The organism is Cupriavidus sp. UYPR2.512 (assembly GCF_000379565.1).
GTDB lineage: Bacteria > Pseudomonadota > Gammaproteobacteria > Burkholderiales > Burkholderiaceae > Cupriavidus.
In genome coordinates, this window is record NZ_KB903042.1 from 1 (window position 1) to 55,090 (window position 55,090).

Sequence of the window (55,090 nt, forward strand, 5' to 3'; positions counted from 1 at the left end):
CCTCAGCCCGGTAACCAGCCTGCATCGTTTGTCCTCCAGAGGCATCACATCTTACCCGCGTCGCTTTGCGCACGCCAGGTCCACTTCGGGAAGTTATTTCTCACTCGTTCCTTAGCGAGCGTTGAGCCGATCTTTCGCGACCCACCTGCTTGAGCAGAGTCGCTATGTCCACTTGATTCAGGTGTTGCTCGGACACAAGAAGCTCCAGACGACACGCTCTACGCCCATGTAGCCTCCGATCTGCTGCGCGAGGTGATCAGCCCGCCCTTGCTCACGCCATCCACGAGACCTGCCTCCGACCATCGAAACCGCTTTTCACATTGCGGAATCCGCCTCGAACTTCCTTGGTGGCGTGTTTTCGCGACCCGAAACCATGTTTCACATCGCAAAAATCGCAACCTATCCCATTGAAAAATAAGGGTAAATTAAGTCTTATGTCTTATATAAGACTGTCGCTGCAACGCATCAAACGGCGTACTATTTAGTCCATGCAGTTCGCTTCGACACACGTAGCGGCACGCTCAACCATTCATTCAAACGCGCTTGGCCCTTAGGAGATACACATGGCCCAATATCAAGACGACATCAAGGCAGTTGCTGGTTTGAAAGAGAAGCAAGGCAGCGCGTGGGACGCCATCAATCCCGAGTACGCCGCGCGCATGCGTGCCCAGAACAAGTTCAAGACGGGCCTGGACATCGCCAAGTACACCGCGAAGATCATGCGCGCCGACATGGCTGCCTATGATGCCGACCCGTCCAAGTACACCCAGTCGCTGGGCTGCTGGCACGGCTTCATCGGTCAGCAGAAGATGATCTCCATCAAGAAGCACTTCAACAGCACCGACCGCCGCTACCTGTACCTGTCGGGCTGGATGGTTGCGGCGCTGCGCTCTGAGTTCGGCCCGCTGCCCGACCAGTCGATGCACGAAAAGACCTCGGTCAGCGCGCTGATCCGCGAGCTGTACACCTTCCTGCGCCAGGCCGACGCCCGTGAACTGGGCGGCCTGTTCCGCGAGCTGGACGCCGCCAAGGACGCTGCCGCCAAGGCCGCCATCCAGGCAAAGATCGACAACCACGTCACCCACGTCGTGCCTATCATCGCCGACATCGACGCGGGCTTCGGCAACGCTGAAGCAACCTACTTGCTGGCCAAGCAGTTCATCGAAGCGGGCGCCTGCTGCATCCAGATCGAAAACCAGGTGTCCGACGAGAAGCAGTGCGGCCACCAGGATGGCAAGGTCACCGTGCCGCACGAGGACTTCCTGGCCAAGGTCCGCGCCATCCGCTACGCCTTCCTGGAACTGGGCGTGGACGACGGCGTCATCGTGTGCCGTACCGACTCGCTGGGCGCCGGCCTGACCAAGCAGATCGCCGTGACCCACACGCCGGGCGACCTGGGCGACCAATACAACTCCTTCCTCGATTGCGACGAGATTTCGGCTGACGCACTGGGCAATGGTGATGTTGTCATCAAGCGCGAAGGCAAGCTGCTGCGTCCCAAGCGCCTGCCTAGCAACCTGTTCCAGTTCCGCGCCGGCACGGGCGAAGCGCGCTGCGTGCTGGATTGCATCACCTCGCTGCAAAACGGCGCTGACCTGCTGTGGATCGAAACCGAAAAGCCGCATATCGCCCAGATCGCCGGCATGGTCAACGAGATTCGCAAGGTCATCCCGAACGCCAAGCTGGTGTACAACAACAGCCCGTCGTTCAACTGGACCCTGAACTTCCGCCAGCAGGTGTATGACGCGATGAAGGCCGCGGGCAAGGATGTGTCGGCATACGATCGCGCCCAACTGATGAGCGTGGAATACGATCAGACCGAACTGGCGGCCGCCGCCGACGAAAAGATCCGCACCTTCCAGGCTGATGCGGCGCGCGAAGCAGGTATCTTCCACCACCTGATTACGCTTCCGACCTACCACACCGCCGCACTGTCGACTGACAACCTGGCCAAGGAATACTTCGGCGACCAGGGCATGCTGGGCTATGTGGCTGGCGTGCAGCGTAAGGAAATCCGTCAGGGCATCGCCTGCGTCAAGCACCAGAACATGTCCGGCTCGGACATCGGCGACGACCACAAGGAGTATTTCAGCGGCGAAGCGGCCCTGAAGGCGGCGGGTAAAGACAACACCATGAACCAGTTCTGATAACAGTCATACCCCAAGCAGAACGCCAACCCTTACAGGTTGGCGTTTTTTTTGTCCTGGAAATAGCGGAAAGCGGCGGGCTGCAGCGTTGCGCCGATTGCATGCGCTACGGCAGGTCATCATCAACCGCTGATCAACGCGGCGCGGGCCATCCCATCGGGTTCAGGCAGGCCCGCGCAGCGCTTCTGAGCTGAGCACTGCGTCACGCCAGAGCGCCGTCAAGATAGGGATCGACAGTGCGCGCGGGATCGTTCGAGGGCCACGTCTGGTCCCGCCCGGCCAGGGAGCGGGCGCCGTCGTAGTACGGATCAACGCTGCGAGCCGGGTCCGCCGAGACACCCGTGCGGTCCAGGCCGGCCAGCGAGCGGGCGCCGTCCAGGAACGGATCAACGTTGCGTGCCCCGTCGACAAATGGGCTGCGCGGTTCCTGCACCGAGCGCGCACCCTCGGTGTACGGGTCACGTGCATCGCTGACGGAGCGGGCACCATCGGTGAACGGGTCGCGTGCGCCAGCGTACGAAAGGCTGGCGGCTTGTGCGCCGGCTGCAGCGGCAACCAGGGCGATGGCGAGGGCAAAGCGCTTGGCGATGTGGGTGGTCATGATCGATTTCCTTTAACGTTTGACAGGGTATGGGTCCGGTGGAGACTGCTTCGTTGCAGCTCGCTGCGGGCCCGTGGAAAGCATTAAAGGAGACCGATGTATCGCGCCTGTAGACGGTGCCGGCCGGATTTGTTGGCGCGCGTATCGTTGGTGCGGCGTGATACAGAACTGTACAAAGACCCCTTCCCGGCACGCGTTCGGGAGATGGGCCACCCTGCGCACCGCAGTCTGGTTCGCCAGTTATGCCGGCTATCCCGTCAGGGTAAAGGCTTGGCGTGATTGAAGTGCGGACCGAGCCTCATCGGACTGACCGGCTGCTGCTGGTGGCGCGCGGCCATGCGTTGGCTCGGCGCAAGCAGAAGAATCGCCAGAATGCTCAGGGGGCATACCCTTGCGGTACCGGCGGCGGGAAGTCGGGCTTGTAGTCGGCAGGAGGTGTCGCGGGCGGCGCCGCAAGCATCTGGCCGTAGACTGGGACCCGGTGTCCGCTGGCGTACATGCACTGAATGTAGGAAGCGTCGTATCGGTACTGTGCACCGTATCCCGGGTCGCTTGAATGGCTGGCACCGACCTCCGAACTGCTCACTGCCTCCGTGCTTGAGGCTTGAGGCGAATTCACCCCGCCGGCCTGGCCCAGCGCGAACTGGCGGCAGTTGCGGTCGTCACCGAGAAACTGGTCAAACGTTTTGTTGCTGCCGGGCAGCACCATCACGCTGGGGCCCGACGGCATCGCCGTACACGCACCCACAACGAGCGCGGCCGCCATCAGGAGGGGAACGGAACGCGGCTTCATCAGTACTCCGGCATTACGGCGACGGCTGGGCGGGCACCATTAGCCAGCCGCCCGGGCAGTTCTTGACGTACGGGTAGTAGCCACTGGGGTCGTCGCAGCGGTACCACCACGCGTTCGCCGACGCAATGTCCGACCCATCGCCTTGCTCGACGTATTGCGCCACGGGCGCGTAGTAAACGGGGTAGGAATTAGGGTATGGCCGGCCACCGTATGGATATCCCCACCAGCCCGGCCAGCCGGCGCCTACGACGAATGCCGCGTGCCCGTAGCCGTGATGATGAAAACCGTCATGGTGGAAGCCCCCCTGACCGTGAAAGCTGCCGCCGTGCATGCCACCGCCGCCACCACGACCGCCACCACGACCGGCAGCCAGCGTTGGACCGCCGGCGGCCAGCGCCGCCCCTGCCACTAATGCCAGGGCGATCTTGCAAAGCCTGCGCCCGTTCATGATGTGTCCCCCAGCCTTGCTGCATTACGTCCGGGTCACTCGGGACCCGTGCCGGACCGTCCCCCCTGTATCGTTGAGCTTGTTTTGATACACCGTGCGGGATCTCCGCTTGGCACTCCGCGCTGCTGTCATCTTTGTAAACAGCTGACAGGTCTGATTTATTCCATCAATCTGACCCGCCTGCCTATCAAGCTTTCCCTACATTTCAGGATAGTGCGCACGTGGCGGAACGAGGCCCGAGAGCAAGGAAAGCAGAACTGCGTAGTGGCCAGGTTATTTCGGGCAGGCAGTGACGATCGGCGCGTGACCATTTTCTCGACGTGGCTTAAGGCAGAGTGCGCGCACTTCGATACTGCGCGAATGGAGTTTGCTTTCGCTGCGCGGGGTACCGCGAGGAGCCTGATAGAGCGGGAAAACAGGCAGTCAGGGTGCCGCATAGGACACGCACGCCATTGAGCCTCAATTTGCGTTTCACCCTGCCGTTAAGACGCCTGCCATAAGCCAAGCATCGAGGCACGATCCCGATTGCGGGCTCCTTGCGCGAAGCTCCGGACGCCGGAGCGGTCGGAGGGCTTTGGATCGTGCGGGCGTCTAGTCGCGCCGAAGTCGAAGGTCTGCTTCAATCCGATCCGTTCTGGATCCGGGGTCTCCGGATCGTGTGGAGATCCATAGTTGGCACCGGGCTTTTGATGAACCGGTGACGCTTTGAGCCTTCGCGATTCGATTATTCGGGCAACCCTGTGACCGCAGGTCCGCACCCATGAGCCGGTGCGAGATGTCACGCGCAACTAAAGCATTTGGAACGATCGATTTGCCTCCCCTTCGCTCTCCTACTTGCTCGCCGCCTGCACGGCCTGTTCCACCAGGGTCGCAAACAGCGCGTGAAGATGCGTGGTCGGATGGACCTCATCAGCAAACATGTAGGTCTGATCAGCGTCCGGCACTGTGTAGGTCTTCGGCGAGCAAAACAGGGAACTCACCTCGATCTCCTTGGACAGAAGCTGCAGGTTGCAGCCGGTCCCGGTATTGCTGACCTGGAATCCCTTCTCCTTGAAATGGGCAAGGACGTCGTTGATGAAGCCGAACTGATCAATGTTGATGACCTGGTTCTGGATGCCTGCAGCCTGGAGCGCGTTCGTCAATGCTGAATTGAAGGTTAACGTCATCCCGGTGAGAAGCGCCCCGAGGTGGTTGTCGCCGACCCCCAACGGTGAGACGCCGATATTGCCAATGTTTGAGACAACGATATGCTTGGCACCGGATTGGAGGATCTTTCCGATGATCGCCGCCAATTGCTGCGCGGCAAGCGTCACGGCCTGATTCGCGTCAGCCTCAGTCTCACTTCCCGCCACCACTGCGCCGGCGTGGATCAGGATATCGCTCCCGCCTCCCTGGACAAGGACCATCTGCCCTTCATTGAAGTTACCGTGCGCCGCAAGGTGGTTTTGTAGCTGCGTTGCAATCGGCACCGTCAACGCGCCGAGTCCATTTGCCTTGAAATTGATGCCGTTAGGATCCGTTACACGGGCGCCTCCTTGGGCGTAACCCAAGCCGTCAGGGTGATTCTGCACCGGCGCCCCATAGCCACCGGTTTGCGCCGCGGTCAGCGTCCCGCCGAAGAAGTTCGCAACATCCTGGGTCCACACCTGTCCAGGGTTGGTGGTGAAGCGCCCGCCGCCGACCAGTTGCGCAACTGGCGCATAGGTTCCTACATCAGAAATGCTGTCGCCAAACGACACCACCTGGAATTGGAGAGGCGGATTGGTTGCGGGTTTGCCGTGGTCACCCCCGCCGCAGGCGGCCAACAGTGCCACAGTGACACATAGAAGCCCAGAGCGGACGAGATCGAAAAGGGATTGATGGCGTGCTTTCATAGGAACCGTCCAATGGTAAGTGCCCCAGTCGTTTGCGCCCATCAAGAAGCCAATGGAGTGAAACGCGCTTGTATGACGTAACAGACAAAGAAACCGCCGCTTCGCTGTCAGTCAGCAAAGTCGTTATGCGCGCTTGCTCGACTTCCCGGGGCCGGCACCGCAGCCCTGACAGTTGCCTTGTCACCAGTGGGCAATCGATCTCTGTTTAGTACAAAGCTATTGGGTTTCATGAGAAAGGCAAGTGGAATAGAAGCGGGCGGCAGCCTGGGCATTGCGAGCTACAGGTGCTTGCCCGGCGACTGCTAAACGCTGTGTTCAGGCGGAGCGCCGCGCGACAGCGGTGCCAGGCGGGGCCTTGGGCCATGGTTGTTTCCAGCGCTGCAGGTTTATGGCATCCCCGAGAATGATTGGATTGCCCTGGCCGATGAATTCACCGACCGACTTGCCGATGACGTCATCCTCCGGGCCGCAGTCGGGTGAGTCTCGTTCTCCCAGTCTGCCGTGGCGCCATCGTCATCGGTCCCGGCTGGGGCCAGCGTGCCGCGCGTGTCGGCCACATGAAAATTCGGGATGCCGGATTCGCCGTCGACGCGTCATCTTGTCTGCCAGTCACGCCGGACATCCTGAGGGTTGCGCGGGAAATCCGCAGTTGCTGACGCCGCTTGATCAGTGGAGAATCGGATGGCGCACGGTACCGCATTCCAAGGCGCTCGTAACGGTTTCCTCTCCCCTCAATCCGTAGCTCGCCCCCTGAGACGACGCCTGCATAAGCGCCGACCATCGTGACGTCCGCACCCCCCTTGCGCTCCACCCGCCTGCACTTTGATCTCACCACCGTCCAGCTTTTCATCGCCGTGGCCGACGCCGGCAGCATTACCCGCGGGGCGGAGCGTCTCCATCTGGCCCCCGCTGCCGCGTCAAGACGCGTGCTCGAACTGGAAGCCCAACTAGGCGTCTCCCTGTTCGAACGCCTCCCCCACGGCATGGCCCTGACCGAGGCCGGCCGCGCACTGTTGGCCCACGCCCGCGGCATCACCCACACCGTCCAGCGCATGCAGGACGACGCCGCCTCCTTTGTCGGCGGCGACCTGGGCGTCGTGCGTGTGGCGGCGCCCAAGTCCGCAGTCATCCAGTTCCTCCCCTTCGACATCCAACGCAGCGCCACCGCCTGCCCCGGCGTGCGCATCGACCTGCAGGAAATGAACAGCGCGGAAGTCCAGCAGTCGCTGCGCCGCGGCACCGTAGACATCGGCATTTACGACGGCAGCCTGGGTGTGATCGACCTGCCGACCGAGCCCTATCGAAATGATGAACTGGTGCTGGTGGTGGCGCGCGGCCATGCGTTGGCGCGGCGCCGCAAGGTTACGCCGGAAGACGTGCTGGACTGCGACCTGATCGTGCTCAGCGAGAGCTCGGCGATCTCGATCGTGCTGGAGCGGCTGGCGGAGGAGGCCGGCCGCGTGCTGCGCATGCGCATGCGCGTGGGCGGTTTCGACAGCATGGCTGCGCTGGTGGCGCAGAACCTGGGCGGCGGGGTGATGCCGGAGGCGATTGCGCGTGAGGTGGCGGGCGGTAGCCGGTTCGTGCGGCTGCCCATCGCCGCGGCCTGGGCGCAGCGGCAGTTTGTGCTGTGCCATCGGCCCCATGGGGCGCTTTCCTCGGCAGCGCTCAGCGTGCTGGCGGTGCTTGCGCAAAACGCGAAACCAGAATCCCCCAAATAGCGATAGCCCGCGGCGGATGCATTGCGGATGATGGCTCCATAACTACCCAGGATGGAGACACGCAATGCAGCGCAGACAATTCATTCTGGTGGCAGCGGCCGGGCTGGCGATACCCAGCCTCGCGCGCGCCGCCGACATCGCCGGCCCGGTGCGCATTGTGGTGGGCTTCGCCCCGGGTGGAGGCACGGACGTGCTGGCGCGCGTGATCGGGCAGAAGCTGGGGGGCATGTGGAACACCAGCGTGCTGGTGGAGAACAAGCCCGGTGCCACCGGCGCCATCGCTGCAGCTTATGTGGCCAAGCAGCCGCCTGATGGCACCACGCTGCTGATGGCCCATGTCAACAGCCATGCGATCGCCCCGGCGCTGCTCGATGTCAAGTACGACCCGCGCACCGACTTCACGCCGATTTCGATGGTGGGCGTCACGCCCAATATGCTGACCTGCCGTCCGGAACAGAAGGTGCGTACCGTTTCGGACATCGTGGCGCTGTGCCGGCAGAAGCCGGGAAGGATTTCCTTCGGTTCGTCGGGAATCGGCTCGGCGCAGCATCTGGCGCTGGAGCTGTTCCGGATGCAGGCGAAGATCGACGTGGTGCACGTGCCTTACAAGGGCTCGGGCCCGCTGGTGGCGGACCTGATGGGCGGGCAGATCGACTACGCGTTCGACACCATGACCGCGGCCACCCCGTTTATCCAGCAGGGCAAGGTGATCGCGATCGCGCAGACCCGCCTGAAGCGCGCGGCCAGCCATCCCAATGTGCCGACGCTGGCGGAGTCCGGCTTCCCCGGGCTGGACGCAGCATCGTGGTACGGCCTGGTGGGTCCGAAGGGCATGCCGCCGGCGCTGGTGCAGCGCATGAACGAGGACGTCAACCGCGTGCTGGCCATGCCCGACGTCGCCGAACGGCTCAGGAGCTTCGGCGCCGAGGACTCCGGTGGCTCGAGCCAGCAGTTCGGCGCCTTCATCGCCTCTGAGTCCAGCAAGTGGGCCAAGGTCGTGAAAGATGCCGGCGTGAAGGCGGAAGCCTGATGGCCGAGCGCCGCCGCACTCAAGTACGCCGCCTTATCGAATTTCCCAGGAAGCAGCCGATGACAGATTTCAGCGATTCCCACGAACAAGCGTCCGCATCCAGCCTGCCGCTGGCCGGCGTGCGCGTGCTCGACGTCAGCCAGGTCATGGCCGGCCCTTACGCCTGCATGTTGCTGGCCGACCTCGGCGCCGACGTGATCAAGATCGAACCGCCCGAAGGCGGCGACCAGACGCGCGGCGCCATGGGGTTCAAGATGAAGGGCCCGGACAGCATGGGCTTTCTTAACATGAACCGCAACAAGCGCAGCGTCACGCTGGATCTCAAGACCGAGTCTGGCCGGGCGGTGCTTTATCGCCTGGCGGAAACGGCCGATATCCTGGTGGAGAACTACCGCCCCGGCGTGATGAAGCGGCTGGGGATCGACTACGAGACCCTCGCCAAAATCAATCCGAAGCTGGTCTACTGCAGCATCTCGGGCTTTGGCCAGAGTGGCCCGTGGGCGGGGCGGCCGGGCTTTGACCTGATGGCGCAGGCGATGTCGGGCGTGATGAGCGTCACCGGCTACCCGGGCGGCGCGCCGGTGAAGGCGGGCGTGCCGGTGGCCGATATCGGCTGCGCGCTGTTCGCGACCTACGGCATGCTGTCTGCCTACATCGGCGCCAGGGAGACGGGCAAGGGGCAGTATGTCGATGCGTCGCTGTTCGATTCCGCGCTGGCGTTCTCGGTGTGGGATACCTGCGAATACTGGGGCACGGGCCGTGAGCCCGAGCCGCTGGGCACGGCCAACCGCATGAGTGCGCCTTACCAGGCGATAAAGTCCGCCGATGGCCACTTCGTCATGGGGGCCACCAACCAGAAGCTGTGGCAACTGCTGTGCAGCACGCTCGACCGGCCCGACCTGCTGGCGGATGAGCGCTTTGCCACCGTGGCGCTGCGCCTGGCCAACCGGCAGCAACTGATCGCGATGCTGGAGCAGAGCTTCGTCAAAGAGAGCAGCGACTACTGGATTGAACGCCTGCTCGAGGTTGGCATCCCGGCCGGGCCGATCCTGACCTACCCGCAGGCCTTCGACAGCGAGCACGGCCGGCACCGTCAGATGCGCATCGAGATCGATCATCCGATCGAGGGCAAGGTGCCCAATATCGGCTTCGCGGTGAAGATGGGCGGCACGCCCCAGCAGGTACGGTGCCCGCCGCCGCTGCTCGGCCAGCACACGGAAGAGGTCCTGGCCGAGCTGGGTATCTCGAAGGACGAACAACAGTCGCTGGCTGTAGCCGGCGCATTCGGAGCATGAAGGCCGCGCTGCCGCCGCAGGGCGGTCCCGGCACCGACGGACAGGTCACGCTCACGATGCAGGGCCAGATCGCGACGCTGACTTTCGACCGTCCAGCCGCGCGCAATGCGATGACGTGGGCCATGTATGATCAACTCGCCACGCATTGCCGCGCGCTTGCAGCGCAAGGCAATGCGGGTGCGCGTGTGGTGGTGCTGCGCGGCGCGGGCGGTGAGGCCTTTGTTGCCGGTACCGACATCGCGCAGTTCCAGCAGTTCTCCAGCGGCGACGACGGGGTTGCCTACGAAGCGCGTATCGACGAAGGCATCCGCCTTGTCGAGCAACTGCCGGTGCCAACGGTAGCGGTTATCGAAGGCTGGGCAGTGGGTGGCGGCCTGGCTATCGCTACTGCCTGCGACTTCCGTGTCGCGACCCGCAAGGCCCGCTTCGGCGTGCCGATTGCGCGCACGCTGGGCAACACGCTGTCGGCGTTGAATCTTGCCAGGCTGCGTGCTGCCTGGGGGCTGCAGCCGGTGCGCCGCATGTTGCTGCTGGCGCAGATCCTCGACGCCGAGGCTGCGCTGGCGTGCGGGTTTCTTGAGGGGGTTTATGCCGCCGAGGCGCTTGAGGCCGAGGTTGCTTCGCTATGCGATCGGCTTGGTGCGCTGGCGCCTGTCACGCAGTCGGTGGTCAAGGAGGCGTTGCGGCGTCAGACGGTGCAGTCGGTGGCAGAGACAGATGACCTGGTGCGCTTGTGCTATGGCAGCAGTGACTTTCGCGAAGGGGTGGATGCATTTGTGAACCGGCGATCGCCGGCATGGAAGGGCAGTTGAATATCAGGGCCTCGTACGCGGCCCGCCGGTGTTTCACAATTGAAACGATCTGGCCGATTTACCTTGCTACAAGCACACCGGGCCAACGTCGCGCGCCCGCCCGTCAGCCTCCCACCACGGTTGGCCCGAGATATGCATTGCATTGTTGCTTTGGGCGATGAGGACGCCCGAGCCTGCATGCCTGAATCTGTGCCATGCAGTGAATGTCTCCAGCGCGGCTGTCGGCGGAATCGGGTGCCAGATGGCATCAATGCGGTCTGTACCGTCGCCGCTGCGGCTGTCTGGTTGCCGTCGCAGAAAGGAGCGCGCAATGAAAAACAAGCTTCCCCCGATTGCCACACTGGCCTTCGGCGTCTGCCTGACGATGTCTGCGGCATTGGCTGCCCCCGCGGGCAGCATGATCATGGTCACCGCCGACGAGGTCAAATGGGCGGACCTGCCACTGATACCGGGTGCCAAACTCGCCGTTCTCGAGGGGCAGATGGACAAGAAGGGGCCGATCACGGCCCGGATCAAGCTGCCCGCGGATGCCAAGGTGGCGGCGCACTGGCACCCAGGCGTGGAGCGGGTGACCGTGCTTTCCGGGACGTTCAACTATGGCATGGGCGACAAGCTCGACCCGGAAAAGACCTCGCCGCTCGGTACCGGCAGCCTGATTGTCATGCCACCCAAGATGCACCACTTTGGCTGGACTAAGGAGGAAACCGTTATCCAGATCAATGTGGCGGGGCCCTGGGCTTTCAACTTCGTCAACCCGGCTGATGATCCCAGGAAGAAGAAGTAATGCCTCTGTGCAGGGGCTATGGACGTCTTAAATCGGTGCAAGCTGGCCGGACGCCAAGCAAGCTCGACGGGCTGCAACGGCCCTAGTCCACTGAATCACTGAAATTGGCCGGTGCCTGCCATGGCATGTGTGCACATCGCGTCGTTGCAAATGCGCGCAATAGCCGTGTCATTGCTGCGCTTTGCCCTTGCAGGGCGTACCTGCGCTTGCCAGCGCAATGCCACCTTCACCGAGCACAGCGCCCCGGAAGTCGCGGCAGGCCAGCAGCAGCGACAGCGAGACGAACACCAAGGAAGTGGAATTGTCCCGGCGCGGCCCGCGGCGCTTTAGTCCAGCAGCGCCACCTGCACGTCGCGCGTGCCCTGGTACGGGTTGCGGCCGTGCCAGACCTGCAGGTTGTCCAGCACCATCACGTCGCCATCGCGCCAGGGCCAGCTGTAGGTGGTCTGGTCGCACAGCTGGTCCGCAGAGGCCGGCATCTGAGCCGATGCCGGCGGCGCCATGCCTCAGTCCAGCCGGATATTGTTCTCCTTGATGACGTTGCCCCAGTACGCCTGATCCGCTTTGGTCGCCGCCGCGAACGCCGCCGGCTGGGTCGTCTTGACGATCAGGCCCAGCTCGGCCAGGCGCTGGCGGATATCCGGCGCCGCCATCACCGTTTCCACATCGGCCGAGATCTTGTCGACGATGGCCTGCGGCGTGCCGGCCGTGGTGAACAGGCCCAGCCAGGCCGGGCCGTCCAGCCCCTTGTAGCCGAGTTCCTGGAAGGTCGGCACGTCCGGCAGCATCGGCGCGCGGGTATTGCCGGTGACCGCCAGCGGCTGGAGCTTGCCGGTGCGCGCATGCTGGCGCACGGTCATCGGCGACAGCGTGCCCAATGAGATCTGGCCGCCGATCAGGTCGGTGGCAATGGGGGCTTCGCCCTTGTACGGGACATGGACCAGCTGGGCGCCCGCGCCCTTGAGGAAGACCTGCATGTAGAGATGGGCGCCGGTGCCGATGCCGTAGGTGCCATAGGCGTACTTGTCGGGCTGGGACTTGGCCAGGCTGACCATCTGCGGCAGCGTGCGCGGCATGGCGCTGTTGGCAACCAGTACCAGGCTGCTGGTGCATAGCTGAGCGATGGCAGTCAGGTCGCGCAGGGGATCGAACGGCGGCTTGGCCACCATATAGGGCGTCTGCACCAGGCTGGGCAGGCCCAGCAGCAGCGTATAGCCATCCGCCGGCGCCTTGGCGACTACGTCGGCGCCGATCATGCCGCCCACGCCGGGGCGGTTCTCCACGATCACCGGGCGCTGCCACAGCTTGCTGAGCGGGTCGCCCAGCGCGCGCGCCAGCACGTCGGTGGCACCGCCGGGCGGGTAGGGCACGACCAGCCGCACGGGCCGCGACGGGTAAGCCTGCTGGGCCCAGGCCCGGCCAGGCCCGAGGGTAGCGGCGGTGGCGGCGAGGGAACCTGCTCCCAGCCAGTGCAGGGCTTTGCGGCGGTCGGCTTGCATCGTGTTTCCTCCAGGTGTTGATGTCGTGTCGGTGCGCGGCACCGGGCGTCAATGCACCAGGGGTCCGCGGCATGCAGGGTACGAGGCTGCGCCAGGCCGTGGCATCGGCGGGATGGACGAAAACGCTGGGAGGTACTTACCCGGATGAGGGGCGCGGCATTCTATGCCGCAGTGCCGCAATCCGAACGGGCGCGTCCCTTATGATGGGGCGCCTTGCCGCCGGCCTTGCGTTTTGCCTGTCTGATCCCGTGCGGCGCCCGATCCATTTCTTGCTAGTTCCATCATGGCCCGCCTCAAACTCGACCTGCCTGCCGCCCAGTTCTGCTACGCCACGCACCTGACCGTGCGCGTGACCGACATCAACTCGGCCAACCACCTTGCCAACGATTCGATGATCTCGATGATCTCCGAGGCGCGGGCGCGGTTCCTGTATGAATTCGGCAGCGAGGATGTGCGGCAGGAAGGGGTGGGCATCATCGTGACCGACCTGGCCACGATGTACCGCAACGAGGCGCATGCGCGCGACCAGCTGCAGTTTGAGGTGGGGGTGATGGACTTCAACAAGTACGGCGGCGACATCATCTTCCGCATCACGAGGCCGGCCGATGGCGCGCTGATTGCGATGGCCAAGTCGGGCTTTGTCTTCTTCGACTACGTGGGGAAGAAAGTGGTGGCGATGCCGGAGGGATTCGCCGGGCGGTTTCCGAAGGTGAACTGGGTGGAGTAACCGCTTGCGTGGCGCTGTCTTTCGACAGCGCCACGTTCCTGCAGGAGATTCGGCTTATGCCTTGCGCTCGCCGCCGAGCGCCTCGGTGAGGTCGCTGAGCATGCCGGAGAGTTCGCCCGCCATCATGGTGAAATCGGCGTCGAAGCGCTCGTCTTCATCGTGCGCCGTGCCGTCGGCCTGTTCCTTGAGCACGTCCAGCGGCGCCACCTTCTTGACCACCAGCCCGTCGGTCAGCACGAACGACACCCGGTCGTTCCACGTCATCGCCAGGCGTGTGCAGCGCTTGCCGGCGGCGATATGGCGGCGCAGGTCTTCCGGGTCCAGCGGGTGGCGCACATAGCGCACGGTGGCCTTGCTTTCGGCGCCGGACTGCAGCTCGATTTCCTGGTCGACGGTGAAACCGCCCGGTGCGGCATCGCCGGCCAGCCATTCGGTCATGGCCGCCACCGGCGACTGGTTGACGTGCAGGTTGATCAGCGGCAGCGGATCCAGCGCCTTGAACAGCATGCCGCGCACTTCATCGGCCTTGGCCGCGGCGGCAGCGTCGATGGCAAGCCAGCCGTTGTCCGGGTCGATCCACACACGCGTGTCGCGGCGGATGCTGAAGGCGCGCGGCAGCAGTTCTTCGGTGACCTGCTCCTTCAGTTCCTTCATTTGCTTGCGGCCCGGCTTGTAGCCTTGCTGCTCTTCGATCTCGGCGGCGCGTGCGCGCGTGACCTGGTTGACCACGGTGGTGGGCAGCAACTTCTTTTCGGTGCGCAGCGTCAGCAGCATCTGGCGGCCGACGGTATGGACCAGCTGGCCGTTGTCACGCGGCGAGGCCCAGCCCTGCGTCTGCATTTCGAGGCTGGTACCGGGGAAGAAGGCGTGCTTCGCCAGGCTGGCTTCGACCTCGTCGGCGCTCAGCGACCACGGGGCGGAGAAACGATGGACCTGCAGATTCTTGAACCACATGGGAATTCGGCCAAAGGGACGAATTCTATCCTCTCGCGGCGCGCGGCCGCGAAAAAGGAGGGCGCCGCGCGGCACGCCGGCCGCACGGCGGCAACGGAAAGCCCGCCCTTACAGGTCGAGCTTGGTGATCTTGCTGCCCTCGAAGCTCAGGCCCGCCATCAGCCCGGCATTGGTCATGACGAAGCCGACGATGGGCTGCTGGCCGGTGTTGGTGTCCAGCACGCCGTTTGCGCCAACGGTGGCCAGCGCAACGGTGGCATCGACACCCGCGGTCCAGCCACTGCTGCGCACGAACTTCTCGTAGGCATCTGGCGTCAGGAACATCAGGATCACGGCCTTGGACTGCGCACCGATCTGCCAGCCGACCGAGCCGGCGACCAGGCGGTAATAGCCGCGCGTGGCGCCGCCCGAGCGCAGGGCACCGTCGCCGTACTCGCCGCCGACGATAAAGCCCGCCGACAGGGTCTTCGGAAACACCAGGATGCCGCGTGCGCGGTTGCCTAGTTCGCGCGAGCCGTTGACCGAGCTATACAGGCGCGACAGCGTGGCGTCCACGCCCGAATCCAGTTCGCGCCGGCGCGCGGCCTTGTCGGTAGAGGCATCGGGTTTGGTGGTGGTGCAGGCACCCATGGCCAGGCTGCCCAAGGCCAGACCCGCGCTGGCCGAAAGGAAGGTTCGACGTTTCATCTCGTCTCCTTAGTGTTGTTGTCGTCTTTAAAGCATAGGCGCCGGAAGCACCCGGACAAATACCGGAGCGCGCAGAGACGTTTCCATTTGTGACGAAGGTGGTGTCGGGGGGCAGTTCGCGGCAAGAATAGTCAGCCTTGCGCCCGGAACGTCCCATGGCAACCCATGGGGTGGCCAATGCGCCGTGACAGAATCATCCAGCCATGAAAAAACTCCTGACCGCCCTGCCGCTGGCCTTCCTGGCTGCGTGCGCTTCACATCCTTCGGGTTCTTCCAATGACGCCGGCGCCGCGGCTGCCGGATCGGTGTCGGCCGTCGATAGCAGCGGCTGGCAGGCGTTGCGCGCCAAATACATGGATTGCGCGCAGAAGAAGGCCAACGACAACCTGTCGGCCAAGGGCCAGCCCAAGGACGTGGCCAACCTGGCGCTGGCCGCGTGCGAGCCTGAACTGGACGCCATGCATGATTCCTTCCGCACCTACCTGGATGGGCAGATGTCGTCAGCGCACGGCAAGAGCAGCGCCCGCCAGGCGGCGGCGCGCGTGACCACCGACACCCGCGAGAAGGCGCGCAGCTACCTGGTGCGCTACGTCGAGCGCGAGCGCTACGTGGCCCGCGTGCCCTGAGGGAGGGCGCCCGGCAGCCTGGTCAGAGCATTTCCAGCGGGCCCGGGCCGTCGGGCGGCGGGAAGATGCGGTCGAGTTCGGCCAGCTGGGCGGCCGACAGCGCATGCGACAGCGCGCCCAGGTTCTCCTGCAGGCGCTCGCGCCGGCCGGTCTTGGGGATGGCGATCACGCCGTCCTGCGCCAGCAGCCAGGCCAGCGCCGCCTGTGCCGTCGTCATGCCGTGGTCGCGCGCAAAGCGCTTCAGCCCGGGGTTGCCCAACAAGCGTGACTGCTCGATCGGCGAATAGGCCATCACCGGCACGCCGCGCTGGCGCAGCCACGGCAGCAGGTCCCATTCGATGCCGCGCCGGCCCAGGTTGTACAGCAGCTGGTTGGTGGCCAGCCGGTCGCCGCCCGGCGCGTCCCACAACTCCTGCAGATCGGACAGGTCAAGGTTGCTGACGCCCCAGCGGCGGATCTTGCCGTCGCGCTGCAGCGCCTCCATGGCCTGCACAGTCTCTTCCAGCGGCACGCCGCCGCGCCAGTGCAATAAATAGAGGTCGATGCGGTCGGTGCGCAGCCGCTTCAGGCCGCGCTCGCAGGCCTGCACGGTGCCGCGCCGGCTGGCGTTGAAGGGATAGACCTTGCTGACAAGGAAGGCCTCGTCGCGGCGCCCGGCGATGGCCTCGCCGATCATCTCCTCGGACTGGCCTTCGCCATACATCTCGGCGGTATCGATCAGCCGCAGGCCAAGGTCCAGGCCCAGGCGCAGCGTGGCAATTTCTTCGGCGCGCGCGGCGCGTGACTCGCCCATATTCCACGTTCCCATGCCGAGCGCCGGGACGCGCTCGCCGTCGGGCAGGGTGACTTGCTTCATGTGTTGGCTTCCTGATATGCCGGGCGGGTGCCCGGCGGCACCCAACCACACTAGTTAACAACACCTGGAATGTACAAGCCGCGCGGGTTGCGATTGCTTTAGACCAGTCCGGTCAGAAAATACACGGTAATGACAAAGAACACCGCGGCGGTCTTGATCAAGGTGACGGCGAAGATATCGCGGTAGGACTCGCGGTGGGTCAGGCCGGTCACCGCCAGCAGCGTGATCACGGCGCCGTTGTGCGGCAGGGTGTCCATGCCGCCGCTGGCCATCGACACCACGCGGTGCAGTACTTCCAGCGGGATCTGCATGGCCTGCGCGCCCGCGATGAAGGTCTGCGACATCGCCGCCAGCGCTATGCTCATGCCGCCCGAGGCCGAGCCGGTGATGCCGGCCAGCGTGCTGACCGAGACCGCGGCATTGACCAGCGGGTTGGGGATCGCGTGCAGCGCTTCGCTGACCACCAGGAAGCCGGGCAGGGCGGCGATGACCCCGCCGAAGCCGTATTCCGATGCCGTGTTCATCGACGCCAGCAGCGCACCGCCGACGGCGGCCTTGGTGCCCTCGGCAAAGCGCTCGCGCAGGGCGCCGAAGGCGGTCACCAGCACCACGGCGATGCCCAGCAGCAGCGCGCCTTCCACTGCCCAGATCGCGGTCACGCTGGCGATTTTGGTTTCCACCGGCTTGGGCAGGCCCGGCAGCGCCACGCTGTTGGAAGGGCCATACCAGAGCGGGATCATCCGAGTCAGCCAGAAGTTGGCCACGCCCACCACCACCAGTGGCAGCAGCGCCAGCAGCGGGTGCGGCAGCTTGCCGGACTGGCTGCGCTCCGGCTCGTTGCGCAGGTTGGTGCCGTAGCCTTCGCCACGCGCGGCGGCGGCGCGGCGGCGCCATTCCAGGTAGCTCAGGCCCACCACCAGGATAAACAGCGAGCCGGCCACGCCCAGCACCGGTGCGGCCCAGGACGTGGTGTTGAAGAAGTTGGTGGGGATGATGTTCTGGATCTGCGGCGTGCCCGGCAGCGAATCCATGGTGAACGAGAACGCGCCCAGCGCGATCGCGCCCGGCATCAGCCGCTTGGGGATGTTGCTCTGGCGGTACAGCTCGGCCGCGAACGGATAGACCGCGAACACCACCACGAACAGCGACACGCCGCCATAGGTCAGCAGCGCGCACACCGTGACGATCACCGCGTTGGCGCGCGAGCGCCCGATATAGCGGATCGCCGCGGCGACGATGGACTCGGAAAAGCCGGATAGTTCAACCACCTTGCCGAACACCGCGCCTAATAAGAACACGGGGAAATAAAGCTTCACGAAGCCGACCATCTTCTCCATGAAGATGCCGGTGAACACCGGCGCGACCGCGGACGGGTCGGTCAGCAGCACCGCGCCCAGCGCGGCGATGGGCGCGAACAGGATCACGCTGTAGCCGCGGTACGCGGCGAACATCAGAAAGGCAAGGGCTGCCAGCACGATCAGGAACGACATCGGATCTCCTTCAGGGTTGCCTTCTCCTGAGGTGCGGTCCGTTGCCGCGCGGGGGCCAGCGCTTGTGGCGCCTTGTCTCTTTCTGTGCGCCAGGAGAAGGGATCAGCGGGCGACTGTGCCACAGCTTGCCCCGCGGCGAAACCTCTGGTCTCGCCGCGGGGGCACTGGGATGACAGCGGCCGGCATGAAGGCGGTGCGCCGTTTCAGCCGTGCTGGTGGCGATACTCCTGCGTGCGCCCGCCGTAGCCATAGGCTGCGGCGCGGGCGTCGATCACGTGCACGTACGACACCGGATGCAGCTTGCCCAGCAACCCCGACATGGTCTCGAACACGGCCTCGATGAACTGCGCTTTCTCCGCCTTGGTGTTGGTTTCATCGGTCACACTGAGGTCCAGGTGGAAGGCGTTGCGGCCCTGCTCCGACAGCGGCACGTCGGCGATGATCCAGCTGTCGTGCGGGATGTACTGGACCGTGACGGCAATCACGTCGCGCTTCTTGCCGAGCACGCGCTCGGTCAGGTCGGCGATCGCCCTGGCGCTGCGGCGGGTGAGGGCGGCATCGGGTTGGCCGGACAGGTGCAGGACGATGTGGGGCATGGCTGGCTCCTTGGCTTTGCGTGGGTTGGTGATGCCATGGTAGGGGGTGGTGTAGTATCGGAAAAGCGGGAATATCCGATGTGGACCATCGGGTTATCCGAAGGAATGCCACCCTTGCCGGAGCCTTGCCATGCGTGGATTCGAAACCGACCAGTTGCGCACCTTTGTCACGGTCGCGGACAGCGGCAGCTTGTCGGCGGCGGCGCCCAGGCTGTTCCTGTCGCAGTCCTCGGTCAGCGAGCAATTGCGCAAGCTGGAGGAGCGCGCCGGGGTGCCGCTGCTGTCGCGCGGCCGTCATGGGGCGGTGCCGACGCCGGCCGGGGAGCGGCTGCTGGAACACGCGCGGCGCATCCTGGCGCTGAACGAGCTGGCCCTGCAGGAGCTGCGCGGCCACGCGCTGGCGGGCGAACTGCGGCTGGCCGTGACCGACTACTTCCGCCCGGGCGAGATCGCCGGCATGCTGCGGCGCCTGCGCGAGCGCTACCCGTACCTGCGCCTGCACGTGACGGTGATGAAGAGCGCGGCGATCGATGCCGCGGCGGAGATGGACACCTTCGATATCGGCCTCAGCATGCGCCTGCCCGGCACCCGCGGGCAGGGCGCGGGCACGCGCGGCACGGTGCTGCGGCGCGAGCCGCTGGCCTGGGTCGCCGCGCCCGCCGAGGCCGAGAGCCTGCCCGCCACGCTGCCGCTGGTGCTGCTGCCCGACACCTGCTCGCTGCATCAGTACGTGGTGCAGCTGCTGCTGCGCAAGCGGCTGCCGTTCGTGGTTGCGCACTCGGCGTCGGGCGTCGCGGGGCTGCACCTGGCGCTGGCAGCGGGGCTGGGATTGTCGTGCCTGAATGCGTCGGCAATCGGCCCCGGCGTGGCGCCGCTGGATGCCGCCAGCATCGCCCGGCTGGCCTTGCCGCGGCTGCCCGAGGCGGAGTTTTTCCTGTTGCCCGGCCGGCGCGGCGAATCAGGCTTGATCGCCGAGGCGCGCGATGCACTTGCCGGGCAGTTGAGGTAGCAAATGGCAGGAAATGCGCTTGCACAGCTCCAGTTTGTGATCAATGCAACATATATTGATCGGGAATAAGAATAATTCGCAATCTCGTTGACCCTGGCAATCCTGTAATCGATAATGCGCTCGCGTTTTCAAAACTATTACAGCCGATTACAGTGAAATGAGAATAAAACTTCACCCGATCTGTGCCGCGGTGGCGGGGAGCTTCGTATTTCAACCGATGCTGACGTGGGCCCAGGCCGCGCCAGACGCTTCGGCGCAGTTGCCCGAGGTCACGGTCAGGGCCGATGCCGGCCGCGAGCTTGGCACCGGCTATAACCCGCCCAATGCGGTCAGCGCGACCAAGACCGAGGCGCCGCTGCGCGACATCCCCCAGACCGTCAACGTGGTCACTGCCGATGTCATGCGCGACCAGCACGCCACTTCGATGCAGGATGCGCTGAAAAACGTGCCGGGCGTGTCGTTCTCCACCGGCGACGGCCAGCGCGACCAGGTGTCGATCCGCGGCTTCAGCGCCATCGCCGACCAGTTCGTCGACGGCATCCGTGACGATGCGCTGTACTTCCGCGACCTGTCCAACGTCGACCGCGTCGAAGTCATCAAGGGACCGGCAGCGGTGCTGTACGGCCGCGGTTCGTCGGGCGGCCTGATCAACCGCGTGACCAAGAAGCCGGGCATCGACGTCACCGACTTCGCGCTGAGCTACGGCATGTGGGCCGACCGCCGCGCCGAAGCCGACGTGGGCCGCGTGTTCGCCGACGGCGCCGCCGCCTTCCGCGTGACCGGTGCGGTGGAGAAGGCCAACAGCTACCGCTCGCAGCAGTTCCTGGACCGCTCGGCGATCGCGCCGTCGCTGGAGCTGCGCCTGGCACCGGAAACGACGGTCCTGCTGCAGGCCGACTACCTGGAAGACCGCCGCGTGACCGATTTCGGCATCCCGGCCTACAAGGGGCGCCCGGTGGACGTGCCGGCCTCGCGCTACTACGGCGCGGCCAATGCGCGCGATGCCGACTATAGCCAGTCGCGTGTGTACTCGGGCACTGCCACGATCAACCATCGCTTCAACGACGACTGGTCGATCCGCAACGCCACGCGGTACTACCACTACTCGCTGGATCGCAATAACACGCTGACCAGCTCGGTCAACGAGGTGACACAGCGGCTGACGATGTCGCACTCCAACGTCTACCGCGAGGAGCACGGCTGGTTCAACCAGACGGACCTGACGCAGAAGGCGACGATCTTCGGTACGAAGCACGAAATCCTTTACGGGATGGAGATCGGCCAGCAGAACAAGGATCTGGTCAACTATTCGAAGGCCGTGCCAGGCACGTTCGATCTGTTCAACCCGGTGCTGCCCACGCTGCCGCGCCTGGTGGGTGGCACGCCTGCCACCAGTAATCTGGGTATCGCCAAGACCCTGGCGTTCTACACCCAGGACATGATCACCTTCACCGAACAGTGGAAGGCGCTGCTCGGCGTGCGATACGACAACTTCCAGCAGGACACGGAACAGCGCCTGGCAGGCCAGAAGAACCTGTCGCGTACCGACAACGCCTGGAGCCCGCGTGCAGGCCTGGTCTGGCAGCCGTCGAAGGTGCAGTCGTATTACGTGTCTTGGAGCCGGTCGTTCCAGCCGTCGGGTGAAGCCTTCGCGCTGGCAACCAACAACGCCGATCTGGCGCCCGAAACGACCAACAATGCCGAGGTCGGCGCCAAGTACGACTGGCTCGACGGCAAGGCAAGCACGACGATTTCGGTGTTCCGGCTGGAGCGTAGCAACGTCAAGGTTTCCAGCGTCAACAACACGCTGATCCCGATCGGCGAGCAGCGCACCGACGGCGTGGAGCTGAGCGGCGCCGCCGAACTCGGCAGTGGCTGGCGCGTGCTGGCTGGCTATGCCTATCTGGATGCGGTGGTCACCAAGTCCTCGCCAGCCCTGCAGGGCAAGCGCGCCACGCTGACGCCGCGCCATTCCGGCAATGTCTGGCTGACCAAGACGCTGGGCAACGGCTTTGGCATCGGCGGCGGCCTGAACCTGGTCGGCGCGCGGATGGCCGACCCGGCCAATACCGTCACGCTGCCGGGCTACGTCACGGCGGACATGATGGCCTGGTACCGCCATGGCCCGTTCGAGGCGCAGTTGAACCTGTATAACCTGTTCAACAAGAGCTACATCGTCTCGGCGCATGGTTCGAATGCCAACCTCAACATGCCCGGCGCTCCGCGCAGCGTGATGGCCACCCTGCGCTACCGGATGTAAAGCGCAGCATCGTGGACAAAAAAACCGGGCGGTGATGAACCGCCCGGTTTTTTTTCGACTGCCGTTTCTCCTTCGGCTGGGACACGCAACGGCATGCCCCGGAGAAACCCTGAGTCCTGCGCCGTGCCGGCAGGGTCAGTGGTCACGTTCCCAGGTCTGGGTGCGGCCGATCAGGCTGATGCCGATGAAGCCGCGCACGCTGAGCTTGTTGCCGTCGTCGGCCAGCGACATCTTGCTCTTGTAGACCTTGCCGTTCTCCGGGTCCAGGATCTCGCCGCCGCTCCACTCGTTGTCGCCGGTCTTGCGCAGGCCAGAGAGGATGGTCATGCCGATGACGGGCTGGTCCTTGCGTGCGTCGGTGCACTTGTCGCACACGCGCGGCTTGCCGTCGCTCTCGACGAAGGTCTTGACCAGGCGTCCGCTGAAGACGCCGTTCTTCTCGGTGATCTCCACCAGCCCGCGCGGCTTGCCGGTGTTGTCGTCGATGGTCTTCCACATGCCGCTGGGCGTGGCCTGCGCCATTGCCGCGGCGCTGCCGAGCAGGGTGGCGGCAAGCACGGCGGCGCGCAGGGTCGAAGCAAGGGGGGAATGGATGCGCATGATGTCTCCTTTGAGATTCGTAGCCACGCCAATCTACTGGCGCCGGAGCCGCGCCGCAATCCGGCGCGGCGCGGCGCGCGTCTTTCCGCCGCCCTCGCCTGCTACCCGCAAAGCCGCATGCAGCTGCCGTTTGCGGGTTATTGTGATGCAGCAAAATGCAGCGGCGGGCGGGCGCTGAAGCAATCCTCCAAGCGGACGTACGACGCGCTGCCGGCAGGGCGAGGTGAGTGGTGCGGCGATTGGCGAGGGTGAAAGAGCGACGACGCGAGGCACGGCGCGCGCGATCCGAATCGCACGGCAAGCGCGCGGATTGAACACGCATGCCGATGGCTTGATCGAAGCGGCTGCCGAAGTGTTGCCGCGATGCTTCGCGAGCGTCGCGGCTTGGCTCGATCGCAACGCTTTGATGACCTCGCGATGCCTTCGCGCTGTTGCGTCGATGCAAACCGTTGCGTGCACGCATCACTCTTGGACGGTGTGTGCGAAGGTGTCGCGCGAAGCGTGAAGCGGGCATGGCCGACGCTTGGTCGCATGGCGGCGCGTGCGTGCGTTGCCGATGGATGTAAAGCATGCAGAGCGTGTGTCGCGCAGCGCGGCGCGCGCGCGTTCAGGAACGTGTCCGCGCCAGTCGACGGCTGCCGCACGCGTATCGGTGCATCGCCCGCAAAGCCTTTGTCCATGCGGCTTTTCGGAAAACGCGAGGTCGCGCGCAGCGGCATCGCGCAATCGTCAGGCGCGCGTTGCGATGCGGGTCGTCGGGGTTTGTCGCGGTGTGTAAAAGCTGCGATGCGCGGAGTGTGCGATGGGGTGTCGCGCTGCGTGTGCGAGCGTGCGCAACGCGCATCCGCACCAGCGTGCGAGCGACGCGTTGCGATGCTATCGGCAACGTCTTCGTGACACCGCGCGTGAGAACTAGTTCGAGCGATACATGCAGGCAAGTTTTTTTGCACTTTTTTCTTAACATCATCGTGCAAACGAATTATGATTCGCCTTGACAAGAGTCTCACTTCATTGCAGAGAAGCAGGAAGCAAGATGGAACGACGAGCGCGATGCGCGCTTCGATGCAGTGACGAAGGTAGTAGCTGAGGAGCACGAGAACTTTGACGCAGACCAGGCCGGACCGGCTTCTTAAAACGCGTGCAGTCTCCCTTGGTCCATTAACGGGTTGGACCCGCTACCACCGAATGAATGCCGCCTGCCGTGCGCGAGGCCAAGCCCGCACCGCAGGCCAGCTGTCCGATATCTCCTCATTTCTGGCCGTGCGCCGGCTCAACGGGCGGTGCGGGCTGATCGAATATTCCAGGGCGCGGCACGTGCCCGAGACCCGCTTGCGGGCTCGCTCCGGCCGCCAAGTCACCGCTAGGGGCGGTGCGCCTGCAACCGAATTCATTAGCGTGCAGCAGTGGTCGGGCCGCACGCCGATGAATCGCTCGCTCGACTGGGGCCGCGCTGCTGTAGCGCGCCTCGGGTCGGTCGGGTCGCCAACTTAGGTCATTCGATATTCACTCTCTAGTGAAGGAGTTATCCATGGCAACTGCTGCAAAGAAAAAGCCGGCGGCTAAGAAGGCCGCCAAGCCGGCCGCCAAGAAGGCTGCTGTGAAGAAGGTCGCCGCCAAGAAGGCAGCACCGGCCGCCAAGAAGGCACCGGCCAAGAAGGCCGCTGTGAAGAAGGTCGCCGCCAAGAAGGCAGCACCGGCCAAGAAGGCAGCCGCCAAGAAGGCCCCGGCCAAGAAGGCCGCGGTGAAGAAGGTAGCCGCCAAGAAGGTCGCGACCAAGAAGGTTGCAGCCAAGAAGGCACCGGCCAAGAAGGCCGCGGTGAAGAAGGTAGCCGCCAAGAAGGTCGTGGCCAAGAAGGCTGTTGCCAAGAAGGCTGTTGCCAAGAAGGCTCCGGCCAAGAAGGCTGCAGTGAAGAAGGTTGCTGCCAAGAAGGCTGCACCGGCCAAGAAGGCTGCCGCGAAGAAGCCGGCTGCCAAGAAGGCTGCTGCCAAGAAGCCGGCTGCCAAGAAGGCTGCCGCCAAGCCTGCCGCGGCCCCTGCCGTTGCTCCCGCTTCGGCTGCCAAGACCGCGCTGAACCCGGCCGCTGCCTGGCCGTTCCCGACGGGCAACCGTCCGTAAGCTGCTCCGCCACGGAGTGGACCTTACGCGTTCCGCAAGGAACCGCACCGGCACGCAGCGCGTGCCCGCATGACCGGATACTGTGTATCCGGTCCGCAAGACACCAGGTCTTGCTGACCCGCCGATGGCATCCGCCCGGCGGGTTTTTTCATGGACGCGCGCCTGCGGGCGGGGGCGGTCCGCCACTGTTACGGAATTGCAAAGCCGAAAAGAAAAAGCGCCGCGACCCTTGCGGGTGCGGCGCGCATTGTTGCGCCCTGGCGCGGCCCTGCGGGGCCACGAGGGCTCAGTGCGTGACCCGGGTCAGCCCGCCTGAGGACAGCAGCCGCACGCGCTCGCCAGGGCGGAAGGCTTCGTCCGCCTCCTGCGTGATCGCGCGCATCTCGCCGTTTTCCAGGCGCACGGTGATTTCCAGCCCGCGGCGCTGGTTGATCTTGTTCTCGGCCGCGCTGCCGGCAATGCCGCCGAGCACCGCGCCAAGGATCCCGGCTGCCACCGCGCCGTTGCCGCCGCCGATGGCACCGCCGGCCAGCGTGCCGGCGCCGCTCTGGTTACCCTGGATGGTGACCTCGCGGATGCCTTCGACCACGCCGTAGCGCACGGTCTGTTCGCGCTGCGCCTGGCCCGTGCCATAGACGCTGTTGGAGTTGGATTGCGTAGCGCAGCCGGCAACCAGGACGGTGACGGCAAGGACGGCAACGGCACCGCCACGTAGCTTGTTATTCATGTTGTTTCCCGAAAAGAAGCCACGCGCCGGCCGCAGGTCAGGCGTAGCGGTACCCGAATGCAGACTGGAACCGGTTGCCGATTTCCTCGCGCGACAACCAGTGGTTCTGCGGACCCTGTTGCGCGATCTTGACCGAACCCATCAGCGATGCCAGGCGGCCAGTCGTTTCCCAGTCTAATCCGTTTTCAATGCCGTAAAGCAGGCCGCCACGGAAGGCGTCGCCACACCCGGTCGGGTCCACGATGCGCTCGGCCGCAACGGCCGGAATCGCGTACTGGCGACCATCGGCAAAGATGCTGGCGCCGCGCTCGCCGTGCGTGACGATGAAGGCACGGACCTTGGCGGCAACCTCGGCGCTGGTCCAGGCGGTACGGGACAGCAGGACCTGCGCCTCGTAGTCATTGACTGTCACGTAACTGGCGAGTTCAACGAACTCGCGCAGGTCTTCGCCGTTGAACAGGGGCATGGCCTGACCCAGGTCAAAGATGAACGGCACGCCGGCCTCGGCGAACTGGCGCGCGTGGTGCAGCATGCCCTCGCGGCTGTCGGGCGCGACGATGCCAAGGCCCGGCGTGCTGGCGCCGCCCAGCGCATCCTTGACGTTGTTCAGCTGCGACTGGCTCATTGCGCCAGGGTGGAAGGCAGTGATCTGGTTGTTGTCCAGGTCGGTGGTGATCATGGCCTGCGCCGTGAAGGTCTCCGCCAGCACGCGGATGTGGCCGGTGGGGATCTCCAGCTTGCGCAGGTAGTCCAGGTAGGGTTCGGCATCGGTGCCGACGGTGGCCATCACCACGGGATCGCCGCCCAGCATCTTCAGCGTGTAGGCGATGTTGCCGGCGCAGCCGCCGAACTCGCGGCGCATGCCGGGCACCAGGAACGAGACGTTCAGCATGTGGATCTGGTCCGGCAGGATGTGTTCACGGAAGCGTCCGTCGAACGTCATGATGGTGTCGTAGGCGACGGAGCCGCAGATCAGGCTGGCCATGCTCTCTCCAGGTGTTGGGGTAATTGGGTGGAACGGAGCCCTTGCGGGCAGTATCGGTCAGGCAGAAAACAAAAAGCGGCCGCCCCGGGATGCGGGCGGCCGCTGCCGTCCGGGAACGCGCGGGTTCCCGGGCGGGCCGCTGATTACTTCAGCGCGGCCAGGGCGGCGTCGTAGTCCGGCTCGCTCTTGATCTCGGGCACCAGCTGGCTGTACTTGACGGTATCGTTCTCGTCGAGCACCACCACGGCGCGGGCGGTCACGCCGGCCAGCGGGCCGGTCTTGATGTCCACGCCGTAGTTGCCCTTGAACTCGGCGCCGCGCATGGTCGACAGCGGTACCACGTTGGCCAGGCCTTCAGCCGTGCAGAAGCGGCCCATGGCGAACGGCAGGTCGGCCGAGATCGTCAGCACCACGGTGTTGGCGAGGCCACTGGCGGCTTCATTAAACTTGCGCGCGGAGGCCTGGCACACCGGGGTATCCAGGCTCGGGACGATGTTCAGCACCTTGCGCTTGCCGGCGAAGTCGGCCAGCGTGACGTCCTTCAGGTCCTTGCCGACCAGCGAGAAGGCGGGGGCCTTGTCGCCGGCTTGCGGGAACTTGCCTGCGACTTCGATGGCGTTGCCGCCGAGGGTGACGTTGCTCATGTCTGCTCCTTGTTGTCTGATGGATTTCCGGTTCGTGTCCGGAGCGGGGGGCGCGGCCTGCCGCCGGGCTCGGATTCGGTCCGGCGGCGGGCCGGGAATTCAGGGGTAAAAAATCAGCACGCGATAGTTGGCTGGCGCCTGCTGCGTCCGGAATCGTACCCGAACCGGCAGCTCCATGCCCGCGCGAAGACCCTGCGCGGCAAAGGCCTTTTGCGACGGCTCCAGGTACTCCGCGGGTTGCAGCACCCGGCGCAGCAGCAACTGGTCCTGCAGGTCGGTCATCACCAGCTCGATCGCGGGCAGGGCGGTGCTGGCGCGGCCCAGGTTGCGCAGCGTGACCGCCAGCTGGTAGGTGTCGCCGTCTTCATCCTGGCGCTGCAGCTGCGAGGTCTCGATGCGCAGCGCATCGATGTCGCGCCACGGCGGCACGTCGCAGCCCAGCGGCGCGCAGGCGGCCTCGAGTGCCGGGCGCAGTATCGGGAACTGGCCGGCCAGCTGGCTGCGTGCCAGGTAGACCACTTGCACGGCCGCGGCGATGGCAAGCACCACGGCGGCCACGCGCCAGGCGGAGCGGGACACGGCCACTGGCTTGCGGGGCTGGCGTTCGCGCTCGCGCTCACGCGCATGGCGCAGGAAGTCGGGGGCGAAGACCGGGCCGGCCGGTGCTTCGGTGCGCGCCCAGCGGCGCGTGGTCTGCTCGCGCGCGACGGCGCCGCCGGTGACGCTGAAGGGCTGGCCGGTGTCGGGGGCGTTGTCGTCGTCGCCAACGGTGGGTGGGGCGGGCGAGGCGGCGGGGCGGGCCGATGCGTCCTCCGGCCACGCGGTCGGCTCGGGCCCGGCATCGGCTGACGCCGCGCGCAGGAACTCGCTTGCGCTGGGGATGCTGGCAGCGGGTGCCACTGGCGCGGCATCGGCGTCGGCGGATTGCGGCGCTGCCGGTGTTGCTGGTGTTGCCGCAGTGGCCGGGGGTGCCGCCGGTGCGGCGGGGGTATCGAGCGCGCCGTGATCGAGTGCCGGCCAGGCGGGCGCGGAGGCCGGTTGTGCCGGCGTATCCTCGGCTTGCTCCGGTGCCGTGACGGGGGCGGGCTCAGCCGCATCCGGGCCGGCAGCCTGGCGTTCTGCGTCGCGTGCATCGCGATGGGCGACGGCGTCGTTGGCTTCGCGCAGCGCCTGCTCGATCTCGGCGTCTTCCATGCCGGCGGGTGCCGGCATGGCCATGTCCTCCGGCGACGACATCAGCATCGTCGGCGCATCCAGCGCCGGCACGTCATAGCCGGGGTCGATGGTCGGGGTGAAGGCAGGCTGCGGCGCAGGCGCGGCGTCAGCCGATACGGGGGGCGCCGAGGACGCGGGAGATGCTCCCGGTAAAGCTGCTGCGGACGGCGCCGATGATGCCGATGACGCAGCGTCGGTCGGCAGCGGAATCTCGATCAGGTGCTCGCGCGCGTCGAACACCGTTTCGCACTGGCCGCAGCGCACCAGGCCCTGGCGCAGGCGCAGCTGGTCGGCGACCAGCCGGAAGGCGGTGCGGCAGGCCGGGCAGCGCGTGACTAGCTTGACGGCGGCCATCGGTGTGAATCAGGGACGGGTGCCGCGGGTGCCATGCAGGCACACCCAGCCTTCCTCGCTGCGCCACACCGTCAGCGGCAGCCAGGGCGCGTAGGCCGCGGCGACTTCATCCGCCTGGCGCTCCAGCACGCCGGACAGCACCAGCCGTCCGCCGGCGCGCACGCGCGCGCTCAGCATGGCGGCCATCAGCTTGAGCGGATTGGACAGGATATTGGCGACCACCAGGTCGTAGCTGGCCTCGGACACCGATTCGGGCAGCGCGAACGAGGCTTCCACCCGGTTGCGCTCGGCGTTGTAGCGCGACGCTTCCACCGCGTTGGGATCGATGTCGATGCCGACGGTGTCGCCCGCGCCCAGCTTGCGCGCCACGATGGCCAGGATGCCGGAGCCGCAGCCGTAGTCGAGCACGGTTTCGCCCGGCTTCAGGTTCTGCTCCAGCCACTGCATGCACAGCCGCGTGGTGGGATGGCTGCCGGTGCCGAAGGCCAGGCCCGGGTCGAGCTCCAGCACCACGGCATCGGGCTCGGGGGCGTCATGCCACGACGGCACCACCCAGATGCGCTCGCCGATGCGGATCGGCTCGAACTGGGATTGCGTCAGCCGCACCCAGTCCTGGTCCTCGACCGCGCGCAACTGGTATGCCGGCACCGGCTCGATGCCCAGCTGGTTGGCGGCTGCCGCCACCACCACGGCCGGATCGGCATCGTCGCCGAACAGCGCGACCACGCGCGAGCGGTTCCACGCGAGTTGCTTCGGTTCCAGCCCGGGCTCGCCAAAGAGCGGCTGCTCGTCGGGCGTGTCGGCATCGGCATCTTCCACCGAGACCGACAGCGCGCCGAGGTCGAACAGGGCATCAGACCAGGCTTCGGCCTGGTCCTGCGCCACTTCGATCACACATTCCTGAAATGCCACGGGCTTCCTTGCTTGCTGCTTGTGTATTGCGGGTAACGTTGCGTCAGGCCTTCGCGCGCTCGGCCAGGCGATGCTCGAGGTAGTGGATGCTGGTGCCGCCTTCAACGAAATTGGCATCCATCATCAGCTCGCGGTGCAGCGGCACGTTGGTCTGGATCCCGTCCACCACCATTTCCGACAGCGCGATACGCATGCGGGCAATGGCCTGCTCGCGCGTGGCGCCGTAAGTGATGATCTTGCCGATCATCGAATCGTAGTTAGGCGGGACGAAGTAACCATCATACGCGTGCGAGTCGACCCGCACACCCGGGCCGCCGGGCATGTGCCAGGCGGTGATGCGGCCCGGCGACGGCGTGAACTTGAACGGGTCCTCGGCGTTCACGCGGCATTCGATCGCGTGGCCGCGGAACTGCACGTCCTTCTGGCGCAAGCGCAGCTTCTCGCCGAAGGCGATGCGGATCTGCTCCTGCACGATGTCGATGCCGGTGATCATCTCGGTGACCGGGTGCTCGACCTGCACGCGCGTGTTCATCTCGATGAAGTAGAACTCGTTGTTCTCGTACAGGAACTCGAAAGTGCCGGCGCCGCGATAGCCCATCTTCTTGCAGGCCTCGGCGCAGCGGTCGCCGATGCGCTCGATCAGGCGGCGCGGAATGTGCGGTGCGGGCGCTTCCTCGATCACCTTCTGGTGGCGGCGCTGCATCGAGCAGTCGCGCTCGCCCAGCCAGATCGCCTGGCGGTGCTGGTCGGCGAGGATCTGGATTTCCACATGGCGCGGGTTCTCAAGGAACTTCTCCATGTAGACCTCGGGATTGCCGAAGGCGCGGCCGGCCTCTTCGCGCGTCATGTTGACGGCGTTGATCAGCGCGGCTTCCGTGTGCACCACGCGCATGCCGCGGCCACCGCCGCCGCCGGCGGCCTTGATGATCACCGGGTAGCCCACGCGGCGCGCGGTGGCCAGGATTTCCTTCGGGTCGTCGGGCAGGGCGCCGTCGGAGCCGGGCACGCACGGCACGCCGGCCTTGATCATGGACTGCTTGGCCGACACCTTGTCGCCCATCAGGCGGATGCTGTCGGCGGTCGGGCCGATAAAGACGAAGCCGGATTTCTCCACGCGCTCGGCAAAATCGGCGTTCTCGGACAGAAAGCCGTAGCCGGGGTGGATGGCTTGCGCGTCGGTCACTTCGGCGGCCGAGATGATGGCCGGCATGTTCAGGTACGACAGCGGCGATGGGGCCGGGCCGATGCAGACGGCTTCGTCTGCCAGGCGTACATACTTGGCCTCTTTGTCGGCCTCGGAGTACACCACGACCGTCTTGATGCCCAGTTCGCGGCAGGCGCGCTGGATGCGAAGAGCGATTTCGCCGCGGTTCGCGATCAGAATTTTTTCAAACATGGTCTCTCTCTGCGAGAACAGTAGCGGTCCCGCTGCGCGCCGCAACGGCACGCCGGGCGCACGGCCCGGGGGCGGTCGCCGCCGTGGCCGCCATACTGCGCGGAACTGCATGGAACTGCACGGAACGGGCCGCGAAGCCCACAACGTCCCTGGCGCCAAACAACGCCATGACATGCCGCGCGGGTGCTGCTGCGGGCCGCTTGCGTGGCCGATGGCAGCGTGCGGCGTGGCATGCCGGTCAGGATCAGCCGATGACGAACAGCGGCTGGCCGTATTCGACGGCCTGGCCGTTCTCGACCAGGATTTCCTTGATGACGCCGGCCTTGTCGCACTCGATTTCGTTGAGCAGCTTCATGGCTTCGATGATGCAGACGGTCTGGCCTTCCTTGACCGAGTCGCCGACGTTGACAAACGGCGCCGCGCCCGGCGACGGCGCGCGGTAGAACGTGCCCACCATCGGCGAGGTCACCACATGGCCGGCGGGCAGCTGGGCGGCGGGCTCTGCAACCGGGGCCACGGCACCAGCCGGTGCGGCGGCCGCAGCGGGCGGCAGCGCCTGCATCTGCGGCATGGCCATCGGCGCGGCGATGATTTGCGGCGGTTGCTTGACGATGCGTACCTTGCCGTCGCCTTCGGTGACTTCCAGCTCGGAGATGCCGGATTCGGCCACCAGGTCGATAAGCGTCTTCAGCTTGCGCAGGTCCATCTTTTATCCTCCTGAATCGGGTTATCCGGCCGCTGCCCGGGACGGGCCGCGGCGGAAGAATCGTGTTGCCGGCCGCCGGAAATCCACGCCCGTCGTGCCGAGGCACGCCAACGGGCGCAGGCCGCCGGGCGGCGCGCGCAGGTTGTCAAAAAAATCTTGGGAGTTCAGCTCCCCGAACTCTCGGGTGGCGCCTGCTCCTGGCCCAGCACATAGTCCAGCGCCAGCAGGTAACCGCGCCAGCCAAGCCCGCAGATCACCCCGACCGCCACGTCGGAGAAATAGGAATGGTGGCGAAAGCTTTCGCGCCGGTGCACGTTGGACAGGTGCACCTCGACGAACGGGATCGCCACGCCGGCCAGGGCATCGCGCAGCGCCACGCTGGTGTGCGTGTAGGCAGCCGGGTTGATGATGATGAACTCGACCCCTTCCGCGCGTGCGGCGTGGATGCGGTCGACCAGTGCCCCCTCATGGTTGGACTGGAACGTATCCAGCGAAACGCCGGCTTTGGTCGCGCCTTCGGCCAGGGCCGCGTCGATATCGGCAAGCGTCGTGTGCCCGTAGGTTTCCGGCTCGCGCGTGCCCAGCAGGTTCAGGTTGGGCCCATGCAGGACCAGCACCTTGCGGTAGCGGGCTGAGCGACGGATGGAGCGGGTTGCAGTCACGGCGGCTCGACCAGATCAACGAAATTGCGCGGAGATTACCGTAGCTTAGAGGGATTTGTCTAGCGTGCGATACAAGGCTTGGCGACCTTGTGGCCGCTTTGGCGGCCCTTAAAGCACTTTCCGGCCGTTTTGGCGCTCCGGCGAAACAAATCACTGAAGAAAACCGAAATTCAGCGAACTTGGCGGAAGAATGCGCTCAGGCGCGTGGCAGCACGGCCCGCAGTTCCTCGGCCGTCACCCGTCCCATCTTGCGATACTTCACGGATCCGTCCGGGTTGATCACCACCGTATAGGGCAGGCCGCCGGCGCTGTTGCCGAAGTTGCGCGACAGCTCGGTGCCGGCAAAACCAGCCACGGCGAGCGGATAGGCCACCGGCACCTTCCTGGTGAACTGCTGGATATTGGCGGCTGAATCGATGCCGATGCCGACAAACTCGACTTGGCGGCTCTTGTATTCCTCATGTAGCGCAGTCAGCTCCGGCATTTCCTCGACACACGGCCCGCACCAGGGCGCCCAGAAGTTGATCACTACGGTCTTGCCGCGCAGCTTGCCCAGGTCCAGGTCGGCGCCGGCCGCGTCGGGCAGGCGTGTCTGGAAGAAGGTTTCCACCGCGTGGTCGCTGGCGGGCTTGGGCGAGAACATGAAATGGCCGGCCAGTGCGCCGGCGGCGCAGGCGACCACGGCCAAGGTGATCCACAGCCAGAGGCGGGAGCGGCGGGCGGGCGAGGGAACGGTTTCAGTCATGGGGATGGCTTGGACCAGTGAAGTAGGGGCGGGCGTCAGGCCGGGTCGGCATCGCCGGGCGCGTCCATGAGCGCCCGTACCGCCTGCACGTCGGCGCGGGCCGGGCGCCCCGAGGCGTCGGCACGCACGGCGCCGCGTTCGTCGACGGCATCATACAGTGCAATATGGATGCCGACTGGGGCACCCAGTTCCGCGCGCACCTCGCCGGCGAGCAGCCGGGCCTCGCGGCGGTCGGGCCACTGGCCCTTCCACAGGAAGCTGAGAGTCTCGACATCGCCGCGGCCGCCGAAATGCCGGCTCTCGCTGGTCTCGAAATCCACGCCCGCGTTGATCAGGTGCAGCGTCGCATCCTTGGCGCTGTCGCAGAAGCACTGCAGATAGATATCGGAGTGCTCGGTGGCGGTGCCGTTGAGCACGGCGCCGATCAGGTACGGCCGGAACGCCGCCAGGTCTTCCATGGCCAGGACCGCCAGCCGGCGCAGCAGCGCCAGCACGCGGGGCTGGCTGTCGGCGTGGAACAGCGCCTGGTAGGCGCGCACCTCGGCTTCGACCTGTTCGTTGTCGGGCAGCCATTCGCCGGGCACGCGCTGCTCGCCCAGTACCTGGCGAGCGGCCTTGCGCTTGGCGGTGGCGTAGTCGGCACCGTCCTCGGCAATCATCCGGGCGGCAGCCTGGGCGATTTCCTCGCGCAGGCGGGTGGGGTCGGGAGCGGTACGTCGGGTCATGCCCCATGATACCGGAGGCTCCCGCGCAACCGGTGCGCGCTGCCGCAGTGCAGCGAATGCCGCGGGCGCTCGGGTACAATCGAACGCTTCCTGCCCGGCCAATGCACCACAAGACACGGCCTGAAAACGCCGCCGTGCCGCCGCGCCACGCCGGGTGCCGAATCCCCACGCCTGCGGGCTTCAAGTCTTTCCGGGAACCCATGCATATTCATATCCTTGGCATCTGCGGCACCTTCATGGGCGGCCTGGCGGTGCTGGCCAAAGAGGCCGGCCACCGCGTCACCGGCTGCGATGCCAATGTCTACCCGCCGATGAGCACCCAGCTCGAGGCCCAGGGGATCGAGCTCATCGAAGGCTTCGACCCCGCCCAGCTGTCACTGGAGCCGGACCTGTTCGTGATCGGCAACGTGGTCTCGCGCGGCAACCCGCTGATGGAGGCCATCCTCGACCGCAACCTGCCCTATGTGTCGGGCCCGCAATGGCTGGGCGAGCACGTGCTGGCGCGCAAGTGGGTGCTGGCGGTGGCCGGCACGCACGGCAAGACCACCACCACGTCGATGCTGGCCTGGATCCTGGAGGATGCCGGCTACCATCCCGGCTTCCTGGTGGGCGGGGTGCCGCAGAACTTCGGCATCTCGGCGCGTGTGACCGAATCGGACTTCTTCGTGATCGAGGCCGACGAGTACGACACCGCCTTCTTCGACAAGCGCAGCAAGTTTGTCCACTACCGCCCGCGCACCGCGATCCTGAACAACCTGGAATACGATCACGCCGACATCTTCCCGGATCTGGCGGCGATCGAGACCCAGTTCCATCACCTGGTACGCACCGTGCCCGGCCAGGGCCGGATCGTCGTCAACGGCGTTGAGGAAAGCCTGGCACGCGTGCTGGAGCGCGGCTGCTGGAGCGAGGTCGAGCAGTTTGGCGTAGGCGACTGGCGCGAAAGTGATGCTGTCGCTACTGCCGCGCCCGGCAAGGACGCCTTCGACGTCTGGTTTGGCGATGCCGTGCAGGGCACTGTGGTGTGGGACCTGCAGGGCACCCATAACCGCATGAATGCGCTGGCGGCGATTGCCGCCGCGCGTCATGTGGGCGTGCCGGCCGCGCAGGCGATCGAATCGCTGTCCCGCTTTGCCAACGTCAAGCGCCGCATGGAAGTGCGCGGCGTGGCCGGCGGCGTGACGGTCTATGACGACTTTGCCCACCATCCGACCGCGATCCAGACCACGCTGGAAGGGCTGCGCCGCCGCGTCGGCGATGCCCGCATCCTGGCAGTGCTGGAGCCGCGCTCCAACACCATGAAGCTGGGCGTGATGAAGGCGCAGCTGCCGGCCAGCCTGGAGCAGGCCGACCTGGTGTTCGGCTACGGCGCCCCGGCCGGCAAGGATGCGCTGGGCTGGGACCTGGCCGAATCGCTGGCGCCGCTGGGCGACAAGGCTGCCGCCTTCCAGGACCTGGGCGCGCTGGTGCAGGCCGTGCATGCCGCGGCGCAGCCGGGCGACCACGTGCTGGTGATGAGCAACGGCGGCTTCGGCGGCGTGCACCAGAAGCTGCTGGACGCGCTCAGCCAGGGCGCCGCGCGCTGATCGACGGGACGGACCATCATGCTGCTGTACCTGCACGGATTCCGCTCCTCGCCCCAGTCGTTCAAGGCCCGGCTGGTGCAGGAGCGCATGCGCGAGTGGGGCGTGGGCCGCTACTACGCCTGCCCCACGCTCAATGTCTCACCAGAACTGGCCATTGCCCAGGCGCAAGCCACGATCCGCGCCGCGCAGGCCGGCGGCGACCAGGAGATCGCCATCGTCGGCTCGTCGCTGGGCGGCTTCTATGCGCGCTGGCTGGGCGAGCGCCATGGCTGCAGGACCGTGCTGCTCAATCCGGCCATCCACCCCTGGACCGACCTGGAAACCTACCTGGGCGAACAGCCGCTGTGGCACGGCGGCGGTTCGGTCATGGTCGAGCGCCGCCACCTGCACGAGCTGTTGGACCTGCGCGTGGACACCATCACCGATCCCGAACGCTATTACCTGATCGCCGCCACCGGCGACGAGGTGCTGGATTACCGTGAGATGGTCGCGGCCTGCCCGGGCGCGAACATCCGCGTGATCGAGGGCAGCGACCACGGCATCAGCGAATTTGCCGACTACGTCGACGATGTGCTCGCCTTCTGCGGCTATGGTCCTGGCGGCAAGTTGCCGGCAGGCACAGGCCCGGCATGAGCGCGCAGTCCGCGCGCCGCTGCGGCTGGAGCCCGCACCTGGCCTTTGATGCAGCCATCACGCCCAACCTGCGGCGCTGGGTGACCGGTGACGACGGCTCGCTGACCGCGCGCCTGGTGGCAGCGTCGGAGCGCTTTCGCGTGGCGCGCCTGCTGCAGCGCCCGCAGCGCCCGCTGGCCGATGAATGGCAGGTGCTGGGCCAGCACGACCGCACCCCCGCGCTGACGCGCGAGGTGCTGCTGATCTGCGACGATATTCCCGCCGTGTTTGCCCATACCGTGGTGCGCTGCCGCCATGCGCGCCGCGACTGGCCGTTTCTGCGCGGGCTGGGCGAGCGCCCCCTGGGCGGCCGGCTGTTTGTCGATCCGGCGGTGGCGCGCGAGCCGTTCCAGTTTGCGCGTCTGCTGCCGCACCATCCGCTGCGCCAGCCCTTGCAGCGCGTGCTGCCGGCCATGGCGGCACTGCCCATGCTGCCGGCGCGGCGCTCGGTGTTCCGGCGCGGCAGCGGCGTCATGCTCGTGACAGAAGTGTTCCTGCCAGACCTGCTGTCGCGGCCATCCCCGGGGACCGAGGCGATTCCGCATCCAAAGTATTTGCGCGCATGTCGCTCTTAGCCTGCGGCGCCCCGGCGAGCCCGGGGCGCCGGAGCGGGGTGCGGTATCATTCCGGGTCTCAGGCCGCATCCATAGGGAGCGGCCCGCGACCTGCGCGCCGCAGCCGCAGCCGATTCCGTTCGCACGCGTTTGCGCCCGGTTGCACCATTTCTCCCACAGGATCCGCCCCGGCGCTGCCTCTTGGCGGCCAGACGCGGTTCCGCGCATTTCTGAAAGTACCGATCGATGCAGTTGCTGTTCGAAGAAGGCGGCGAAATCCGCGCCGGCACCGTGCTGAACCAGCAGGGCGAGGCTTACCAGGTGGAGTTGCCTGCCGGCAAGCGCACCAAGGTCAAGTCGCGCGACGTGCTGCTGCAGTTCGCGCAGCCGTCGGCAATCGAGCTGGTGCGCCAGACCGGCGACATGATGGCCGAGATCGACCTGGACTTCCTGTGGGAATGCGCACCCGAGGCTGAATTCGGCTTTGCCGAGCTGGCCGCCGAGTATTACGGCGCCGGGCCCGGCCCGGTGCAGCAGGCGGCGCTGGCGATGGCGCTGCACGGCAACCCGGTGTACTTCCGCCGCAAGGGGCGCGGGCGCTACCAGCGCGCGCCCGAAGACCAGCTCAAGGCGGCGCTGGCCGCGCTCGAGCGCAAGCGCCAGCAGGCGCTGGTGCAGGCCGAGTATGAAGAACAGCTCAAGGCGCTGACGTTGCCGGAGACGTTCCGCAACAAGGTACTGCAGCTGCTGTTCAAGCCGGACAAGAACAGCCTGGAATACAAGGCGATGGATGCGGCCTGCACCGCGCTGGGCATGACCCCGATGCGGCTGATGGTGGCCGCCGGCGGCGTGGCCAGTGCGCGCGCGCTGCATGAAGCCAAGTTCCTGGCCGAGTGTTTCCCCAAGGGCACGGGTTTTCCGGATACCGACGTGCCCGAGCCGCCCGCCGATCTGCCAGTGGCCGACGTAGAGGCGTTCTCGATCGACGACGTCACCACCACCGAGATCGACGATGCGCTGTCCGTGACCAGGCTGCCCGATGGCAAGCTGCGCATCGGCATCCATATCGCCGCGCCCGCGCTGGGCATCCGCCGTAGCGAGCCGCTCGATGCAGTCGCACGCCAGCGGTTGTCCACGGTTTATTTCCCGGGCGACAAGATCACCATGCTGCCCGACGCCGTGGTGGAGCGCTACACGCTGCAGGAAGGGCGCGTGTGCCCGGCGCTGTCGCTGTACGTGACGGTGGACCCGACCGTGTGGCTGATCACCGGCAGCGAGACCCGCGCCGAAATGGTGCCGATTGCCGCCAACCTGCGCCACAACCTGCTGGACGATGTCATTACCGAGGCTTCGCTTGCCGCGGGCACCGGCGACTACCCGTTCCGCGACGCGCTGACGCAGCTATGGCACTTTGCCGGCTACCTGTACGACGAACGCCAGAAGGCGCGCCTGGCCAGCGGCCTGCGCCCCGAGACGCACAACCGCGCCGACTTCAATTTCTACCTGGACGACCAGGCCGATGGCAGCCAGCGCGTGCGCATTGAACAGCGCAAGCGCGGCTCGGCGCTGGACAAGATCGTGGCCGAGCTGATGATCCTGGCCAACAGCACCTGGGGCAAGCTGCTGGCCGACAACGGCGTGCCGGGCATCTACCGCACGCAGAAGGCGTGGGGCATGCACCGCACCCGCATGCAGACCTACCCGGCGCCGCATGAAGGCCTGGGCGTGGCGCAGTACGCGTGGAGCACCTCGCCGCTGCGCCGCTATGTCGACCTGGTCAACCAGTGGCAGATCCTGGCGGTGGCCCAGCACGGCGTGACCGCCAAGCTGGTGGCGCCGTTCAAGCCCAAGGACGCTGACCTGCTGGCGGCGGTGGCAGACTTCGAAGGCACTTACGCCGCCTATGCCGACCACCAGTCGACCATGGAGCGCTACTGGTGCCTGCGCTGGCTCAAGCAGGAAAAGCGCGAGCGCATGGTGGCCTCGGTGCTCAAGGAAGGCGCGGTGCGCTTTACCGAGATCCCGCTGGTCACGCGCGTGCCCGAACTGGTGCAGGCGCAGCGCGGCACGCAGGTGCTGCTGGAGATCGGCGAGACCGACGAGATCACGCTGGAAGTGTCTTGCCGGGTGCTGGAAATTTTTGCCGGTGAAGGCGAGGTGCCCGAGGAAGAGCTGGAAAGCGACGAAGAAGCCGCAGAGCTGTCCGCCGAAGCCGCTGCCGAGGCGGCGGCCGAGGACGCCGCCGAGCAGGCCGCCGGGGTCTCGGGCGAGACCCCGGCCGAACCTGGCGGCGACGTTGCCGGCAAGGCGTCGGGCGAGCGCGACACCGGCACCCCGGCGGCCGGCTGAAGCCTTCGGAAATCGGCGGCGCTCACTTACAATGCGTGTCTGATCCGGGGCCCGTGGCCCCGGTCGGGCGCCGGCCCGGACCGGTTCAGGCCGGCGCCCGCCCCTCAGCCACCCTCCATCCATCGTGAACGCCACTCTCGCCGCTCCCCGCCACTGGTGGCATGCCAGGTGGCACAACAGCAGTACGCTGGCCAAGGCGCTGGCCATTTCCGTGGCCGTGCACGTGGTGCTGCTGATGGTGCGGGTGGCCGCGCCCGAGGTGTTCGAGATCAAGCGCAGCGATGCCGCGCTGGACGTGGTGCTGGTCAACGCCAAGTCGGCGCAGAAGCCGCGCAACCCGACCGCGCTGGCGCAAGCCAACCTGGACGGCGGCGGCGACCATGACCTGCAGCGCGCCACCACGCCGCTGCCCGCGCAGACCGTGACGCAGGAAGGCGATCTGGTGCGCCAGGTGCAGCGCCGCGTCGAGCAGCTGGAACAGGAGCAGCAACGCCTGCTGACCCAGTCGCGCGAGGCCGCGCCGTCGGTGCGCAACCAGCCGCTCAAGCCCGGCGAAAAGCGCCAGGACACCCCGCAGCGCGGCCAGGACGAGCGCACCTCGACCGACGAGATGGCCAAGCTGGAGGCCGAGATCGGTCGCAACCTGGACCACTACGCCAAGCGGCCCAAGCGCTTCCAGCTGACCGCCACGAGCGCGCAGGCGGTCGACTACGCGCAGTACTACGACCGGCTGCGCCACAAGATCGAGGCGCGCGGCACCACTGACTTCCCGCAACGCAACGGCAAGCCGCTGTACGGCCAGCTGATCCTGGTGATCAACGTCAACCGGCTGGGCAAGCTCGGCTATAACCGCGACGGCTATAACGTCGATGCCATCGACGTGGTCAAGAGCTCGGGCGATCCCGCGCTGGACCGCCAGGCCGTGGCGATCGTGCGCGCGGCTGCGCCGTTCGGCCCCTTTACCGCCGAGATGGCGTCGCGCCAGGACATCCTCGAAGTCATTTCCACTTTCAAGTTTTCGCGCAGCGGGCTGGAAACCCGCTTGCAGGCACGCTGATGACATCCACTGATTCTTCCCAAGCCACTTCCGACCGCTATGTGGTGATCGGCAACCCGGTCGCGCACAGCCGTTCGCCGGCGATCCACGCTGCCTTTGCGCGCCAGACCGGCGAGGCAGTGCAATACGACCGGCTGGAGGCGCCGCTGGACGGGTTTGCCGATGCCGTGCGCCGGTTCTTTGCCGATGGCGGCTACGGCTGCAACGTGACGGTGCCGTTCAAGCTGGAGGCCTATGACCTGGCCGACCGCCTGACCGAGCGCGCCGAGGCCGCCGGCGCGGTCAACACGCTGTGGATCGAAGAGGGCATGATCCATGGCGACAACACCGACGGCATCGGCCTGGTGCGCGATATCCAGGATAACCTCGACACGCTGATCGAAGGCAAGCGCGTGCTGCTGCTGGGCGCCGGCGGCGCCGCCATGGGCGCGATGCTGCCGCTGATCGAATGCCGGCCGTCGCGCATCGTGGTGGCCAACCGCACCGCGTCGCGCGCCAGCGACATGCTGGAAGAGTTTGTCGAAGCCGCCGACCAGTACGGCGTGGAGCTGTGGGGCGGCGGGCTCGATGCGCTCGACGGGCTGTCCGAGGATGAAGCCGTCGACGTGGTGATCAATGCCTCGTCCAGCAGCCTGCATGGCGAAGTGCCGCCGGTGCCCGAGTTCCTGCTGGGTGACGGTGTGCTGGCCTACGACATGATGTACGGCGCCGAACCCACCGTGTTCCTGCAGTTCGCCGCCCGCTGCGGCGCGCGCGTGAGCGACGGCCTGGGCATGCTGGTCGAACAGGCCGCCGAGGCCTTCTATATCTGGCGCGGCGTGCGGCCCCGCACCGCGCCCGTGCTGGCCGAGCTGCGCGCTGCGCTGCAGGCCGAACGCAAGGGCTGACCGGGGCGCCGCCAGCTGTGGCCAACCGCAACCGTTCGGCCAGTGCCGCCCGCGCCAGCGCCGCGCCGGCGCGCGCCGTGTTCAACCCGGTGCGCTGGCTGGGCTACCTGCTCGGCTGCGTGGCCGCGGGCGTGGTGGCGATGCAGCTGTACTTCTTCGTGCAGATCGCCAGCTGGCAGTACATCAATCCGACCACCACCACGTTCATGCGCGCCGAGCGCTGGCGCCTGTGCGGCATCAATGTCTGGAACTGCGGCCTCGACCGGCAATGGGTGCCTTACGACCGCATCTCGCGCAACCTCAAGCGCGCGGTGATCGCCAGCGAGGACGCCGACTTCGTCAACCATCCCGGCTATGAACTGGATGCCATGCTCGATGCCTGGGAGCGCAACAAGAAGCGCGGGCGTATCGTGCGCGGCGGCTCCACCATCACGCAGCAGCTGGCCAAGAACCTGTTCCTGTCGTCCGAGCAGCACTACCTGCGCAAGGGCCAGGAGCTGGCCATCACGTGGATGCTCGAGTTCTGGCTGGACAAGCAGCGCATCTACGAGATCTACCTGAATTCGGTGGAGTGGGGCGAGGGCGTGTTCGGCGCGCAGGCCGCGGCGCAGCACTACTTCCGCACCAGCGCCGACAAGCTCAGCGTGGGCCAGTCCGCGCGCCTGGCCGCGGCGCTGCCGGCGCCCAGGTGCTTCGACAAGAAGGAGTACTGCGCCAACGTGCGCGTGAACTTCCGCGTCAAGGCGGGCATCATCGCGCGGCGGATGGGGGCAGCAAACCTGCCGGATTGATGCCCCCGGGGCTTCAGCCCAGCCAGCCCTTCCTGCGGAAATACACCAGCGGAACCGCCGCCGACACCGCCATCAGCGCGATCGCCCACGGATAGCCCGCACCCCAGTCCAGCTCCGGCATGAACTTGAAGTTCATGCCGTAGATGCTGGCGATCAGCGTGGGCGGCATCAGCGCCACCGACACCACCGAGAACAGTTTGATGATCTTGTTCTGGTTGATGTTGATGAAACCGACGGTCGCGTCCATCAGGAAGTTGATCTTGTCGAACAGGAACGCGGTGTGGTTCTCGATCGAGTCGATGTCGCGCAGGATCTGGCGCGCCTCGTCCTGCTGTTCGGCCGACAGCAGCTGGCTACGCATCAGGAAGGACACCGCGCGGCGCGTGTCCATCACGTTGCGGCGGATGCGGCCGTTCAAGTCTTCCTCGCGGGCGATGGTTTCCAGCACGTCGGCGGCGGCGGCATCGGTCACGTTCTCGGCCAGCACGCGGCGGCTGGCTTCTTCCAGGCGCTCGTAGACTTCCTCGATCGAGTCGGCGGAGTATTCCGCGTCGGTCGCGTACAGGTCCATCAGCACGTCCTTGGCGTTGCGCACCGAGCCCGGGCGCATGCGCGCGCGCAGCCGCACCAGCCGGAACACCGGCAGGTCTTCGTCGTGGATGGAGAACAGCACGTCGCGCGTCAGCACAAAGGCCACGCGCACGTTGCGCGACAACACCTCTTCCTCGTCCAGCAGGAAGTCGGTGCGGATATGGATATTCTCGTCCTCGCCCTCGAAATATCGCGCGGACGCTTCCAGGTCGCCCAGGTCTTCCAGTTCAGGAAGGGCGACGCCATAGGCTTCCTTGATCCAGTTCAGTTCCTCGTCGTCGGGATTGACGACATCGATCCAGATCGGCTTGTGCTGCAGCAGCTCATTGCGCTCGTCGACCTGCTCCTGGGCAAGCCGGCCTTTTTGCAGGACGAACAGGTTGATCATCCCCGGGATTCCTTATTGCTGATTGCGACGAAAAACAAAGACAAGCGCGAAGACAAGCGCAGGCGGCTCGCAGCATTCCCAGGTAGTCCGTCATGCCCTGCATGGCCTGGCGAGACGCCAGAAGGCGCTCTGCCAGGGCCGGGCCACGGGCAAGCGTGATCGCGCTGTACCGCGGCTGCCGGACGCAACGGACTCGGCGGGCGGTACAAGGCGATGGCGTTTGCCTGGGTTGGCTGGCTAGCCGGGAGAGGGAAAATCCGCACGCGGTGCGGCTCGCATGGATGGCGCCGCCGGTGGCACGGAAAGACACTCGCCCGCAGTTCTGCTGCGGGCGAGGCCGACGAGGCGCGGAGCCGGGTGCTCCGGGCGGGTCGTCGTTACGCAGCCCGCAGTGACATGGCATTCGCAGAGGTCGCAGCGCTGCTGCGGCAACTCGAACACCCGATGCTACTGCCCACGTAATTTCTCCGGGATTGTGATGGCCGCGAGTGTAGCCCAACGGAGGGTGGCTTGTTAAGTGAAATCTCCGCGCAAGCGGCCCGCTGTTGCCCTCTCACGACCCGGGGCGCGCCCACCCCGGGGATCAGCCCAGCACGCCCTGCAGCCGGCGCCACAGCAGCGGCGCCAGCATCACCGAGGACAGCGCCAGGAACATCAGCACAATCGCCGCGTAATCCTGCCAGTGCGGCTGTTCACCCAGCATCCACATGCCCGAGAACACGCCGACCACCGGGATGAACATGATCGACAGGCTCGATACCACCGGCGGCAGGCTGCGCGCCAGCCCGAACCAGACCAGGTGGCAGAAGGCAAAGACCACCACCGCGTTGTAGGCGATGGCACCCCATTCGACAGCCGTGGGCATGCGCCAGCCGTCTTCCAGCAGCAGCGAGCCGGCCGCCAGGAAGGGCAGGGTCACGGCCAGCATCCAGAAGGTCATGGCGCCGATGGGCACGTCGGTCTGGGTGCGCTTCATCAGCTGGGTGCCGAAGCCCCAGCCGGCCGCGGCCAGCAGCATCAGCAGCGTGCCGGCCGGGCTGCCGGTCAGCGCGGCGATCTCGCCGGAAAGCAGCAGCACCGTGCCGGCCAGCGCGCAGCCGATGCCCAGCCAGGCCCAGGCGCCAATGCGCTCGCGGAAGAACACCAGGCCCCAGACCACCGCCCAGATCGGCATGGTGTAGCCCAGGATGGCGGCGCGGCCCGAGGACAGCATCTTGACCGCGCAGATCGCAAACAGGTGCCAGATCACCATGTTGGGAATGGCCAGGCGGACCACCGTGCCCCATTCGCGCCGCGGCACGGCCAGCGAATCGCCGCGCAGCCGCAGCGCCAGCCCCAGCGACACCAGTCCGCCCGCCATGCACAGCAGGCGGAAGCCCATCGCCGGAAAGTGCGCTACGCCTACCTTCATGATGGGCCAGTTGATGCCCCAGGCAAGGGTGAGCACGACAAGCAGGAAGATACCGCGGCGATCGAGAGACATGACGGGGCGCGGCTGTGCGTCATGCCGCGCTTTGTTTTGAGAGGAAGCGCAAAACGATAGCACGCAGCGGGTAAAATTGCCGGAAGCGACATATGCTGCAGGGGTGAGAGGTTTTCACGCCGCTGCGGCCAACCGCGCCGGCCGGGCCAATGGGGCGCCGGCGCCACCAGGATATTCCGAGTACCCATGACTTTCACCGAGCAGCTTGCTGCCGCCTGGCAGCGCAATGATTCCCTCCTGTGCGTCGGGCTCGACCCTGACCCGCAGAAGCTGCCGCTGTCCCTGACCGGGGCGGGCGGCGCCATCTTTTCGTTCTGCCGCGAGATCGTTGACGCCACCGCTGACCTGGTCTGTGCCTTCAAGCCGCAGATTGCGTACTTCCACTCGCAGCGCGCCGAAGACCAGCTGGAGCAGCTGATCCACTATATCCACGACGCCCACCCCGGCATCCCGGTGATCCTGGACGCCAAGCGCGGCGACATCGGCTCGACCGCCGAGCACTACGCGCTGGAGGCCTTCGAGCGGTACAGGGCTGACGCGGTCACGGTCAGCCCGTACATGGGCTTCGATTCGATGCAACCGTACCTGGCCTATCCGGACCGCGGCGTGATCGTGCTGTGCCGCACCTCCAACCCGGGCGGCTCGGACGTGCAGTTCCTGCAGGTCGACGGCAAGCCGCTGTACCAGCTGGTGGCCGAGGCCGCGCGCGAGCGCTGGAACACCACCGGCCAGATGGGCCTGGTGGTCGGCGCGACCTTCCCCAACGAAATCGCGCGGGTGCGCCAGATCGTCGGCGACATGCCGCTGCTGATCCCGGGCATCGGCGCCCAGGGTGGCGATATCGAGGCCACGGTCAAGGCGGGGCGCACCGCCGACGGCACCGGCATGATGATCAACTCGTCGCGCGCCATCCTTTACGCCAGCCGCGAGAAGGATTTTGCGGCGGCGGCGCGCAATGTCGCGCTGCAGACGCGGGAAACCATCAATCGCTATCGCCACGGCTGAGTCCGGGCGTAGACAAAAAAACCGCGCCGGAGACGGCGCGGTTTTTTATTGGGGTGGAGGATGCCGGCCGCCGGCCTCAGGCCTCGTTCCGGATCAGCTCCAGCAGCCCCCGCATCGCATGCTCGGCCGCCTGCCGGCGGATCTGGCCGCGGTCGCCGCGAAAGCGCTGGGTCTCGGTGTGGGTGGTAATGCGGTTGCTCCAGCCGAAGCAGACCATGCCCACTGGCTTTTCCGGGGTGCCGCCGTTGGGGCCGGCTACGCCGGTGATGGACAGCGCCACCTGGGCGCGGCTGTTGAGCAGCGCGCCTTCGGCCATGGCACGCGCCACTTCTTCGCTGACCGCGCCGTGGTCGCGGATCAGCTTGGCGGGCACGCCCAGCATGGTGGACTTGGCCTCATTGGAATAGGTGACGAAGCCGCGCTCGAACCAGCCGGACGAGCCGGATACATCGGTAATGGCGGCAGCCACCAGCCCGCCGGTGCAGGATTCGGCAGTGGCCAGCATCAGGGATTTGTCGGCAAGGGCGACGCCGGCCTGGATGGCGAGCTGGTCGAGCAGGCGGCTGACAGACATGGTGGATACAGGGTAGTTTTGAGGAGAATCAGCTTGCAATGGCTGGCGATGCGGGGCTCAGAACGAGCGCCATAGCGCAAACACCAGCAGCGTGTAGAAGGCTGCGAAGATGTCGTCGAACATCACGCCAAAGCCGCCGCGCAGGCCCGGGCCCTTGAGCGTGCGGTCATAGTGGCCGATCGGCGCCGGCTTGGCGATGTCGAACAGCCGGAACCACAGGAAGGCGGCAAGCTGCCCCCAGAAGCCGGTCGGCATGACAAAGGCCAGCACCAGCCAGAAGGCGACGATCTCGTCCCAGACCATGCTGCCATGGTCATGCACGCCCATGTCGCGCGCCGTGCGCGCGCACGCCCACAGGCCGACCAGGAAGCCGCCGGCAATGATCCACAGCCAGGTGGTGGGCGCGATCCACAGCGAAATCACCACGAACGACAGCCAGGCGTAGAGCGTGCCGACCGTGCCCGGCCCAACGGGCGACAGGCCCGAGCCGAAGCCGAAGGCGATCAGGTGGGCCGGATGGGCCAGCATGAAGCGCGCACTCGGGCGCGTGACCTTGACGGTCTGGCCGGCTTCCAGGGTCAGGGTGGGGTCGCGCGGCGCGGCCCCGGGAGGGAAGGTGGACATCAAAGTTTGGCTCGTGTGATGCAGATACTGCTTATGGTTATGGCCGGCTTGCGCTGCCATGCCTGCGGGACTCCCGTGCCCGCGCAGCGCGCCGATGCCGGCATCATGACATGCCTGTGACCCGGTGTCAGGGGGCAGCGAAGTGGTCGAAGCTGGCGCCTTCGTACCGGGTCGGGTTGCCGGCACCGTCGACCAGCCGCAGGCCGGGCGCCGGAATGATCGCGCCGACACGTGTGAGCGGCAGCGCCAGGCGTTCGCTGATCGCCGCAATGGCGTCGCGGTTGCCGGCGGGCGCGGTGAAGCACAGCTCGTAGTCGTCGCCGCCGGCCAGCACGCATTGACGCTGGATGGCATCGGGCTGGCTGGCCAGCACCGCCGAGCGCGGCAGCGCATCGACGTCGACCAGCGCGCCTGCTTGCGAGCGTTCCAGGATATGGCCCAGGTCGCCGACCAGGCCGTCGGAGATGTCGAGTGCGGCATGCGCCACGCCGCGCAGGGCCATGCCCAGTGCCACGCGCGGCGTGGGCGTGTCCATGCGCGGGCGGACCTGGCTGAACTCGGGCTCCGGCAGTAGCCATTCGCCGCGGCAGTCGCCCAGCGCCAGGCGGGCGTCGCCAAGCGTGCCGGAAATCCAGATATCGTCGCCGGGCCGGGCGGCGTCGCGGCGCAGCGCGGCACGCAGCGGCACGTCGCCGAACACCGTCAGCGAGAGCGTCAGCGGGCCGCGCGTGGTGTCGCCGCCGACGAGTTCGCAGCCATGGGCGTCGGCCAGCGCCAGCATGCCGTCGGCCAGTTCGGCCAGCCAGGCGGGGTCGGCCTCGGGCAGGGCCAGCGCCAGTGTGAATGCGCGCGGCTCGGCGCCCATGGCGGCCAGGTCGGACAGGTTCACGGCCAGCGCCTTGTGGCCGAGTGCGCGTGGCGCCACGTCCGGGAAGAAATGCCGGCCGCTGACCAGCATGTCGGTGCTGATGGCCAGGTGATGGCCGGGGCGGCCCTCGATCAGCGCGCAGTCATCGCCCACGCCGAGCGCAGCCTTGCGCACCGGCCGCGTGAAATAGCGGCGGATCAGGTCGAACTCGGAAAGCTGGGCTGGCTGGGCGTGGGACATCGTCGTAGGGAAGATTCGCCCCGCCGGGTGGACGGGATCGGAAGGGCTGCGCGTTGCGCGAAGATGAATGGCGATCCGGGGGCAATTCCGCGGCGCCGGTGCAGCGCGTCAGGATGGGTCGCGCCCGGCATTTCAGCAAGAAACTGCCGCGCACGACAGCCATGACCGCCATGCGGTGCGCCGCTTCTGCCGGCAGGCGCTACGCTTGCTGGTATTGCCCCGGAGGATGGGGCATATTGTACCGAATCGCAAAGGTGCCCCAAGTAAAAGGCTTATTGTGAAATAGTATTTCACTATATAAAATGCTGGGTTCCAAAGGAAGAGAAGGGCGGACACGTGGAGCCGGTCCGCCGATCGTCCCCCGCCTCGTCAATGACGGCTCCACCGATTGGAAGATGCGCCGATGACCAGCCCTCAGCAGTCCCCGTCCCAAGACGATCTGAAACAGCAGCAGCGTGAGGCGCTGCGCAAAGCGGCGCTCGAGTACCACGAGTTTCCCACCCCCGGCAAGATCTCGGTCACGCCGACCAAGCCGCTGTCGAACCAGCGCGACCTGGCCCTGGCCTATTCGCCGGGCGTGGCCGCCGCTTGTGAAGAGATTGTTTCCGATCCGGCCAACTCCTTCCGCTACACCGCGCGCGGCAACCTGGTTGCGGTGATTACCAACGGCACCGCCGTGCTGGGCCTGGGCGACATTGGCGCCGCGGCTTCCAAGCCGGTGATGGAAGGCAAGGCCGGCCTGTTCAAGAAGTTTGCCGGTATCGACGTGTTCGATATCGAAGTCGACGAGAAGGACCCGGAAAAGCTGGTCCAGATCATCGCCGCGCTGGAGCCCACCTTCGGCGGCATCAACCTCGAAGACATCAAGGCACCGGAGTGCTTCTACGTCGAGCGCAAGCTGCGCGAGAAGATGAAGATCCCCGTCTTCCACGATGACCAGCACGGCACCGCCATCGTGGTATCCGCGGCCATCATCAACGGCCTGAAGGTGGTCGGCAAGGACATCAAGAAGGTCAAGCTGGTGGCCTCGGGCGCCGGCGCGGCCGCGCTGGCCTGCCTGGATCTGCTGGTCGACATTGGCCTGCCGATCGAGAACATCTGGGTGACCGACCTGGCCGGCGTGGTCTACGAAGGCCGTACCGAGCTGATGGATCCGGAAAAGGCGCGCTTCTGCCAGAAGACCGACAAGCGCAAGCTTGCCGAAGTGATCGACGGCGCCGACATCTTCCTGGGCCTGTCCGCCGCCGGCGTGCTCAAGCAGGACATGGTCCAGCGCATGGCCGACAAGCCGCTGGTGCTGGCCCTGGCCAACCCGAACCCGGAAATCGCGCCGGAACTGGTCAAGGAAGTGCGCCCTGACGCCGTGATGGCCACCGGCCGTACCGACTACCCGAACCAGGTCAACAACGTCCTGTGCTTCCCGTTCATCTTCCGCGGGGCGCTGGATTGCGGCGCCACCACCATCACGCGTGAGATGGAAATCGCCGCGGCCAATGCCCTGGCCGAGCTGGCGCGCCAGGAGCAGAGCGACATCGTCGCCACCGCCTATGGCATCCAGGACCTGTCGTTCGGCCCTGAATACCTGATTCCGAAGCCGTTCGACCCGCGCCTGATCGTCAAGGTGGCGCCGGCCGTGGCCGAGGCCGCGATGAAGTCCGGCGTGGCCGCCCGTCCGATCGAGGACATGGACGCCTACCGCCTGCAGCTGCAGCAGTTCGTGTACCACTCGGGCACGCTGATGAAGCCGATCTACGCCGCCGCGCGCAAGGTCGAGATGGAGAAGAAGCGCATTGTCTTCGCCGAAGGCGAGCAAGAGCGCGTGCTGCGCGCGGTGCAGGTGATCGTCGACGAAAAGCTGGCCAACCCGATCCTGATCGGTCGCCCGGCTGTGCTGCAGCACCGCATCGAGCGCTTCGGCCTGCGCCTGCGCGCCGGCGTGGACTTCACCGTGGTCAACCCCGAGCACGATGAGCGTTTCCGCGACTACTCCGACGCCTACTACCGCATGATGGCGCGCGAGGGCATCACGCCGGAGTATGCCAAGCTGGAAATGCGCCGCCGCACCACGCTGATCGGCGCGATGCTGGTGAACAAGGGCGAGGCCGACGGCATGATCTGCGGCACCGTCAGCAACACCGCGGCGCACCTGCGCTATATCGACCAGGTGCTGGGCGGCACCAGCAAGGTCTACGCGGCGATGAACGGCCTGGTGCTGCCAGGCCGCCAGATCTTCCTGGTGGATACGCACGTCAACGTCGACCCGACTGCCGAAGAGCTGGCCCAGATCACGCTGATGGCCGCCGAGGAACTGAAGCGCTTCGGCATCGAGCCCAAGATCGCGCTGCTGTCGCATTCGAACTTCGGCTCGTCCGAAGCGCCTTCGGCCCGCAAGATGCGCGAAACCCTCGCCATCCTGCGTGATCGCGCCCCGGACCTGGAGATCGACGGCGAAATGCACGGCGACAGCGCGCTCGACCAGAAGCTGCGCGACCAGCTGGTGCCGGACGGCGCGCTCAAGGGCGAAGCCAACCTGCTGGTGTGCCCGAACATCGACGCGGCCAATATCTCGTACAACCTGCTCAAGGTTGCCGCGGGCAACAACGTCGCGATCGGGCCGATCCTGCTGGGCGTGAAGGCGCCGGTGCACATCCTGACGCCGTCGGCCACGGTGCGCCGCATCGTCAACATGACCTCGCTGGTCGTGGTGGATGCCGCTGCCAAGCGCTAAACCGCTGGTATCGCCGGTTGCATGGGCCGGTAGCAGGCCAATGTGACGAAAAGCCGGGTTCGCCCGGCTTTTTTTGCATCCGAATGTGTGTGGTTAGTATGCGCACACATACGCTTAACATATTGAAACAATTGAGGAATTACCGGTGCAGCCGGGCCGGGATTGCTTAATTGCGTGCATGCGCGTAACCTTACGCCTTTGATACAGGCGCTCGCCATGAGCGCCCCGGTGCGGCCGGCATCCATCGCGCTCCTCTACGGGTGGCGCAGGGCGCTGGCCAGGGTGGCCCGGACAGATCGTCTACCCAACCAGCGGCAGGCTCGATTTCCGGTTCAACAAGACAAGCAACGTGGGTTTCCAAGTTCCTCTGATGCGGCAAGCAACGCGCATGCTGGCCCGGTCCATGACCGGCGCGGCGCTGGTGCTGGCCCTGGCGCAGCCGACACTGGCGCGGCAGGTGCAGACCGAAGGGATGGGAACCATTGCAGTGCAGCAGTTGCCCAACGAAGCACGGCAGACCCTGGAGCGCATCGAAGCCGGCGGCCCGTTCCTGTATGACAAGGACGGATCGAGATTCGGCAACTACGAACGCATCCTGCCGCAACGTGAACGCGGGTATTACCGCGAATACACGGTCAAGAGCGCCAGGAGCCGGAACCGGGGAGCCAGGCGGATCGTCTGCGGCGGGGAACAACGCGCTGCCAACGATTGTTACTACACGGAAGATCACTACAACAGCTTCAAACGGATACTCAAATGATGACTGACATTTTCGGATTGGGCGACGCCCTTGCCGCCCGCGAAGAGCGCGGCGCCGGAGATGGCTGGCAGCGGGCTCAGCAGCAGGCCCAGAACCTATACGACAACGTGCTGATGATGCCGAGCCAAGAGCTCATGCAAAAACTCCCGCCCGCGCCCGTGGCCATGCCCGCCGGTCCCGGTTGGAATGACGGCACCAGCGAGGGGGCCATGAACCTGTTCAAGACGGTGCGTCCGAACATCGTCCAGTCGATCCGCGCCTTCCGCGTGCCTGAGCTGGCCCAGGCCGCCGCCGATCTCGGGCAGCATTTCCTCTATGCCAATTGCGCCCATTGCGCGAGCAAGGCGGAGATCCTGGAAACCATCGCCACGTCGTTCACCTTCCCGAAGCACTTCGGCAAGAATTTCGACGCGCTGGCTGACTGCCTGACCGACATGATCTACAAGGCCGGCCCGCAGCCGGGCTTTGTGATCGTGCTGGAAGGCCTGCCGATTGCGCAGAAGTTCGACAAGGAAGGGCGCGAGGTGCTGCTCGACGTCTTCCGCGACGCCGCTGAGTTCTGGGGCGAGCGCAAGGTGCAGTTCCGGGTGTTTTATTCGTTCGCCTGAGAGCACTGCCTGAGCCGTTGCAAGGCGAATCAAGCAAAAAGCCCGCAATAGCGGGCTTTTTGCTTTCCGGCGAGGTGCTGGTCTTATTCCTGCGCCGGCAGATGTCCATGCGGCGTGAGCCGGTCGATCAGTTCCGGCAGCCCTTCGCTCAGTTGCGCGGCCACGTCGTCCTGCGACATGCCGGTCGTCTGTGCCAGCGATTCGAGCGCGCCGGTGTCGCCCAGCGCGCTGCTCAGTGCCGACGGCGTGACCGGCTGGTTGGCGCCGCTGCCGATCCACGAGTTCACCTGTTCGCCCAGCCCGGCCTGCGCCAGGATCTGCTGCAGCGCGCCGATGCCGCCGGCGGCCGCACCCAGTGCCTGGCTGTTGGCCGGCGCGCCACCCTGGCCGCCAAGCAGGCCGCCCAGCAGCGAGCCAAGATCCAGGCCGCCGGTGGCGCCGCCAGGCGCTGCCCCGGCACCGCCGCCGAGCATGCCGCCCAGCAGCCCGCCGAGGCTGCCCAGGCCGCCCAGTCCGTCATCGGCGGCCGGTGCATCGCCCGTGCCATCGCCTGCTTGCCCGCGGCCGCGCATGGCCAGCGTCGCCAGCAGGCCGAGCGCCATCATCAGCTTGGGGTCGAGCCCGCCGCCGGAACCGCCAGCCTCGCCGCGCGCGCCGCCGAGTTGTCCGAGCACACCGCCCAGCACGCTATCGAGTAGTCCCATGGTCGACTCCTTTCAGTCAGGGTTGCAAGGTTGATGCGACGACCGGATGGCCGCCGTCGTCAGAATCCGCCCAGCAAGGCGTTAAGGGTTGCCAGGCATGCCAGCCCGGCGGTTTCAGTACGCAGGATGCGGGGGCCAAGCGACACGCCGGTGAAACCCGCTTGCCTTGCCGCCTGCTCTTCCTCGGGCGCCAGGCCGCCTTCGGGGCCGATCAGCAGCGTGACGCCGCCGGCCAGCAGGGCTTCGCGCTGTCCGGCGATGAACGCCGGCAGCGAGTGCGTGGCGCGCGGCGATACCAGCAGCCTGGCACCGCCAGCCGCGCACTGCGTCAGCCATGTCTCAAAGTTAGCGACGGGCGCAACCTCCGGCAAGCGATTGCGGCCGCATTGCTCGCAGGCGGCCTGCACCAGTGCCTGCCAGTGCGCCTGGCGCTTGTGCGCGCGCTCGCCTGACAGGCGCACCACCGAGCGGCTGGCCTGCAGCGGCTGGATTGCCGTGACGCCCAGTTCGACCGCCTTTTCGATCAGCCAGTCCATCTTGTCGCCGCCGGCCAGGCCCTGCGCCAGCGTGACGCGCAAGGGCGGCTCGGCTTCGGCCGCGTCATGCGCGCCGATGCGCGCCACCGCATGGCGCTTGCCCAGCTCGACCAGCGTGGCCGCGTGGCTGCCGCCGCGGCCGTCGAACAGCGTCATGGCGTCGCCCGGCACCAGGCGCAGCACCTGCGCGTGGCGCACCACCGATTCGGGCAGCGCGAAATCGGATTCGGCGGCCAGGACGGTATCGGCGCCGCCGACGAAGAAGCGTGGTGCCATCAGCTTGCCTGGCCTGCTGCCTGGTCCAGCGGCTTGCCGAAGCCCCAGCGGTAGCCGTCGGGATCTTCCACCATGCAATAGCGGTCGCCCCAGAACTGGTCCGCCGGCGCCATCAGGCTGACCGCGCCGGCGTCGACCGCGCGCTGGTGCATGGCGTCGACATCGTCGCAATAGACATAGAAGGTCTGCGGGCACTCGACGCCAAGCGAGCGCGGCGTGCGCGCGGTGCTGCCCCAGGCGCCCTCGGGCGCGAACATCACCACCAGTTGGCCCTGGTAGTGCATCTCGGCATGGGTTGGCACGCCGTTTTCGTCGACCACGTTGCCGGCGGCGAAACCGAAGGCGCGACTGTAGAAGTCCAGTGCGGCGCGCCCGTTGGCGACGGTCAGGTAGGGGGTGAGCCAGGGGGTGTTGGCCGGTCTGGTCATGATCGTCTCCTGAGTGCGGGAAACCCGGCGCGGCTGGCGTGCCGCGCGGTGCGAGAGTGCATCTTACGCGTGCCGCGCTACGCTGTCGAAGTGCGGCGCAACGGTCAGCCGGGCTGGGCGGGGTGAAGCATCAGGCATGTCCATGGGCGGATAGTTCCGATGACCGGGGGGCGGGGGGCGCATGGGGCTTCCGGTGATCGCCCTCGCTGCGCCGCAGGCGCTGTCCGGGAGTCCGGAAACCCCCCTGGCTTCTGCTAAAATTGCGGTTTTCCTGCCGTCACCGTCAGGCTCACGCCCGCTCACGTCCAAGACCGCCCGCATGTCCGCCCTTGCCCATCCCGCCACAAGTCCTTTCGCTTCCCAGCCCGCCAAGCTGATGGCTGACGCCATCCGCGTGCTTGCCATGGACGCCGTCCAGCAGGCCAATTCCGGCCACCCCGGTGCGCCGATGGGCATGGCAGACATCGCCGTGGCGCTGTGGGGCCGGCACCTGAAGCACAACCCGAGCAACCCCCAGTGGGCCGACCGCGACCGCTTCGTGCTGTCCAACGGCCATGGCTCGATGCTGATCTATGCGCTGCTGCACCTGACCGGCTACGACCTGCCGGTCGAAGAGCTGAAGAATTTCCGCCAGCTGCACAGCAAGACCGCCGGCCACCCGGAATACGGCATCACCCCGGGCGTGGAAACCACCACCGGCCCGCTCGGCCAGGGCATCACCAACGCCGTCGGCATGGCGCTGGCCGAACGCCTGCTGGGCGAAGAATTCAACCGCCCCGGCTTCGACATCGTCAACCACCACACCTATGTCTTCCTGGGCGACGGTTGCCTGATGGAAGGCATCTCGCACGAAGCCAGCTCGCTCGCCGGCACGCTGAAGCTCAACAAGCTGATCGCGCTCTGGGATGACAATGGCATCTCGATCGACGGCGACGTGGTGCACTGGTTCAACGACGATACCCCGAAGCGTTTCGAAGCCTATGGCTGGAACGTGATCCGCGGCATCGACGGCCATGACGTGGTCGCGGTCGACAACGCCATTGCGCAGGCCAAGGCCAGCGACAAGCCGACCCTGATCTGCTGCCGCACCAAGATCGGCAAGGGCGCGCCCAACAAGGAAGGCGGCCACGACGTGCACGGCGCCCCGCTGGGCGGCGCCGAAGTGCTGGCCACGCGCGAGGCGCTGGGCTGGGCCCACTCCCCGTTCGAAGTGCCGGCCGAGGTCTACGACGCCTGGGATGCCAAGGCCAATGGCCAGGCGCTGGAGCGTGCCTGGAACGCGCTGTTCGATGCCTACGCCGAGCGCCACCCGTATGAGGCCGGCGAATTCAGCCGCCGCATGAAGGGCGAGCTGCCGGGTTCGTTCGACGCCGCTGTCGACGCCT

53 protein-coding genes and 2 pseudogenes (1 of these 55 cut by a window edge) are annotated in these 55,090 nt (G+C 66.3%); 25 read left to right on the forward strand and 30 right to left on the reverse strand.

Translation table 11 applies throughout. The features are described 5' to 3' along the window. Positions 1-121 precede the first annotated feature (121 nt). Together A3A5_RS44935 and A3A5_RS0118805 are read left to right on the forward strand one after the other, a co-directional pair. A pseudogene (locus A3A5_RS44935) lies at positions 122-264 on the forward strand (tyrosine-type recombinase/integrase); the annotation flags it as partial. 299 nt (positions 265-563) lie between these two features. Beyond that, positions 564-2,147 (forward strand): isocitrate lyase, encoded by a 1,584-nt coding sequence (locus A3A5_RS0118805; RefSeq protein WP_018312082.1) that lies wholly within the window; start codon positions 564-566, stop codon positions 2,145-2,147. Positions 2,148-2,436: 289 nt separating this feature from the next. On the opposite strand, the pseudogene A3A5_RS0118810 reads toward A3A5_RS0118805, so the two are convergent. The 4 genes and pseudogenes from A3A5_RS0118810 to A3A5_RS0118825 all read right to left on the reverse strand — a co-directional run. After that, positions 2,437-2,748, reverse strand: a pseudogene (locus A3A5_RS0118810) (hydroxyquinol 1,2-dioxygenase); the annotation flags it as partial. Positions 2,749-3,124: 376 nt separating this feature from the next. Then, positions 3,125-3,541, reverse strand: a complete 417-nt coding sequence (locus tag A3A5_RS0118815; protein WP_018312084.1) for a glycine zipper family protein — start codon at positions 3,539-3,541, stop codon at positions 3,125-3,127. Between the two features lie 13 nt (positions 3,542-3,554). Next, complete coding sequence (locus A3A5_RS44940) at positions 3,555-3,989, reverse strand: hypothetical protein (protein ID WP_081623942.1); 435 nt, start codon at positions 3,987-3,989, stop codon at positions 3,555-3,557. Between the two features lie 830 nt (positions 3,990-4,819). Further along, positions 4,820-5,863, reverse strand: coding sequence for an SGNH/GDSL hydrolase family protein (locus A3A5_RS0118825; protein WP_018312086.1), 1,044 nt, complete (start codon positions 5,861-5,863; stop codon positions 4,820-4,822). A 782-nt stretch (positions 5,864-6,645) separates the two neighbouring features. Between A3A5_RS0118825 and A3A5_RS0118830 the strand changes: the two genes are divergently transcribed. The 5 genes from A3A5_RS0118830 to A3A5_RS0118850 all read left to right on the forward strand — a co-directional run bounded on the left by A3A5_RS0118830 (position 6,646) and on the right by A3A5_RS0118850 (position 11,505). Next, on the forward strand, positions 6,646-7,584 hold the full coding sequence (locus tag A3A5_RS0118830) for a LysR family transcriptional regulator (RefSeq protein WP_026200907.1): 939 nt from the start codon (positions 6,646-6,648) through the stop codon (positions 7,582-7,584). Between the two features lie 64 nt (positions 7,585-7,648). Next, positions 7,649-8,614: a tripartite tricarboxylate transporter substrate binding protein gene (locus tag A3A5_RS0118835; protein ID WP_018312088.1), complete on the forward strand. Its 966-nt coding sequence runs from the start codon at positions 7,649-7,651 to the stop codon at positions 8,612-8,614. A 59-nt stretch (positions 8,615-8,673) separates the two neighbouring features. After that, on the forward strand, positions 8,674-9,909 hold the full coding sequence (locus tag A3A5_RS0118840; RefSeq protein WP_018312089.1) for a CaiB/BaiF CoA-transferase family protein: 1,236 nt from the start codon (positions 8,674-8,676) through the stop codon (positions 9,907-9,909). Beyond that, a complete protein-coding gene (locus tag A3A5_RS0118845; RefSeq protein ID WP_018312090.1) occupies positions 9,906-10,721 on the forward strand; it encodes an enoyl-CoA hydratase/isomerase family protein in 816 nt (271 codons plus the stop codon). The genes A3A5_RS0118840 and A3A5_RS0118845 overlap by 4 nt, the downstream gene beginning before the upstream one ends. 310 nt (positions 10,722-11,031) lie before the next feature. Beyond that, complete coding sequence (locus A3A5_RS0118850) at positions 11,032-11,505, forward strand: cupin domain-containing protein (RefSeq protein ID WP_018312091.1); 474 nt, start codon at positions 11,032-11,034, stop codon at positions 11,503-11,505. A gap of 326 nt (positions 11,506-11,831) precedes the next feature. On the opposite strand, the gene A3A5_RS41820 is transcribed toward A3A5_RS0118850, so the two are convergent. Beyond that, on the reverse strand, positions 11,832-12,008 hold the full coding sequence (locus tag A3A5_RS41820) for a TauD/TfdA family dioxygenase (protein WP_018312093.1): 177 nt from the start codon (positions 12,006-12,008) through the stop codon (positions 11,832-11,834). Positions 12,009-12,011: 3 nt separating this feature from the next. Further along, positions 12,012-13,004, reverse strand: a complete 993-nt coding sequence (locus A3A5_RS0118865; RefSeq protein ID WP_018312094.1) for a tripartite tricarboxylate transporter substrate binding protein — start codon at positions 13,002-13,004, stop codon at positions 12,012-12,014. Between the two features lie 283 nt (positions 13,005-13,287). On the opposite strand from A3A5_RS0118865, the gene A3A5_RS0118870 reads away from it, so the two are divergent. Then, the gene (locus A3A5_RS0118870) at positions 13,288-13,731 is read left to right on the forward strand and encodes a thioesterase family protein (RefSeq protein WP_018312095.1); all 444 of its coding nucleotides are present in this window, start codon (positions 13,288-13,290) and stop codon (positions 13,729-13,731) included. A gap of 54 nt (positions 13,732-13,785) precedes the next feature. On the opposite strand, the gene A3A5_RS0118875 is transcribed toward A3A5_RS0118870, so the two are convergent. Both A3A5_RS0118875 and A3A5_RS0118880 read right to left on the reverse strand, forming a co-directional pair. Continuing rightward, positions 13,786-14,685 carry a recombination-associated protein RdgC gene (locus tag A3A5_RS0118875; RefSeq protein ID WP_018312096.1) on the reverse strand — a complete coding sequence of 300 codons (900 nt, stop codon included), beginning with the start codon at positions 14,683-14,685 and terminating at the stop codon, positions 13,786-13,788. A 108-nt stretch (positions 14,686-14,793) separates the two neighbouring features. Continuing rightward, the gene (locus A3A5_RS0118880) at positions 14,794-15,372 is read right to left on the reverse strand and encodes a YSC84-related protein (RefSeq protein ID WP_018312097.1); all 579 of its coding nucleotides are present in this window, start codon (positions 15,370-15,372) and stop codon (positions 14,794-14,796) included. A gap of 203 nt (positions 15,373-15,575) precedes the next feature. Between A3A5_RS0118880 and A3A5_RS0118885 the strand changes: the two genes are divergently transcribed. Then, positions 15,576-15,998, forward strand: a complete 423-nt coding sequence (locus tag A3A5_RS0118885) for a hypothetical protein (RefSeq protein ID WP_018312098.1) — start codon at positions 15,576-15,578, stop codon at positions 15,996-15,998. A gap of 22 nt (positions 15,999-16,020) precedes the next feature. On the opposite strand, the gene A3A5_RS0118890 is transcribed toward A3A5_RS0118885, so the two are convergent. The 3 genes from A3A5_RS0118890 to A3A5_RS0118900 all read right to left on the reverse strand — a co-directional run bounded on the left by A3A5_RS0118890 (position 16,021) and on the right by A3A5_RS0118900 (position 18,940). Further along, positions 16,021-16,854, reverse strand: a complete 834-nt coding sequence (locus A3A5_RS0118890; protein WP_018312099.1) for an aldo/keto reductase — start codon at positions 16,852-16,854, stop codon at positions 16,021-16,023. A gap of 98 nt (positions 16,855-16,952) precedes the next feature. Then, entirely contained in the window at positions 16,953-18,344 is a 1,392-nt protein-coding gene (locus A3A5_RS0118895) for a GntP family permease (RefSeq protein ID WP_018312100.1), read from the reverse strand. A 203-nt stretch (positions 18,345-18,547) separates the two neighbouring features. Further along, the gene (locus A3A5_RS0118900) at positions 18,548-18,940 is read right to left on the reverse strand and encodes a 4-oxalocrotonate tautomerase family protein (protein WP_018312101.1); all 393 of its coding nucleotides are present in this window, start codon (positions 18,938-18,940) and stop codon (positions 18,548-18,550) included. Positions 18,941-19,070: 130 nt separating this feature from the next. Between A3A5_RS0118900 and A3A5_RS0118905 the strand changes: the two genes are divergently transcribed. Next, complete coding sequence (locus A3A5_RS0118905; protein WP_018312102.1) at positions 19,071-19,949, forward strand: LysR family transcriptional regulator; 879 nt, start codon at positions 19,071-19,073, stop codon at positions 19,947-19,949. A gap of 157 nt (positions 19,950-20,106) precedes the next feature. Further along, on the forward strand, positions 20,107-22,209 hold the full coding sequence (locus A3A5_RS0118910) for a TonB-dependent siderophore receptor (protein WP_026200908.1): 2,103 nt from the start codon (positions 20,107-20,109) through the stop codon (positions 22,207-22,209). A 135-nt stretch (positions 22,210-22,344) separates the two neighbouring features. Here the strand turns inward: A3A5_RS0118910 and A3A5_RS0118915 are convergent, their stop codons facing one another. Continuing rightward, positions 22,345-22,809 carry a DUF2147 domain-containing protein gene (locus tag A3A5_RS0118915; RefSeq protein WP_018312104.1) on the reverse strand — a complete coding sequence of 155 codons (465 nt, stop codon included), beginning with the start codon at positions 22,807-22,809 and terminating at the stop codon, positions 22,345-22,347. On the opposite strand from A3A5_RS0118915, the gene A3A5_RS43460 reads away from it, so the two are divergent. Both A3A5_RS43460 and A3A5_RS0118920 read left to right on the forward strand, forming a co-directional pair. Further along, on the forward strand, positions 22,798-23,061 hold the full coding sequence (locus tag A3A5_RS43460; RefSeq protein ID WP_157637260.1) for a hypothetical protein: 264 nt from the start codon (positions 22,798-22,800) through the stop codon (positions 23,059-23,061). The two genes, A3A5_RS0118915 and A3A5_RS43460, sit on opposite strands and share 12 nt — an antisense overlap. Before the next feature lie 1,276 nt (positions 23,062-24,337). Then, positions 24,338-24,925, forward strand: a complete 588-nt coding sequence (locus A3A5_RS0118920) for a histone H1-like DNA-binding protein (protein WP_018312105.1) — start codon at positions 24,338-24,340, stop codon at positions 24,923-24,925. Positions 24,926-25,211: 286 nt separating this feature from the next. On the opposite strand, the gene A3A5_RS0118925 is transcribed toward A3A5_RS0118920, so the two are convergent. The 10 genes from A3A5_RS0118925 to A3A5_RS0118970 form a co-directional block, all read right to left on the reverse strand. Continuing rightward, positions 25,212-25,652, reverse strand: a complete 441-nt coding sequence (locus tag A3A5_RS0118925; RefSeq protein ID WP_018312106.1) for a membrane protein — start codon at positions 25,650-25,652, stop codon at positions 25,212-25,214. Between the two features lie 37 nt (positions 25,653-25,689). Next, on the reverse strand, positions 25,690-26,637 hold the full coding sequence (locus A3A5_RS0118930) for a carbohydrate kinase family protein (protein ID WP_018312107.1): 948 nt from the start codon (positions 26,635-26,637) through the stop codon (positions 25,690-25,692). Positions 26,638-26,780: 143 nt separating this feature from the next. Then, on the reverse strand, positions 26,781-27,281 hold the full coding sequence (gene tpx / locus A3A5_RS0118935; RefSeq protein WP_018312108.1) for a thiol peroxidase: 501 nt from the start codon (positions 27,279-27,281) through the stop codon (positions 26,781-26,783). Positions 27,282-27,380: 99 nt separating this feature from the next. Then, positions 27,381-28,850 (reverse strand): DUF3426 domain-containing protein, encoded by a 1,470-nt coding sequence (locus A3A5_RS0118940; RefSeq protein ID WP_018312109.1) that lies wholly within the window; start codon positions 28,848-28,850, stop codon positions 27,381-27,383. 9 nt (positions 28,851-28,859) lie between these two features. Then, a complete protein-coding gene (gene prmA / locus A3A5_RS0118945; RefSeq protein WP_026200909.1) occupies positions 28,860-29,762 on the reverse strand; it encodes a 50S ribosomal protein L11 methyltransferase in 903 nt (300 codons plus the stop codon). A 43-nt stretch (positions 29,763-29,805) separates the two neighbouring features. Continuing rightward, positions 29,806-31,158 carry an acetyl-CoA carboxylase biotin carboxylase subunit gene (accC, locus tag A3A5_RS0118950; RefSeq protein ID WP_018312111.1) on the reverse strand — a complete coding sequence of 451 codons (1,353 nt, stop codon included), beginning with the start codon at positions 31,156-31,158 and terminating at the stop codon, positions 29,806-29,808. Positions 31,159-31,402: 244 nt separating this feature from the next. Continuing rightward, positions 31,403-31,864, reverse strand: a complete 462-nt coding sequence (gene accB / locus A3A5_RS0118955; protein WP_018312112.1) for an acetyl-CoA carboxylase biotin carboxyl carrier protein — start codon at positions 31,862-31,864, stop codon at positions 31,403-31,405. Positions 31,865-32,028: 164 nt separating this feature from the next. After that, positions 32,029-32,526 carry a type II 3-dehydroquinate dehydratase gene (gene aroQ / locus A3A5_RS0118960; RefSeq protein WP_026200910.1) on the reverse strand — a complete coding sequence of 166 codons (498 nt, stop codon included), beginning with the start codon at positions 32,524-32,526 and terminating at the stop codon, positions 32,029-32,031. Positions 32,527-32,722: 196 nt separating this feature from the next. Then, complete coding sequence (locus A3A5_RS0118965) at positions 32,723-33,271, reverse strand: TlpA disulfide reductase family protein (RefSeq protein WP_018312114.1); 549 nt, start codon at positions 33,269-33,271, stop codon at positions 32,723-32,725. A 35-nt stretch (positions 33,272-33,306) separates the two neighbouring features. Beyond that, positions 33,307-33,996: a hypothetical protein gene (locus A3A5_RS0118970; RefSeq protein ID WP_026200911.1), complete on the reverse strand. Its 690-nt coding sequence runs from the start codon at positions 33,994-33,996 to the stop codon at positions 33,307-33,309. A gap of 200 nt (positions 33,997-34,196) precedes the next feature. Between A3A5_RS0118970 and mpl the strand changes: the two genes are divergently transcribed. From mpl to mtgA, 7 genes are all read left to right on the forward strand, one after another. Next, the gene (gene mpl / locus A3A5_RS0118975; RefSeq protein WP_018312116.1) at positions 34,197-35,582 is read left to right on the forward strand and encodes a UDP-N-acetylmuramate:L-alanyl-gamma-D-glutamyl-meso-diaminopimelate ligase; all 1,386 of its coding nucleotides are present in this window, start codon (positions 34,197-34,199) and stop codon (positions 35,580-35,582) included. Positions 35,583-35,600: 18 nt separating this feature from the next. Further along, positions 35,601-36,215 carry a YqiA/YcfP family alpha/beta fold hydrolase gene (locus A3A5_RS0118980; RefSeq protein WP_018312117.1) on the forward strand — a complete coding sequence of 205 codons (615 nt, stop codon included), beginning with the start codon at positions 35,601-35,603 and terminating at the stop codon, positions 36,213-36,215. Next, entirely contained in the window at positions 36,212-36,829 is a 618-nt protein-coding gene (locus A3A5_RS0118985) for a chorismate lyase (RefSeq protein WP_018312118.1), read from the forward strand. The genes A3A5_RS0118980 and A3A5_RS0118985 overlap by 4 nt, the downstream gene beginning before the upstream one ends. A 225-nt stretch (positions 36,830-37,054) precedes the next feature. Then, positions 37,055-39,157 carry a ribonuclease catalytic domain-containing protein gene (locus A3A5_RS0118990; RefSeq protein ID WP_018312119.1) on the forward strand — a complete coding sequence of 701 codons (2,103 nt, stop codon included), beginning with the start codon at positions 37,055-37,057 and terminating at the stop codon, positions 39,155-39,157. Positions 39,158-39,281: 124 nt separating this feature from the next. Continuing rightward, positions 39,282-40,214, forward strand: coding sequence for an energy transducer TonB (locus A3A5_RS0118995; protein WP_018312120.1), 933 nt, complete (start codon positions 39,282-39,284; stop codon positions 40,212-40,214). After that, positions 40,214-41,101 carry a shikimate dehydrogenase gene (aroE, locus tag A3A5_RS0119000; protein WP_018312121.1) on the forward strand — a complete coding sequence of 296 codons (888 nt, stop codon included), beginning with the start codon at positions 40,214-40,216 and terminating at the stop codon, positions 41,099-41,101. The genes A3A5_RS0118995 and aroE overlap by 1 nt, the downstream gene beginning before the upstream one ends. A gap of 17 nt (positions 41,102-41,118) precedes the next feature. Continuing rightward, the gene (gene mtgA / locus A3A5_RS0119005; RefSeq protein WP_018312122.1) at positions 41,119-41,892 is read left to right on the forward strand and encodes a monofunctional biosynthetic peptidoglycan transglycosylase; all 774 of its coding nucleotides are present in this window, start codon (positions 41,119-41,121) and stop codon (positions 41,890-41,892) included. 13 nt (positions 41,893-41,905) lie between these two features. Here mtgA and corA read toward each other — a convergent pair whose 3' ends face one another. Together corA and A3A5_RS0119015 are read right to left on the reverse strand one after the other, a co-directional pair. Beyond that, positions 41,906-42,871 (reverse strand): magnesium/cobalt transporter CorA, encoded by a 966-nt coding sequence (gene corA / locus A3A5_RS0119010; RefSeq protein ID WP_018312123.1) that lies wholly within the window; start codon positions 42,869-42,871, stop codon positions 41,906-41,908. Between the two features lie 583 nt (positions 42,872-43,454). Then, on the reverse strand, positions 43,455-44,354 hold the full coding sequence (locus A3A5_RS0119015) for a DMT family transporter (RefSeq protein ID WP_018312124.1): 900 nt from the start codon (positions 44,352-44,354) through the stop codon (positions 43,455-43,457). 186 nt (positions 44,355-44,540) lie between these two features. Here A3A5_RS0119015 and pyrF point away from each other — a divergent pair, with 186 nt between their 5' ends. Next, positions 44,541-45,359, forward strand: coding sequence for an orotidine-5'-phosphate decarboxylase (gene pyrF, locus A3A5_RS0119020; RefSeq protein WP_018312125.1), 819 nt, complete (start codon positions 44,541-44,543; stop codon positions 45,357-45,359). 76 nt (positions 45,360-45,435) lie between these two features. Here pyrF and A3A5_RS0119025 read toward each other — a convergent pair whose 3' ends face one another. From A3A5_RS0119025 to thiL, 3 genes are all read right to left on the reverse strand, one after another. After that, complete coding sequence (locus tag A3A5_RS0119025; protein WP_010813199.1) at positions 45,436-45,933, reverse strand: CinA family protein; 498 nt, start codon at positions 45,931-45,933, stop codon at positions 45,436-45,438. A gap of 57 nt (positions 45,934-45,990) precedes the next feature. Beyond that, positions 45,991-46,557, reverse strand: coding sequence for a phosphatidylglycerophosphatase A (locus tag A3A5_RS0119030; RefSeq protein WP_018312126.1), 567 nt, complete (start codon positions 46,555-46,557; stop codon positions 45,991-45,993). 127 nt (positions 46,558-46,684) lie between these two features. Further along, on the reverse strand, positions 46,685-47,665 hold the full coding sequence (gene thiL / locus A3A5_RS0119035) for a thiamine-phosphate kinase (RefSeq protein WP_018312127.1): 981 nt from the start codon (positions 47,663-47,665) through the stop codon (positions 46,685-46,687). 403 nt (positions 47,666-48,068) lie between these two features. Here thiL and A3A5_RS0119040 point away from each other — a divergent pair, with 403 nt between their 5' ends. From A3A5_RS0119040 to A3A5_RS0119050, 3 genes are all read left to right on the forward strand, one after another. After that, a complete protein-coding gene (locus A3A5_RS0119040) occupies positions 48,069-50,393 on the forward strand; it encodes an NADP-dependent malic enzyme (RefSeq protein WP_018312128.1) in 2,325 nt (774 codons plus the stop codon). 388 nt (positions 50,394-50,781) lie between these two features. Beyond that, complete coding sequence (locus A3A5_RS0119045; RefSeq protein WP_018312129.1) at positions 50,782-51,153, forward strand: ribonuclease domain-containing protein; 372 nt, start codon at positions 50,782-50,784, stop codon at positions 51,151-51,153. Beyond that, positions 51,150-51,761, forward strand: coding sequence for a barstar family protein (locus tag A3A5_RS0119050; RefSeq protein WP_018312130.1), 612 nt, complete (start codon positions 51,150-51,152; stop codon positions 51,759-51,761). Before A3A5_RS0119045 ends, A3A5_RS0119050 begins: the two co-directional genes overlap by 4 nt. A gap of 83 nt (positions 51,762-51,844) precedes the next feature. On the opposite strand, the gene A3A5_RS0119055 is transcribed toward A3A5_RS0119050, so the two are convergent. Genes A3A5_RS0119055 through A3A5_RS0119065 form a run of 3 tightly spaced genes read right to left on the reverse strand, consistent with a single transcriptional unit; the run spans position 51,845 to position 53,705 of the window. Continuing rightward, positions 51,845-52,465 carry a YidB family protein gene (locus tag A3A5_RS0119055; protein WP_018312131.1) on the reverse strand — a complete coding sequence of 207 codons (621 nt, stop codon included), beginning with the start codon at positions 52,463-52,465 and terminating at the stop codon, positions 51,845-51,847. A 59-nt stretch (positions 52,466-52,524) separates the two neighbouring features. Further along, positions 52,525-53,277, reverse strand: a complete 753-nt coding sequence (locus tag A3A5_RS0119060) for a 16S rRNA (uracil(1498)-N(3))-methyltransferase (RefSeq protein WP_018312132.1) — start codon at positions 53,275-53,277, stop codon at positions 52,525-52,527. After that, complete coding sequence (locus A3A5_RS0119065; RefSeq protein WP_013957973.1) at positions 53,277-53,705, reverse strand: glyoxalase/bleomycin resistance/extradiol dioxygenase family protein; 429 nt, start codon at positions 53,703-53,705, stop codon at positions 53,277-53,279. Before A3A5_RS0119065 ends, A3A5_RS0119060 begins: the two co-directional genes overlap by 1 nt. Before the next feature lie 319 nt (positions 53,706-54,024). On the opposite strand from A3A5_RS0119065, the gene tkt reads away from it, so the two are divergent. Next, on the forward strand, positions 54,025-55,090 hold the 5' portion of the coding sequence (gene tkt / locus A3A5_RS0119070; RefSeq protein ID WP_026200912.1) for a transketolase. 968 nt of this gene lie beyond the right edge of the window; the window shows 1,066 of its 2,034 coding nt (coding positions 1-1,066); its start codon is at positions 54,025-54,027; its stop codon lies beyond the right edge, outside the window.

What these genes read in the sequence shown, in the direction of transcription:
- A3A5_RS0119015 (WP_018312124.1), bottom strand. Translation starts at nt 44,354, where the DNA reads ATGTCTCTCGATCGCCGCGGTATCTTCCTGCTTGTCGTGCTCACCCTT.
- A3A5_RS44940 (WP_081623942.1), bottom strand. Translation starts at nt 3,989, where the DNA reads ATGAACGGGCGCAGGCTTTGCAAGATCGCCCTGGCATTAGTGGCAGGG.
- A3A5_RS0118870 (WP_018312095.1), top strand. Translation starts at nt 13,288, where the DNA reads ATGGCCCGCCTCAAACTCGACCTGCCTGCCGCCCAGTTCTGCTACGCC.
- A3A5_RS0118895 (WP_018312100.1), bottom strand. Translation starts at nt 18,344, where the DNA reads ATGTCGTTCCTGATCGTGCTGGCAGCCCTTGCCTTTCTGATGTTCGCC.
- A3A5_RS0118915 (WP_018312104.1), bottom strand. Translation starts at nt 22,809, where the DNA reads ATGCGCATCCATTCCCCCCTTGCTTCGACCCTGCGCGCCGCCGTGCTT.
- mpl (WP_018312116.1), top strand. Translation starts at nt 34,197, where the DNA reads ATGCATATTCATATCCTTGGCATCTGCGGCACCTTCATGGGCGGCCTG.
- A3A5_RS0119040 (WP_018312128.1), top strand. Translation starts at nt 48,069, where the DNA reads ATGACCAGCCCTCAGCAGTCCCCGTCCCAAGACGATCTGAAACAGCAG.
- A3A5_RS0118805 (WP_018312082.1), top strand. Translation starts at nt 564, where the DNA reads ATGGCCCAATATCAAGACGACATCAAGGCAGTTGCTGGTTTGAAAGAG.
- A3A5_RS0118840 (WP_018312089.1), top strand. Translation starts at nt 8,674, where the DNA reads ATGACAGATTTCAGCGATTCCCACGAACAAGCGTCCGCATCCAGCCTG.
- A3A5_RS0118815 (WP_018312084.1), bottom strand. Translation starts at nt 3,541, where the DNA reads ATGAAGCCGCGTTCCGTTCCCCTCCTGATGGCGGCCGCGCTCGTTGTG.
- A3A5_RS0119025 (WP_010813199.1), bottom strand. Translation starts at nt 45,933, where the DNA reads ATGTCTGTCAGCCGCCTGCTCGACCAGCTCGCCATCCAGGCCGGCGTC.
- A3A5_RS43460 (WP_157637260.1), top strand. Translation starts at nt 22,798, where the DNA reads ATGGATGCGCATGATGTCTCCTTTGAGATTCGTAGCCACGCCAATCTA.
- accC (WP_018312111.1), bottom strand. Translation starts at nt 31,158, where the DNA reads ATGTTTGAAAAAATTCTGATCGCGAACCGCGGCGAAATCGCTCTTCGC.
- A3A5_RS0118875 (WP_018312096.1), bottom strand. Translation starts at nt 14,685, where the DNA reads ATGTGGTTCAAGAATCTGCAGGTCCATCGTTTCTCCGCCCCGTGGTCG.
- A3A5_RS0118990 (WP_018312119.1), top strand. Translation starts at nt 37,055, where the DNA reads ATGCAGTTGCTGTTCGAAGAAGGCGGCGAAATCCGCGCCGGCACCGTG.
- A3A5_RS0118885 (WP_018312098.1), top strand. Translation starts at nt 15,576, where the DNA reads ATGAAAAAACTCCTGACCGCCCTGCCGCTGGCCTTCCTGGCTGCGTGC.
- A3A5_RS0119060 (WP_018312132.1), bottom strand. Translation starts at nt 53,277, where the DNA reads ATGGCACCACGCTTCTTCGTCGGCGGCGCCGATACCGTCCTGGCCGCC.
- corA (WP_018312123.1), bottom strand. Translation starts at nt 42,871, where the DNA reads ATGATCAACCTGTTCGTCCTGCAAAAAGGCCGGCTTGCCCAGGAGCAG.
- A3A5_RS0118900 (WP_018312101.1), bottom strand. Translation starts at nt 18,940, where the DNA reads ATGCCCCACATCGTCCTGCACCTGTCCGGCCAACCCGATGCCGCCCTC.
- A3A5_RS0119050 (WP_018312130.1), top strand. Translation starts at nt 51,150, where the DNA reads ATGATGACTGACATTTTCGGATTGGGCGACGCCCTTGCCGCCCGCGAA.
- A3A5_RS0118845 (WP_018312090.1), top strand. Translation starts at nt 9,906, where the DNA reads ATGAAGGCCGCGCTGCCGCCGCAGGGCGGTCCCGGCACCGACGGACAG.
- pyrF (WP_018312125.1), top strand. Translation starts at nt 44,541, where the DNA reads ATGACTTTCACCGAGCAGCTTGCTGCCGCCTGGCAGCGCAATGATTCC.
- aroE (WP_018312121.1), top strand. Translation starts at nt 40,214, where the DNA reads ATGACATCCACTGATTCTTCCCAAGCCACTTCCGACCGCTATGTGGTG.
- A3A5_RS0119030 (WP_018312126.1), bottom strand. Translation starts at nt 46,557, where the DNA reads ATGTCCACCTTCCCTCCCGGGGCCGCGCCGCGCGACCCCACCCTGACC.
- A3A5_RS0118930 (WP_018312107.1), bottom strand. Translation starts at nt 26,637, where the DNA reads ATGGCCAGCCTGATCTGCGGCTCCGTCGCCTACGACACCATCATGACG.
- A3A5_RS0118985 (WP_018312118.1), top strand. Translation starts at nt 36,212, where the DNA reads ATGAGCGCGCAGTCCGCGCGCCGCTGCGGCTGGAGCCCGCACCTGGCC.
- A3A5_RS0118910 (WP_026200908.1), top strand. Translation starts at nt 20,107, where the DNA reads ATGAGAATAAAACTTCACCCGATCTGTGCCGCGGTGGCGGGGAGCTTC.
- A3A5_RS0119045 (WP_018312129.1), top strand. Translation starts at nt 50,782, where the DNA reads ATGCTGGCCCGGTCCATGACCGGCGCGGCGCTGGTGCTGGCCCTGGCG.
- A3A5_RS0119055 (WP_018312131.1), bottom strand. Translation starts at nt 52,465, where the DNA reads ATGGGACTACTCGATAGCGTGCTGGGCGGTGTGCTCGGACAACTCGGC.
- A3A5_RS0119065 (WP_013957973.1), bottom strand. Translation starts at nt 53,705, where the DNA reads ATGACCAGACCGGCCAACACCCCCTGGCTCACCCCCTACCTGACCGTC.
- A3A5_RS0118980 (WP_018312117.1), top strand. Translation starts at nt 35,601, where the DNA reads ATGCTGCTGTACCTGCACGGATTCCGCTCCTCGCCCCAGTCGTTCAAG.
- A3A5_RS0118965 (WP_018312114.1), bottom strand. Translation starts at nt 33,271, where the DNA reads ATGACTGAAACCGTTCCCTCGCCCGCCCGCCGCTCCCGCCTCTGGCTG.
- A3A5_RS0118850 (WP_018312091.1), top strand. Translation starts at nt 11,032, where the DNA reads ATGAAAAACAAGCTTCCCCCGATTGCCACACTGGCCTTCGGCGTCTGC.
- A3A5_RS0118890 (WP_018312099.1), bottom strand. Translation starts at nt 16,854, where the DNA reads ATGAAGCAAGTCACCCTGCCCGACGGCGAGCGCGTCCCGGCGCTCGGC.
- tpx (WP_018312108.1), bottom strand. Translation starts at nt 27,281, where the DNA reads ATGAGCAACGTCACCCTCGGCGGCAACGCCATCGAAGTCGCAGGCAAG.
- A3A5_RS0118925 (WP_018312106.1), bottom strand. Translation starts at nt 25,652, where the DNA reads ATGAATAACAAGCTACGTGGCGGTGCCGTTGCCGTCCTTGCCGTCACC.
- thiL (WP_018312127.1), bottom strand. Translation starts at nt 47,665, where the DNA reads ATGTCCCACGCCCAGCCAGCCCAGCTTTCCGAGTTCGACCTGATCCGC.
- A3A5_RS0118970 (WP_026200911.1), bottom strand. Translation starts at nt 33,996, where the DNA reads ATGACCCGACGTACCGCTCCCGACCCCACCCGCCTGCGCGAGGAAATC.
- A3A5_RS0118880 (WP_018312097.1), bottom strand. Translation starts at nt 15,372, where the DNA reads ATGAAACGTCGAACCTTCCTTTCGGCCAGCGCGGGTCTGGCCTTGGGC.
- A3A5_RS0118825 (WP_018312086.1), bottom strand. Translation starts at nt 5,863, where the DNA reads ATGAAAGCACGCCATCAATCCCTTTTCGATCTCGTCCGCTCTGGGCTT.
- A3A5_RS0118835 (WP_018312088.1), top strand. Translation starts at nt 7,649, where the DNA reads ATGCAGCGCAGACAATTCATTCTGGTGGCAGCGGCCGGGCTGGCGATA.
- A3A5_RS0118905 (WP_018312102.1), top strand. Translation starts at nt 19,071, where the DNA reads ATGCGTGGATTCGAAACCGACCAGTTGCGCACCTTTGTCACGGTCGCG.
- A3A5_RS0118940 (WP_018312109.1), bottom strand. Translation starts at nt 28,850, where the DNA reads ATGGCCGCCGTCAAGCTAGTCACGCGCTGCCCGGCCTGCCGCACCGCC.
- A3A5_RS0118865 (WP_018312094.1), bottom strand. Translation starts at nt 13,004, where the DNA reads ATGCAAGCCGACCGCCGCAAAGCCCTGCACTGGCTGGGAGCAGGTTCC.
- A3A5_RS0118920 (WP_018312105.1), top strand. Translation starts at nt 24,338, where the DNA reads ATGGCAACTGCTGCAAAGAAAAAGCCGGCGGCTAAGAAGGCCGCCAAG.
- accB (WP_018312112.1), bottom strand. Translation starts at nt 31,864, where the DNA reads ATGGACCTGCGCAAGCTGAAGACGCTTATCGACCTGGTGGCCGAATCC.
- A3A5_RS41820 (WP_018312093.1), bottom strand. Translation starts at nt 12,008, where the DNA reads ATGGCGCCGCCGGCATCGGCTCAGATGCCGGCCTCTGCGGACCAGCTG.